At 61.2% G+C, this 51,260-nt stretch carries 44 protein-coding genes and 1 pseudogene (1 of these 45 cut by a window edge); 36 read left to right on the forward strand and 9 right to left on the reverse strand.

Features of this window, described 5'->3' with window-relative positions:
• A protein-coding gene (locus IVB36_RS15800) for a hypothetical protein (protein WP_018453153.1) crosses the window boundary here: on the forward strand, positions 1-462 show its 3' portion. The gene continues 249 nt to the left of window position 1, outside the view; only the last 462 of its 711 coding nucleotides appear in the window; the start codon falls outside the window, past its left edge; the stop codon is at positions 460-462.
• Positions 463-548: 86 nt separating this feature from the next.
• Complete coding sequence (locus IVB36_RS15805; protein ID WP_018453154.1) at positions 549-1,262, forward strand: hypothetical protein; 714 nt, start codon at positions 549-551, stop codon at positions 1,260-1,262.
• Between the two features lie 106 nt (positions 1,263-1,368).
• On the opposite strand, the gene IVB36_RS15810 is transcribed toward IVB36_RS15805, so the two are convergent.
• On the reverse strand, positions 1,369-1,593 hold the full coding sequence (locus tag IVB36_RS15810; protein WP_018453155.1) for a cysteine rich repeat-containing protein: 225 nt from the start codon (positions 1,591-1,593) through the stop codon (positions 1,369-1,371).
• A 235-nt stretch (positions 1,594-1,828) separates the two neighbouring features.
• On the opposite strand from IVB36_RS15810, the gene IVB36_RS15815 reads away from it, so the two are divergent.
• On the forward strand, positions 1,829-2,110 hold the full coding sequence (locus IVB36_RS15815; protein WP_026232471.1) for a hypothetical protein: 282 nt from the start codon (positions 1,829-1,831) through the stop codon (positions 2,108-2,110).
• 116 nt (positions 2,111-2,226) lie between these two features.
• Here IVB36_RS15815 and IVB36_RS15820 read toward each other — a convergent pair.
• Both IVB36_RS15820 and IVB36_RS15825 read right to left on the reverse strand, forming a co-directional pair.
• A pseudogene (locus IVB36_RS15820) lies at positions 2,227-4,163 on the reverse strand (ATP-binding protein).
• The gene (locus IVB36_RS15825) at positions 4,160-4,843 is read right to left on the reverse strand and encodes a response regulator transcription factor (protein WP_018453158.1); all 684 of its coding nucleotides are present in this window, start codon (positions 4,841-4,843) and stop codon (positions 4,160-4,162) included. The pseudogene IVB36_RS15820 and the gene IVB36_RS15825 overlap by 4 nt, the downstream one beginning before the upstream one ends.
• A 404-nt stretch (positions 4,844-5,247) precedes the next feature.
• Here IVB36_RS15825 and IVB36_RS15830 point away from each other — a divergent pair, with 404 nt between their 5' ends.
• On the forward strand, positions 5,248-7,080 hold the full coding sequence (locus IVB36_RS15830; RefSeq protein ID WP_247369883.1) for a caspase family protein: 1,833 nt from the start codon (positions 5,248-5,250) through the stop codon (positions 7,078-7,080).
• A 65-nt stretch (positions 7,081-7,145) separates the two neighbouring features.
• Here IVB36_RS15830 and IVB36_RS15835 read toward each other — a convergent pair whose 3' ends face one another.
• Positions 7,146-7,379, reverse strand: a complete 234-nt coding sequence (locus IVB36_RS15835) for a hypothetical protein (protein ID WP_026232472.1) — start codon at positions 7,377-7,379, stop codon at positions 7,146-7,148.
• A 236-nt stretch (positions 7,380-7,615) separates the two neighbouring features.
• Here IVB36_RS15835 and IVB36_RS15840 point away from each other — a divergent pair, with 236 nt between their 5' ends.
• The 5 genes from IVB36_RS15840 (at position 7,616) to IVB36_RS15860 (ending at position 13,317) form a co-directional block, all read left to right on the forward strand.
• On the forward strand, positions 7,616-8,281 hold the full coding sequence (locus IVB36_RS15840) for a response regulator transcription factor (protein WP_018453161.1): 666 nt from the start codon (positions 7,616-7,618) through the stop codon (positions 8,279-8,281).
• Positions 8,278-9,699, forward strand: coding sequence for a sensor histidine kinase (locus IVB36_RS15845; RefSeq protein ID WP_018453162.1), 1,422 nt, complete (start codon positions 8,278-8,280; stop codon positions 9,697-9,699). Before IVB36_RS15840 ends, IVB36_RS15845 begins: the two co-directional genes overlap by 4 nt.
• An 87-nt stretch (positions 9,700-9,786) precedes the next feature.
• Positions 9,787-10,863, forward strand: coding sequence for an ABC transporter substrate-binding protein (locus tag IVB36_RS15850; protein WP_085350789.1), 1,077 nt, complete (start codon positions 9,787-9,789; stop codon positions 10,861-10,863).
• Between the two features lie 271 nt (positions 10,864-11,134).
• Positions 11,135-12,442, forward strand: a complete 1,308-nt coding sequence (locus IVB36_RS15855) for an MFS transporter (RefSeq protein ID WP_018453164.1) — start codon at positions 11,135-11,137, stop codon at positions 12,440-12,442.
• A 77-nt stretch (positions 12,443-12,519) separates the two neighbouring features.
• Positions 12,520-13,317, forward strand: coding sequence for a substrate-binding domain-containing protein (locus tag IVB36_RS15860; protein ID WP_018453165.1), 798 nt, complete (start codon positions 12,520-12,522; stop codon positions 13,315-13,317).
• Positions 13,318-13,437: 120 nt separating this feature from the next.
• On the opposite strand, the gene IVB36_RS15865 is transcribed toward IVB36_RS15860, so the two are convergent.
• Entirely contained in the window at positions 13,438-13,617 is a 180-nt protein-coding gene (locus IVB36_RS15865) for a hypothetical protein (RefSeq protein WP_143273402.1), read from the reverse strand.
• Positions 13,618-13,653: 36 nt separating this feature from the next.
• On the opposite strand from IVB36_RS15865, the gene IVB36_RS15870 reads away from it, so the two are divergent.
• From IVB36_RS15870 to gabD, 14 genes are all read left to right on the forward strand, one after another.
• A complete protein-coding gene (locus IVB36_RS15870) occupies positions 13,654-14,973 on the forward strand; it encodes an MFS transporter (RefSeq protein ID WP_026232474.1) in 1,320 nt (439 codons plus the stop codon).
• Positions 14,974-15,035: 62 nt separating this feature from the next.
• On the forward strand, positions 15,036-16,073 hold the full coding sequence (locus IVB36_RS15875; protein WP_018453168.1) for an isocitrate/isopropylmalate family dehydrogenase: 1,038 nt from the start codon (positions 15,036-15,038) through the stop codon (positions 16,071-16,073).
• A gap of 4 nt (positions 16,074-16,077) precedes the next feature.
• On the forward strand, positions 16,078-17,400 hold the full coding sequence (locus IVB36_RS15880) for an MFS family transporter (protein WP_018453169.1): 1,323 nt from the start codon (positions 16,078-16,080) through the stop codon (positions 17,398-17,400).
• A 75-nt stretch (positions 17,401-17,475) separates the two neighbouring features.
• On the forward strand, positions 17,476-19,134 hold the full coding sequence (locus IVB36_RS15885; protein WP_018453170.1) for an acetolactate synthase large subunit: 1,659 nt from the start codon (positions 17,476-17,478) through the stop codon (positions 19,132-19,134).
• 73 nt (positions 19,135-19,207) lie between these two features.
• The gene (locus tag IVB36_RS15890) at positions 19,208-19,576 is read left to right on the forward strand and encodes a phasin family protein (RefSeq protein WP_143273907.1); all 369 of its coding nucleotides are present in this window, start codon (positions 19,208-19,210) and stop codon (positions 19,574-19,576) included.
• Positions 19,577-19,617: 41 nt separating this feature from the next.
• On the forward strand, positions 19,618-21,672 hold the full coding sequence (acs, locus tag IVB36_RS15895) for an acetate--CoA ligase (RefSeq protein ID WP_240543312.1): 2,055 nt from the start codon (positions 19,618-19,620) through the stop codon (positions 21,670-21,672).
• Positions 21,669-22,196, forward strand: coding sequence for an inorganic diphosphatase (ppa, locus tag IVB36_RS15900; protein WP_247392101.1), 528 nt, complete (start codon positions 21,669-21,671; stop codon positions 22,194-22,196). The genes acs and ppa overlap by 4 nt, the downstream gene beginning before the upstream one ends.
• 21 nt (positions 22,197-22,217) lie before the next feature.
• Positions 22,218-22,832, forward strand: a complete 615-nt coding sequence (locus IVB36_RS15905; protein WP_247392103.1) for an adenylate kinase — start codon at positions 22,218-22,220, stop codon at positions 22,830-22,832.
• Positions 22,829-24,001, forward strand: a complete 1,173-nt coding sequence (locus IVB36_RS15910; protein WP_018453175.1) for an iron-containing alcohol dehydrogenase — start codon at positions 22,829-22,831, stop codon at positions 23,999-24,001. The genes IVB36_RS15905 and IVB36_RS15910 overlap by 4 nt, the downstream gene beginning before the upstream one ends.
• Positions 24,002-24,022: 21 nt before the next feature.
• Positions 24,023-24,697: a poly(R)-hydroxyalkanoic acid synthase subunit PhaE gene (locus IVB36_RS15915; protein ID WP_039798611.1), complete on the forward strand. Its 675-nt coding sequence runs from the start codon at positions 24,023-24,025 to the stop codon at positions 24,695-24,697.
• Positions 24,694-25,815 carry a class III poly(R)-hydroxyalkanoic acid synthase subunit PhaC gene (phaC, locus tag IVB36_RS15920; RefSeq protein WP_018453177.1) on the forward strand — a complete coding sequence of 374 codons (1,122 nt, stop codon included), beginning with the start codon at positions 24,694-24,696 and terminating at the stop codon, positions 25,813-25,815. Before IVB36_RS15915 ends, phaC begins: the two co-directional genes overlap by 4 nt.
• Entirely contained in the window at positions 25,815-27,737 is a 1,923-nt protein-coding gene (locus tag IVB36_RS15925) for a CoA-transferase (protein WP_085361112.1), read from the forward strand. Before phaC ends, IVB36_RS15925 begins: the two co-directional genes overlap by 1 nt.
• A 4-nt stretch (positions 27,738-27,741) precedes the next feature.
• Positions 27,742-28,668: an alpha/beta hydrolase gene (locus tag IVB36_RS15930; protein WP_085361111.1), complete on the forward strand. Its 927-nt coding sequence runs from the start codon at positions 27,742-27,744 to the stop codon at positions 28,666-28,668.
• A gap of 62 nt (positions 28,669-28,730) precedes the next feature.
• Positions 28,731-30,209, forward strand: coding sequence for an NADP-dependent succinate-semialdehyde dehydrogenase (gabD, locus tag IVB36_RS15935; RefSeq protein ID WP_018453180.1), 1,479 nt, complete (start codon positions 28,731-28,733; stop codon positions 30,207-30,209).
• Positions 30,210-30,448: 239 nt separating this feature from the next.
• Here the strand turns inward: gabD and IVB36_RS15940 are convergent, their stop codons facing one another.
• Positions 30,449-31,327: a GNAT family N-acetyltransferase gene (locus IVB36_RS15940; protein ID WP_018453181.1), complete on the reverse strand. Its 879-nt coding sequence runs from the start codon at positions 31,325-31,327 to the stop codon at positions 30,449-30,451.
• Positions 31,328-31,598: 271 nt separating this feature from the next.
• Between IVB36_RS15940 and IVB36_RS15945 the strand changes: the two genes are divergently transcribed.
• The 3 genes from IVB36_RS15945 to IVB36_RS15955 all read left to right on the forward strand — a co-directional run bounded on the left by IVB36_RS15945 (position 31,599) and on the right by IVB36_RS15955 (position 34,593).
• Positions 31,599-32,522 carry a glyoxylate/hydroxypyruvate reductase A gene (locus IVB36_RS15945; RefSeq protein ID WP_018453183.1) on the forward strand — a complete coding sequence of 308 codons (924 nt, stop codon included), beginning with the start codon at positions 31,599-31,601 and terminating at the stop codon, positions 32,520-32,522.
• Between the two features lie 14 nt (positions 32,523-32,536).
• Positions 32,537-32,893 carry a cupin domain-containing protein gene (locus tag IVB36_RS15950; protein ID WP_018453184.1) on the forward strand — a complete coding sequence of 119 codons (357 nt, stop codon included), beginning with the start codon at positions 32,537-32,539 and terminating at the stop codon, positions 32,891-32,893.
• A 242-nt stretch (positions 32,894-33,135) separates the two neighbouring features.
• Entirely contained in the window at positions 33,136-34,593 is a 1,458-nt protein-coding gene (locus tag IVB36_RS15955; RefSeq protein WP_018453185.1) for an NAD-dependent succinate-semialdehyde dehydrogenase, read from the forward strand.
• Between the two features lie 238 nt (positions 34,594-34,831).
• On the opposite strand, the gene IVB36_RS15960 is transcribed toward IVB36_RS15955, so the two are convergent.
• Positions 34,832-35,521 (reverse strand): haloacid dehalogenase type II, encoded by a 690-nt coding sequence (locus tag IVB36_RS15960; RefSeq protein ID WP_018453186.1) that lies wholly within the window; start codon positions 35,519-35,521, stop codon positions 34,832-34,834.
• A 316-nt stretch (positions 35,522-35,837) separates the two neighbouring features.
• On the opposite strand from IVB36_RS15960, the gene IVB36_RS15965 reads away from it, so the two are divergent.
• Positions 35,838-37,214: an aspartate aminotransferase family protein gene (locus tag IVB36_RS15965; RefSeq protein WP_026232478.1), complete on the forward strand. Its 1,377-nt coding sequence runs from the start codon at positions 35,838-35,840 to the stop codon at positions 37,212-37,214.
• Positions 37,215-37,307: 93 nt separating this feature from the next.
• Here the strand turns inward: IVB36_RS15965 and IVB36_RS15970 are convergent, their stop codons facing one another.
• Both IVB36_RS15970 and IVB36_RS15975 read right to left on the reverse strand, forming a co-directional pair.
• Positions 37,308-37,784 carry an Lrp/AsnC family transcriptional regulator gene (locus tag IVB36_RS15970; protein ID WP_018453188.1) on the reverse strand — a complete coding sequence of 159 codons (477 nt, stop codon included), beginning with the start codon at positions 37,782-37,784 and terminating at the stop codon, positions 37,308-37,310.
• A 115-nt stretch (positions 37,785-37,899) separates the two neighbouring features.
• Positions 37,900-39,225: an FAD-binding oxidoreductase gene (locus IVB36_RS15975; RefSeq protein WP_247392104.1), complete on the reverse strand. Its 1,326-nt coding sequence runs from the start codon at positions 39,223-39,225 to the stop codon at positions 37,900-37,902.
• Between the two features lie 678 nt (positions 39,226-39,903).
• Between IVB36_RS15975 and IVB36_RS15980 the strand changes: the two genes are divergently transcribed.
• The 9 genes from IVB36_RS15980 to IVB36_RS16020 all read left to right on the forward strand — a co-directional run bounded on the left by IVB36_RS15980 (position 39,904) and on the right by IVB36_RS16020 (position 51,184).
• The gene (locus tag IVB36_RS15980) at positions 39,904-41,607 is read left to right on the forward strand and encodes an ABC transporter ATP-binding protein (RefSeq protein ID WP_039798616.1); all 1,704 of its coding nucleotides are present in this window, start codon (positions 39,904-39,906) and stop codon (positions 41,605-41,607) included.
• Positions 41,604-43,268 carry a peptide ABC transporter substrate-binding protein gene (locus tag IVB36_RS15985; RefSeq protein ID WP_085361104.1) on the forward strand — a complete coding sequence of 555 codons (1,665 nt, stop codon included), beginning with the start codon at positions 41,604-41,606 and terminating at the stop codon, positions 43,266-43,268. Before IVB36_RS15980 ends, IVB36_RS15985 begins: the two co-directional genes overlap by 4 nt.
• Positions 43,269-43,340: 72 nt before the next feature.
• Positions 43,341-44,291 carry an ABC transporter permease gene (locus tag IVB36_RS15990; RefSeq protein ID WP_018453192.1) on the forward strand — a complete coding sequence of 317 codons (951 nt, stop codon included), beginning with the start codon at positions 43,341-43,343 and terminating at the stop codon, positions 44,289-44,291.
• A 37-nt stretch (positions 44,292-44,328) separates the two neighbouring features.
• Positions 44,329-45,207, forward strand: coding sequence for an ABC transporter permease (locus IVB36_RS15995; protein WP_026232479.1), 879 nt, complete (start codon positions 44,329-44,331; stop codon positions 45,205-45,207).
• A gap of 153 nt (positions 45,208-45,360) precedes the next feature.
• Entirely contained in the window at positions 45,361-46,671 is a 1,311-nt protein-coding gene (locus tag IVB36_RS16000) for an FAD-binding oxidoreductase (RefSeq protein WP_026232480.1), read from the forward strand.
• Between the two features lie 87 nt (positions 46,672-46,758).
• Positions 46,759-48,186 carry a threonine synthase gene (gene thrC / locus IVB36_RS16005; protein ID WP_247360895.1) on the forward strand — a complete coding sequence of 476 codons (1,428 nt, stop codon included), beginning with the start codon at positions 46,759-46,761 and terminating at the stop codon, positions 48,184-48,186.
• Positions 48,187-48,636: 450 nt separating this feature from the next.
• Positions 48,637-49,422, forward strand: a complete 786-nt coding sequence (locus tag IVB36_RS16010; protein WP_018453197.1) for a GNAT family N-acetyltransferase — start codon at positions 48,637-48,639, stop codon at positions 49,420-49,422.
• Between the two features lie 11 nt (positions 49,423-49,433).
• A complete protein-coding gene (locus tag IVB36_RS16015) occupies positions 49,434-50,627 on the forward strand; it encodes an alanine racemase (protein WP_247392106.1) in 1,194 nt (397 codons plus the stop codon).
• 83 nt (positions 50,628-50,710) lie between these two features.
• Positions 50,711-51,184 (forward strand): aldehyde dehydrogenase family protein, encoded by a 474-nt coding sequence (locus IVB36_RS16020; RefSeq protein WP_346731050.1) that lies wholly within the window; start codon positions 50,711-50,713, stop codon positions 51,182-51,184.
• Positions 51,185-51,260 lie beyond the last annotated feature (76 nt).

The raw sequence follows: 51,260 nt of genomic DNA on the forward strand, positions 1-51,260 counted from the left end.
CTGACCGAGCCGCTGCGTCAGGCGTTTGCCGCCGCCACGCCATCCGATTTCCCGATGCCCAAGGCGAGCGTGAACGAGGCTCCGGCCGCTGCAGAGATTCCTGCCGTCGAAGTCCCGGCCAAGCCGAAGGTCGTCGCCAAGCCGCAGCCGCAGAAATCCTATTCGCTGTTGTCCGACGTACAGATTGCGGGCATCAGGGACCGTCTGAAGTTGTCGTCGTCGCAGGAATATTACTGGCCGTCGGTCGAGACCGCGCTGCGCAACGTTGTCCGCAAGATCTCGGCAAACAAGCTGTCCAATCCGAACGTGCAGGGCGTGCCGATCGATCCCAATTGCGACGAGGTCCAGCAGTTGAAGTCGGCCGCGATGCCGCTGCTGTTCCAGCTGCGTGACGACCAGAAAGAGGAAGTGCGCAAGCTCGCCCGCATCATTGGGCTCGAGAAGGTGGCGCAGCAGATCTGACGCGCAAGTTCCTTCCGGAACTGCGGCTATATCGGGAACATCCTGCAATTGACAAGCGTTGCCCGCTCCAAAGAGGGAGTGGACCAATGCGCGCCTCGACAGCCTATTTCGTCGGTGCAGGAACCATCGTCGCAGCCATCGCCATTGGTCTCGGCGGCGGCATTGTCGCCGGCAATATCATGAATCCGGTCTCGCCCAAGCAGGGGCCTGATACCAGCAAGATCGCGCAGCGCGCTGACGCCAAGCCCGCCACGACGGAAGCGCCATCCGAGCGCCTGCAATATCTCACCGGCTCGCAAGCCTTCGGCGCCATGGTCGCCGCGCCAGCGCAGGCCGAAGCCAAATCCGACGCCAAGGCCGAGTCCAAGCCTGAGGCAAAGTCCGAAGCGGTGAAGCCCGACACGCAGACCACTCAAGCCAACGCTGAACAGCCAGCGCAACAGCCTTCGCAGGCGGCAGCGGTGGAGCCCCCGAAACCGCCACCGGCGTCGCCTCCGCAAGTCGCAAAGCCTGCCGAGCGGCAAGCATCGACAGAGCCGTCATCCTCATCCGACAACGCCTATGCCAAGGCCAGGGATTCTGACGTCAAGCGCGCCACGTCTGAACGGCGCCGGACGGAGCGCCGTGAGCGCTGGGCCGAGCGCCGCCACTACGATTTCCGCGATCCGCGTGGGATGCGCGACCGCACCGATTGGGACGACGTCGCGCGCAACATCCGCGAAGATGCCGATGCGCGCGAGGTCCCGAGCAGGCCGCGCGGCGGCTTTCCGCAGATCAGGCTATTCGGCGACGACGATTAGCGTCCATCCTCGCCGTCGTGCGCGCGCCCGACCTATGACCGGCGCATCGACGTCTATGGCCTGACGGCTTTGACGCCGCCGAGATTTGTGTTGTGGACGCGAGCACTCACCCGCCGTGTGACTCCACGACCTTGCGGCAGCCGTCCGAAAGCTTCGACTTGTTCTCGCGCAGGCAGGCATTCATCTGTGGCGGCTTGCCGATATGTTCGGCGCAGAATTTGTTCGCGTCGCTTCGGCAGGTCATCTGCTCCTGCGGCGTCGGACCGGATTGCGCAGCGGCGGTCTGGGCGGTAGCGGCGAGCAGCAGCACGGCAAGAACCGAGATCTTCATAAAACACCTCCTTGGGAATGTCGTTGGTCCCGCCTGGGATCAAGCGGGCCGGACCATCTCGCGAGCGCCGGGCGCAGGTCCATGCCATGTTCATGGCATCGGCCAGCCCCTCCCGCCGCCGTACCCCCATTTTCATGGCATGTATCAGCGCGCCGTCTTTTGTCATTCAGGCTGCACGTCGGCCGCGAGACCCGGTGATTGCATCGGGACGCCGAACGGGAAGCAGGAGAGCAAGATGTCGAAAAGAGCGGGAGCGCTGAGCGCCGGGCTGACAATTTTGGCGCTGGCAGGTGCGGCGACGGTCTCGCTGGGCACGAGCCCGGCGCAGGCGGTGGTCTATTGCAAGACGGTCGGCATACCCAAGGGCTGCGTGGTGCGGCCGAGAGCGGCAGTGGTCGCTGCGCCGGCCGCCGCAGTCGCGGTCGCGACACCCGGGGTCGGTGCGCCCGGTGTCGGCGTGCGCGCGGGCACGCCGATGAATCGCGGTGGTCCGGTCAATCGCGTCGGCGTGCGCTGAGAAAGACGAAAGAGTTCGGGCGAAGGAGCATTGCGGACGAACCCCCGTCTTCCGCAGGCAAATCATCCGGCCCGTCCCTCTCTCCGCGCGTCCCACACGTTCGGAGAGGGGGCTTTTCAGCCGACGGCGGCACCGCTGTCGGGGAAAATCTGCGGCAATTGCAGCCGCACGCGCGTGCCTGAGGAATCCGAGCTCAGATCGAGCATCGCCCCGCAGCGCGCGGCACGGCTCCTCATGTTGCGAAGCCCCCGCGCGGTCTGGCCCGCGTCGGTGGCTCTGCCGCTGCCGACCGGCGCAGAACCGTTCGCAAAGCCCTTGCCATCATCCGCGACCTTGATCACACCGAACGGCCCCTGACCTTCGTCGACCGTCTCGATGGTGACCGCGATGCGGCGGGCCTGTGCGTGCTTGACCGCATTGGTCACGGCCTCGTCGAGGATGCGCACGATCTGGATGACATGCCATGGCCTGAGCTCGGGATGCAGCGGCAGCCCCTGCGGCGTGGCCACGTGCCAGTCGAGCGCGATGTCGTGCGGTCGCAATTGCGCGGTCGCTCGCTCGCGCCAGGAGCCGAGTGCGAGCATCAGGTCGCCGCCGATGTCGTCCATGGAGTCGATGACGAGGCGGAGGTCCTTCAGCGCCGCACGGGCAGCGTCGGTGATGGTCGCGCCCTCGTGCCCGCGCTCGGACAGTGCCACGATGCTGATGAGCTGGCCGCCGAGGCCGTCATGCAGGTCGCGCATCAGCCGCGTGCGCTCATTGGCGAGCGCGGCTGCCCTTGCGCGCTCCTCCTCGCGGGCAAAGCTCGCCTTCAGCCGCTCCTCGGCCTCACGTACGCGCGTCACGAGCTGGTCGGCAAAGCTGTCGACCTGGTTCAGCGCGCGCGCGAACCGCCAGGTCAAGCCGGCGCCGATCGCGACCAGCATCGCCGAGTAGGACAGGCGCGAGAGGAAGATGCGCTCGTCGGTCACGATCTCGAACACCGACAGCATGTCGTGGACCCAGCAGATCAGCACGATGGTCACCGCGCAGCCGAGCGTGAAGCTTGCCGCGTCCTGCCGCCGCACCACCGCGGCAGCGGTGACGCAGGCCATCAGGAGCAGGCAGAGACCGACGGTAGGAATGCCAAGCAGGAGAAACAGAATGCGCGGCAGCGGCGGGCCGGCGATCAGTCCGACGCCGAACACGACGAGCCCCGGCGCGAACAGCAGCATGCCGTAGCGCGGCCAGCGCCAGCCGAAGAACAGCACGCCGAAGACGACGACCAGGGCGCTCTCGATCGGTGCGGACGCGAGCAATACCGCGGCGAGCCGGGACGTGTTGAGGGGGGCACCGGTGGCGGCGCAAAGGCCTGCACTACGCCGAGTACCATCGCCACGGCCAGCACGCCGTAAACCGGCTCGCGGCGGCGCATCAGCCACATGATCGCCAGGATGACGGCGAGGATCGACTGCCAGGCGGAGAACACCACGGGCAACGTGACGAACATCAGCGTGCGTGTCTCGTAGGCCGGCCGCAAGGCCGCATCCAGCCCGACATAGACGGTGTCGAGAAAGCCCTTGAGCGGTCCCCAAACCAACAGCCGTACCGCGATCTCGTTCGTGCCCTCGCGCAGCAGCGAGGACGGGATCGCCCCGATTTGCGGAGTGTTGCGGTCGGGTCGGTTGGCGTTGGCATCGCGTCGGGAATCCAGGATGACGACGCCGTTGATTGAGACTTCCACCGCGTTGCTGAAGCGCGGCAGGAATACCGACCATCCCGACGCGACATCGCCGCGGCGGAACGTGAAGGCGCCGGTGTAGAGCGGCGGGTCGGCCAGGGAATAGCGTGACGACGTGAAATGCGGCAGCGTCACGGGACGTGCCACGCCGTCCTCGCGCAGCGAGAATTCGCTCAGCGCAAAGTCGTCGGGGTCGCTGGGCTGGAGCAGCCGCAGCCCGAGGACGGTCGCGACCACTATCAGCGCCTGCAGCAGCAGATAGGGCACGAGACGCGAGACCAGCAGCCGGCGCCGCCCGGGTTTGACCGGTGCCTTGGCCACGATCTCGCTCACAGCTTGATCAGGCCCTGCTGCACCGCTTCGAACACCGCTTCGCTGCGGGTGTGCACTTCGAGCTTGCGATAGATGTTCTTGATGTGGCCGGGCACGGTCTGCCGGGACAGGCCGAGATGGCTTGCGATCTCGGCGTAGCTGAAACCTTTGGCAATGCCCCAGAGGATGTCGATCTCGCGTGGGGTGAGCCTTGCGGTGTTGAGCGCGGGGCCCGGCGGAGGCTCGGCCGCATTCTGCGCGGAACCTTGCGTCCTGCGCACGATGAAGCGGGCGATCGAGGCCGAGATCGGCGAATGGCCGGCGACAAGATCGCGCACGGTGGTGGCGATATCAGTGGGGAACGCATCCTTCAGGAGATAGCCGGTGGCGCCAACCGTGATCGCGGAGATCACACTTTCTTCGTCGCCGAGCGCCGAGATCACCATGATCTCGGTGTCGGGAAAGCGTTGCCTTGTCTCGCGGATCAGCTCGACGCCGTGGCCGTCGGGCAGCCGCAGATCGGTGAGCAGCACGCGCGGCACAGCCGCGCTCAGCGCCGAACGAGCCTCTCCCAGCGTACCGGCGCTTCGCACCTCGTAGCCGGCCTTGACCAGCGCGTCCTGGAGCCGCCAGCAGGTCGGCGCGTCGTCCTCGACGAGGAGGATGGTGATGGCTTCACCCGTCTCGCCCTGTTCGGTCATGATCATCGTCGTCCTGCACCGCGTGTCCCCCGCGGCGCAGGGCCAAGTTTAGCCGCGGTGCGGGCGCCGCGACACCCATAATCATGGGGGCGCAAGGCATCGGTCTGGCGTTCCCGACGCGATGCCTACTGCTTCGTCGCACTGGCTCGTCCGGCGGCATGGGCGGGCCCGGCAGTCGCTGCACCAGATGCGCGGTACCGGCATTGTTCTTGTAGAACTGCTGATACGGCTCCTTGATCAGGTCGAGCTTCGTCGGCCGCAGTCATGCCGCCGGAGGTTTGGCCTGACGCCCACGGCGGCACCGGGAAGTGAGATAGGCCACAGACGGGTTGACTTACGGGAGGAGACCCTCGAAATCATCCCGGAGCCAGCCTAGGGCTCCTTGACGGAATGAAGCCTGCACCATGGTCGGATTGATCCTCCCGGCTCCGATGTCACGCCTGCAGCGTCTGGCCGGCCGTGTTGCGCTGGCGATTGCTCTGATGCTGGCAGCGGCGACGACCGCGCAGGCCGACAAGCGAGTGGCGCTGGTCCTTGGTGTGTCCAACTACCAGAGCGTCGCGCGGCTGGCCAATCCCGACAGCGACGCGGCCGCCATCAGCGACGTGTTCAAGCGGATGGGGTTCGATATCGTGGAGCTTCGCCGCGATCTCGGCGTCATCGAGATGCGGCGGGCGGTGCGCGATTTTGCTGCGGTTGCCGCGGATTCCGACATGGCCGTGGTCTATTACGCCGGTCACGGCATCGAGGTGAACGGCGCGAACTTCCTGATTCCGGCAGATGCCAGGCTGCAGAGCGATTTCGACGTCGAGGACGAGGCGGTCCCGCTGGACCGGATTCTCCAGGCGATAAATCCGGCGAAGCGGCTGCGGCTCGTCATCCTCGATGCCTGCCGCGACAATCCGTTTGCAGAGCGGATGACACGCAGTGTCGCCACGCGTTCGATGGGCCGCGGCCTCGCCAAGATCGAGCCCGCCACGGCGGATACGCTGATTGCGTTCGCCGCCAAGGCCGGCGCGGTCGCCGGCGACGGCGACGGTGCGCACAGCCCGTTTGCGACCGCGCTCCTCAATCATTTGGCGACACCGGGCCTCGACCTTCGCCTGACGCTTGGCCGGGTTCGCGACGAGGTGCTCAAGAGCACGGGGCGGCGGCAGGAGCCCTTCGTCTACGGATCGCTCGGCGGCGACACCGTGGCGCTGGTGCCGCCGGTTGCACCGCCGATCGATCCGAACGCGGGAGCCCGGCGGGATTATGAGCTTGCGGCGCAGGCCGGCACCAAGCAGGCCTGGCTTTCCTTTCTCGCCGTTCATGCCACCGGCATCTATGCCAACTTTGCGCATGCGGCGCTCGACAAGCTCGAGGCCGCAGAAAAAATCAGCGAAAACGCCGATGCCGTACAGCGGCAGGCCGAGCAGCAGGTCCGGCAGAAGAGCGACGATTTCAGGAAACAGATCGAGGAGCAGGCGGCGCGTGAGACGGAACGGGCCACGCAGCAGATCTCCGAGCAGGCCCGGCGCGATCTGGAGAAGGAGCGCCAACGCATCGCCGAGCAGGCCAAGCGCGAGCTCGACGATGCCCGGCGGCAGGTTGCGGAGGCGCGCCGGCAGGCGGAGGACGCGGCCCTTCAGGTCGAGCAGGCGATGAAGCAGGCCGCGCTGGAGGCGCAGCAACAGATCGAGGCGGCGAAGCGCGAGGCAGACCGGCGCGAGAAGGAGCGCCAGGCTACGCTTGCCGCTCTGACCCCGCCCGCCGCGCCCGCTGCTGCTCTCGCCGTGGCGCCGACTAGCGTGCCAGCGATGGATCCTGCGGACATCGCCCGCTTGCTCCAGGCGCACCTGAAGCGTGTCGGTTGCGATCCCGGTGCGGCCGATGGCGCCTGGACTGCACCGTCGCAAAAGGCGCTCGACAGCTTCAACAGATATGCCGGTACGAAATTCGACGTGAAGGTCGCAAGCCTCGACGCGCTCGATGCGGTGCGCGCCCGGCCCGATCGCATCTGCCCGCTGGTTTGTGCGAGGGGGCAAAAGGCGGTTGGCGACCGCTGCGTCCAGATCGTCTGTGACAACAAATTCGTGCTGGACGCCCAGGGCGTGTGCCAGCGGCGTCCCGATCCGTCGCCCCAGAAACCAAAGGCGGTGTCCCGCCACGAACCGAGCCCGCGCGCGCCGTCTGCTCCGGCCAGCAGCGAGGGCGGCAAATGTCATACCTATGGCGGAAAACAGTACTGCCAGTGATGCGGCGTTGCTCGCCCTGGGTTGACGGGGTGGCGAGATCCTCGCGTCCGTCCAGGATGGCCCCTCTACGAAGCCTCTGCCCGCGGCGGCGGATATCGCCGGGCCAGCGCCGACAACGGCAAGTGTCGCTCGCCCTCAGGTAGCTCGAGATAGGCGAGCACGAGCGGCCGTTTCCAGTCACCGACGCCGAAATCCATCGCCATCCATTTCTGCGGTTCGGGGCCCTCAAGACCGCGCACCCAGACGAAATAGCGGGGGAGATCGTCGGCTTCCGTTTCCGTCACGCGTCTCCTGGCCATCAAAGCTGCTCGCTGTATCGTTACGTGTTGCCACACGATATGGGGACTGGCCTGGCAAAGTCGAACCGTCGAGGGAGGGGATGCCGGGAAGCACGCGGCCCTCTCCTGGCGAAGTGTCCGAAGGATGCGAGCCGTACATCCGCGAGGAAGCTCCGATTTGATCTTTCGATACTGTCCTTCTAGCCTCACGGTGACGTCTCCCGCGCACGGGTGGTGCGAACGCAAGGGTTTGTTCAGTGAGGATTCTGATTGTCGAGGACGATGCCGCCATGGCGCGCGGCCTTGCCGAGCGGCTCAAGCTGTCCGGGTTCGCCGTCGATATCGAGTCTGACGGGGCTTCGGCGGCGCAGACCGCCTTGCTGGAACCCTACAGCCTCATCATTCTGGACATCAACTTGCCGAACGTGTCGGGTTTCGGCGTCCTGCACAAGATACGGCAAGCCGGGTCGACCGTTCCGGTCATGATTCTGACTGCCCGTTACGCGACCGGCGATAAGGTCAGCGGGCTCGATCTCGGCGCCGACGATTATCTCTCCAAGCCATTTGATATCGCCGAATTTGATGCCCGCGTTCGCGCGCTCGTGAGAAGGGGACAGGGGCTTCCAAATCCAACCTTGATCTGTGGCCCGCTCGCGTTCGACCGCGCCGCGGGCACGATTACACTGAGCGGCCGGCCGCTTGAATTGCGACGGCGCGAGTTTGCCGTGCTGGAAGTGCTGATGACCCGCGCCGGCAAAGTCGTCTCCAAGGAGCGCCTGATCGCGGAGGTATTTGGCTTCGACGAGGCGGTAGCGCCGAACGCGGCGGAACTCTATGTTGGTCGCGTTCGCCAGAAACTCGGTCCTGACGGGCCGCGGATCCGAACCGTCCGCGGGCTAGGCTATCTGCTGGAGGTACAGTGATCGCCACCTGGCGGCCGTCGTTGAGGCGAACGCTCCTCACCAATCTGGTGGCGCCCGCCATTGTATTGGCGATGGTGCTTGGAATCGGCGGTATGTTGCTGATCCAGCGCGTTGTGCAGACAGTTCATGACCGGTTGCTCGATGGGTCGGTTCTCGCCATCGCCGAACGCGTCGGCGTGGAAGATGGCGAACTGACGGTCGACTTGCCGCAGGTTGCGCTCGGCATGCTGGAAAGCCAGTCGCACGACAGCATCTATTACAGCGTGACTTACCTCGGCGAATTGATCACCGGTTACAAGGATCTTCCACTATCCGGCTTCGATCGATTGAAGGCTGGCGAAACCGGCCATCGCGATGGCGCGTATCGCGGCAAAACGGTTCGTATCGGCGCGCAGGCGCGGCAGGTCTACGGCAGGCCGGAGCTGGTCCTCGTCGCAGTGGCCGAAACGGTGCAGGCGCGCCGCGTCGTCGAACGTGAAATGCTGATCGGACTGGCGATGCTCGAGGCCGGGTTGATTAGCCTCATCGCTTGCCTCGGCTGGTACGCCGTCGATCGAGGCCTGAGGCCGCTTGGCGAACTCAAGCAAGAAATCGACGCGCGCGGTATTCAGGGCGGTCCAAATCTCAGTCCGCTCGACCTTTCCCGGGTGCCGCAGGAAGCTTTAGCACCGGCGCTCGCGGTAAATTCCCTGCTACAGCGGCTGGATCTGGCCATCGGACTGGTGCGCCGATTCACAGCCGATGCCTCGCATCAGATGCGAACCCCATTGGCGATACTGCGGACGCATCTCGATCTGGTGCGACGCCTGGGGTCGGAAACGCCGGCGGGCCAATCTGCCCTCGACGAGGTCGATAACGCCATCAACCGCCTTGAACGGCTGCTCGGGCAGCTCGTGACACTGGCACGGGCCGACGAGCAGAACATTGCGCAACCGGCCGCGGAGAACGTTGACCTGAATGAGGTCGCCTTCAATGTCCTGTCGGAGCGTGCCCCACAGGCTTTCGCGAACGACATCGACGTCCAGTTCGATCGATCCGACTGTCCCGCGGTCATCGCCGGCAATACGGTCCTGATTGGCGAATTGCTGGCAAACCTGATCGACAATGCGATCCGCTACAACCGCCCCGGGGGGATGGTCCTGGTTCGCGCGGTTGTTGACGCCACGACCGCGCGAATTGAAGTCGAGGATACCGGTCCGGGAATTCCGGAGGCCCATCGGGCCCGCGTTTTCGAGCGTTTTTATCGGATTCCGATGGCGAACGGCCCTGCAGGCAGTGGTCTTGGACTAGCCATCGTGAAAGCCTTGTCGGACCGTCTCGGGGCCCAAATCGTGCTTGCACCTGGCCCGGAAGGCCGGGGTCTGCGGGTTTCCGTGAGCTTTCCTCTTGCCAAGCGTGATGGTGAAAGCTCAAGTTGAGGCCGGATTGTGCGCTGCCGTACGAATGGCTGCGGTCCTGAACAAACTGAAGTCCGCAAAGCGGCTCATGGACGAGGAAACGTCACGATGGCGGCTGCCAAAGCCTTGGCCTTGTGCGTTGGGATCTTGCTGACGTGGCCTGCCATGTCGGAGCAGGCGCAGCTCGGCCCTCTCAAAGGGCAAGCATCCGCTATCGCCGGAGCTCGAGAGCAGCTCAACATCGTATCGACGACCCAGGACGCGGACGTCGCCGACTTGCTTGCCGATTTCCGGGCAAGTCATCCGGACATCGAGATCGTCCATACAAAGATCAACTCGAACGATATCTACAATCAAGTCGTGGATCCCTCGACCTCCAGCGCAGCACCCGGAGACATTGTCTGGAGCTCCGCGATGGATCTGCAGATCAAGCTCGTCAATGACGGCTATGCTCAACCCTATGTCTCGAAGGAAATTGCGCATATCCCGGATTGGGCCATCTGGAAAGACGAAGCCTATGCCATCACGGCGGAGCCGATTGTCATTGTTTATAACAAGAACCTCGTTGCGGAGTCCGATGTACCCCGAACCCGCACTGACCTGAAGAGCCTTCTAAGCCGAAAGCCTGACATCTATCGAGGTAAGATCGCAACCTATGACCCGGAGCAGAGCGGGACCGGTTTCCTGTTCATCACGCGCGATGCCGGAATCACCAGGACAACGTGGGATTTGGTCCGTGCGTTTGGCAGCGCCGGTATCAAGCTCTATTCGACCACCGGAACGGTGCTTGATCGGATTTCATCCGGCGAACATCTGCTCGCCTACAATATGATAGGGTCTTACGCGATCGAACGGGCCAAGGAAGATGCCTCTATCGGAATCGTGTTTCCTGCCGACTACATCACCTTGATGTCGCGAATAGCCTTTATACCCGTCACCGCGCCCCACCCGGAATCCGCGAAATTGTTTCTTGATTACCTGCTTTCAGAACGCGGCCAGAAATTTCTCCTGGCCCGGTCAGTCGGTCCTGTGCGCCTCGGTCTCGGCGCGGAAGGCGTGATACCTGCGGATCGCAGCGGCGCAGTCAAGCCGATCCATATTGGTGCAGAATTGCTCACCTATCTCGATCAATCGAAACGAGCGAGCTTCCTCAAAGAGTGGCGCCGCGCGTTGCAGGATCGATAGAAATCCAGGGATCTGGATTTCAGACGGAATAACATCCGAGAGAAGCCCCCCATATCTGCCGGCTCATCAAGCGCGTCGTCTTCAAACCGATTTTCTTGCGGAGTGCGGCAGCGACAGGTTGGTGACAGGCAGCTGATATACGATGAGGCAGCAATCGTAGCTTGAACGATCGCTCCTCGCGTATCGGTCAATCCGGCCGCGATCAAGTTTGCAACACCTGCAAGACGGGTGAACAAGACAAAAAAACATAAACGATAAAAGGGAGGACGGCATGACGGTTACCACCGGACAGTCGAAGCTTGGCATGGTGCTCCGCGTCACCAGTGGCAACTTTCTTGAGATGTTCGACTTCTTTCTGTCGGGCGTCTACGCGTCGTACATCGCCAAGGCATTCTTCCCACTCGAAAATGAATACGCGTCACTGCTGCTGACCTTCGTTGCGTTTGGCGCAGGCTTTCTGATGCGCCCGCTCGGCGCCATCATCCTCGGCGCCTACGTGGATCGGATCGGCCGGCGCCAAGGCCTGATCGTTACACTGTCGATCATGGCTGCCGGCACGGTGCTCATCGCGTTCGTGCCAAGTTACGCAACCATTGGCATATTGGCCCCGATCCTCGTCTTGATCGGACGCCTGCTGCAAGGCTTCTCGGCTGGCGTCGAGCTTGGTGGGGTTTCCGTCTATCTCTCGGAAATGGCCACACCGGGAAAGAAGGGTTTTTACGCCAGCTGGCAATCGGCAAGTCAACAGGTCGCGATCATCGTCTCGGCCTCGCTGGGTTTCGCTCTCAATGCATGGCTTGCACCGGCGCAGCTTGACGATTGGGGCTGGCGTATTCCGTTCTTCATCGGCTGCCTGATCGTTCCTTTCGTATTCTTCATTCGACGCTCGCTGCAGGAAACCGATGAATTCCTGGCGCGGAAGCATCATCCGACACCCCGCGAGATCTATCGCTCCATCCTCGCAAACTGGAGCATTGTGCTTGCCGGGATGATGATGGTGATCATGACCACGGTGTCGTTCTACCTCATTACCGTCTACACGCCGACATTCGGCAAATCGGTCCTCAAGCTGACCGCGGCCGATGGCCTGATCGTGACGATTTGCGTGGGAATATCGAACTTCATCTGGCTTCCCATCATGGGCTCGTTGTCCGATCGGATTGGTCGTCGGCCGATCCTCATCGCCTTTTCGACTTTGGCATTTCTGACTGCATATCCCGCGCTTTCCTGGTTGGCCGCAGGCCCGACGTTCCCGAAGATGCTGACGGTCCTACTTTGGTTGTCTTTCATCTACGCCAGCTACAACGGCGCGATGATCGTCGCATTGACCGAAGTCATGCCGGTGGGTGTGCGAACGTCGGGATTCTCCCTCGCATATAGTCTGGCAACGACGTTCGGCGGGTTTACGGCAGCGATCTGCACCTGGCTGATCGCTGCCACTGGTGACAATGCGTCGCCGGGATATTGGATGAGCGCGGCAGCGCTCTGTGGTCTGGCCGGGACGTACCTCGTTTACAGGCCGCAACAACGACGCGCGCTATCCGGCGCCAATTCGGTCGAGACGGTGATAGGGACGTGACCACCAAAGTGCTCGATGACGTCGACCGTCATCGAGCAAGCACAGTCCTCGAATAATTGCATCGAAGGAAATTGCCGATGAGCGTGACGATCGTCGTGCGCAGGCGAGTTGCGCTAAGCTTGCTGATTGTCTTGGCGGCCGCGGCTGGAATCGCCAAGGCGTCCGAAGTCAGGGTCATGATCTCGGGAGGCTTGGCGACGCCTTATAAGGAGCTCGTACCGCAATTTGAACGCGCGACGGGAAATACGGTCGTCACGGCCTATGGCCCCTCGATGGGAACGACGGAGAACGCCATCCCCGTGCGACTGGCACGCGGCGAGGCGGCGGACGTGCTCATCATGGTCGGCGACGCGCTTGGCGAGATGATCGAACAGGGCAGGGCGGTCAGAACCAGCCGCGTCGACCTGGTACGCTCGCCGATCGGGATCGCGGTACGCGCCGGAACGCCAAAGCCTGATATCGGTACTCCTGACGCATTGAAGCAGGCACTGTTGAACGCGAAGTCAGTTGCATACTCCGACAGCGCCAGCGGCGTCTATGTGGGCACCGAGCTGTTCAAGCGTCTCGGGATCGCCGCCGAGATGAAGGACAAGGCCAAAATGATTCCGGCGGAGCCGGTCGCGAGTGTTGTTGCACGCGGTGACGCCGAACTCGGCTTTCAACAGATCAGTGAACTTCTGCCGATCGCTGGAGCCGACCTTGTCGGGCCGCTCCCGCCAGACGTCCAGAAAATCACGATCTTTTCTGCAGGCATAACCTCCGGTGCCAGTCAGCCGGAAGCCGGACGGGCTCTGATTGCCTTCCTCGCTTCCGCTGCTGCTGCTCCGGCCCTGAAAAAAGCGGGTCTCGATCCCTTTGCAGCATCGGAGAAATAGACCGCTTCAGATCTGCGCGAGGCGGACGATTCCAGCGAAGGGGGACTTGATAATGAAGCAGTATCTCAACAGCTTCGGCGCACGCCAGACACTTGTCGTCGGTGCAAAGAGCTACGCCTACTATTCGCTTGCCGCAGCGGAAAAGAATGGCCTTCCCAGCATCTCCAGAAGCTCGCGATCGAGATCCGCGAGTCCGATGGTGCGAATAAGGCCATCATACCCTTGACCTGCCGCATCGATACGCTCGACGAGCTCGAATATTTCCGCAACGGCGGAATTTTTCAATACGTCCTGCGCCAACTCGCTGCCTGACCGTCAACCCGAAACGAGGACGCCATGCCAACGAATTCCGCGCCGCTACCGAGGATCGAAGCGGAAACCATGCGCCGCATTACATGGCGCCTGCTTCCGTTTTTCATGGTGTGCTATTTCATTTCATACGTTGACCGCGTCAATGCCGGGTTTGCGGCCCTGCAAATGAACAAGGATCTGGGCCTGACGCAGGCTGCCTTCGGGGCGGGCGGGGCGCTGTTCTATATCGCCTACATTCTTTTCGAGGTCCCCAGTAATCTGGCGATGCAGAAAGTTGGCGCGCGGATCTGGATCGCGCGCATTATGATCACATGGGGGATAGTCGGTATTCTCTCCGCTTTTGCGGTAGGGCCGATTACTTTTTATCTGAGCCGCTTCTTGTTGGGTGCAGCGGAGGCCGGGTTCTTTCCTGGTGTGATCCTGTATCTGACCTTCTGGTTTCCGGCGGCCTATCGCGCACGGATCGTTGCGGTTTTCATGGTGGCGATACCGCTATCGAGCTTTTTGGGATCGCCAATATCCGGCGCTTTGCTGGCGATGGATGGCGTGCTCGGCCTTCGTGGTTGGCAATGGCTTTTCATCGTTGAAGCCATTCCGGCCGTCCTGCTCGGCCTGGTCTCGTTCTTCGGGCTTCCGAACAAACCCGCTGATGCAAAATGGCTCGAGCCGGAGGCGCGCAATTGGCTCGACGCGCGCCTGCAGTCGGAACGATCGATGGCGAAGCAGGTCGGCCACATGTCGCTGTGGCAAATTCTGACCAACAAATATGTGCTCATCCTCGGTTTGATCTATGCGGGAAGCTCGGCCACGAGCAACGCGTTGTCGCTGTGGCAGCCTCAGATCGTGAAATCGTTCGGGATGTCCAACATGGAGACCGGCTTCCTGAATGCCATCCCATTTGGCATCGCCTCCGTTGCGATGATCTTTTGGGGAAGATATTCGGACAGGTCGAACGCCCATGCCCAAAACACCGCAATACCACTTGCGTTATGCGCAACGGCGCTGCTTGCGACCATGCTCACGAGCTCATTACCCGTGACGCTTGCTATTCTGAGCGTGGTCTTGATCGGTAATTATTCGATCAAGGGACCATTCTGGGCCCTGGCGACTGGGACACTCTCTCCGGCAACTGCTGCGGCCGGAATTGCCGGCATCAATACCCTGTCGCACATCGGCACTTCTGGCGCGGTGTGGCTGCTCGGCGTCATTAAGGAGGCGACGGGTAGCTTCCCCATGGCCTTGATACCGCTGGCTTTGCTTCAAATCGCCGGGATCATCGCGGTGCTTTGGATCAGCAAGCAGGAAACGCTACCCGCCACCTCCGCCGCAAGCCCCGTACATTGAGTGCAAGGCAGCATGTCTGACATTCACAAAACCCCGCGGCTCTCATCTTCGAGGACATAGTAATGCCTGCTCAATCCAAAACGAAGCGGCCCGCTACGCTCATTCCAGGCGATGGTATCGGCCCCGAGATCGTGAAATCGGCCGTCGACATTCTCGAAGCGCTCGGCTCTCCATTCGAATGGGACATCCAGCAGGGTGGCCTGGCCGCGATCGAGGAAAGCCGTGATCCGCTGCCGCAGGCGACGCTGGACAGCATCCGACGTACGCGGCTCGCCCTGAAGGGCCCGCTAACGACGCCGGTGGGGGGAGGATTCCGCTCGATCAATGTTCGTCTGCGCGAAGAATTCGGCCTTTACGCCAATTTGCGGCCGGTTCGAAGCATGGTTCCCGGAGGACGATTCGACGAAATCGATATCGTGCTGGTGCGCGAGAACCTCGGCGGGCTCTATGTCGCTTTCGAACACTATATTCCAATTGGGGAAGATCCGCACGCGGTCGCCATTTCGACCGGGGTCAATACGCGTGAAGGATCGCGCAAGATCATCGAATTCGCATTCGACTACGCGCTCAAGAACGGTCGCAAGAAGGTGACCGTCGTGCACAAGGCCAACGTGCTGAAGGCGCTGACCGGCATCTTTCTCGAGGTCGGTCACGAGGTTGCAAAGAAGTACGAGGGCAGGGTCAAGATGGACGATCGCATCGTCGATGCCACGGCGATGCAGCTCGTCATGAATCCCTGGCAGTTCGACGTCATCGTCACTACCAATTTGTTCGGTGACATCCTGTCGGATCAGCTCGCCGGTCTGGTCGGCGGCCTCGGCATGGCGCCCGGCGCCAACATCGGTCCGGATGCGGCGATCTTCGAGGCCGTGCACGGCTCGGCACCGGATATTGCCGGCAAGGGAATCGCCAATCCGCTCGCTTTATTGCTGGCGGTCGGGCTGATGCTGGAGCACATTGATCAGCCTGATCTCGCAAACCGTCTTAGAACGGCAATTGATCAGGTCTTGCGCGAGGACGGCGTTCGCACGCCCGATCTGGGCGGCAAAGCGTCCACTGGCGACTTCACTCAAAGCATCATCCGTCGATTGGGAGGGTAAGCAAATGACCGCTGTTGCTGCATCGCACCCGGCAATCCCCGCTGACAGCACGGCGCAAAAGCTGTCGCGTATCAAGGCGATTGTGGCTGCGTCGTCCGGAAATCTGGTCGAGTGGTACGACTTCTATGCTTACGCATTTACCTCGATCTATTTCGCGGCGGCGTTCTTCCCGTCTGGCGACCAGACCAGCCAGTTGCTGGCGACGGCCGGCATTTTCGCCGTAGGGTTCTTCATGCGGCCGCTCGGTGGCTGGCTGTTCGGCTGGATCGCCGATGCGCATGGCCGCAAGAATTCGATGGTGCTGTCGGTGCTGCTGATGTGCGCGGGATCGCTGATGATCGGAATGCTCCCCACGTACCAAACAATCGGCGCCGCGGCGCCGGCGCTCCTACTGTTTGCGCGCATGGCACAAGGCCTGTCGGTCGGCGGGGAATATGGAACGGCGGCAACTTATATGAGCGAGATTGCCGGCAAGGGCAACCGCGGGTTCTATTCGTCATTCCAGTATGTCACGCTCATCGGCGGGCAACTTCTCGCACTCCTCGTTGTCGTGGTTCTGCAGCAAACCTTGTCGCTCGACGAGCTGAAGGAATGGGGATGGCGGGTGCCTTTCCTGTTCGGCGCCGTCGCGGCCGTTGTGGCGTTGTATCTCCGCCGCTCGTTGCAGGAGACGGCCTCGGCGGAGACCATGCACCGCAAGGAGGCAGGTTCTCTCTCCGGCCTCTGGCATCATAAGCGCGCGCTGCTGATCGTTCTCGCATTCACGATCGGCGGATCGCTATTTTTCTATACGTTTACGACCTACATGCAGAAATTCCTGGTCAACAGCGTGAAGCTGGATGCCAAGACGGTCAGCTCGATCATGACCGCTGCCCTGATCGCCTTCATGCTGCTGCAACCGGTGTTCGGGGCGCTATCGGACAGGATCGGCCGGCGCAACAACATGATCCTGTTCAGCGCATGCGCTACCCTCGCTGCGGTGCCGCTATTGATGGCATTGTCCAGCACCACCAACGTCTACGCCGTTTTTGGCCTGATCATGATCGGTCTTGTGATTGCGTGCTTCTATACCTCGATCAGTGGCGTCGTGAAGGCCGAACTGTTTCCGCCCGAGGTGCGCGCCCTAGGCGTCGGACTTCCCTACGCGATTGCCAATGCGATGTTCGGCGGAACGGCGGAATATGTTGCATTGTCGCTGAAATCGTCCGGATACGAAACCCTGTTCTTCTGGTACGTCGCGGCGATGGCGCTGGTCGCCCTGGTCGCGTCGCTCTGGATGCCGGATACGCGGACGCGAGGCTATCTCGACGGCGATGGCCGGATCTGAACTGAAACACGACGGCCCCGTCATGCCTGCGACGGCGTCCGGAGAGCATTGAATTCGAATGGGAGAGACGCGCTGATGGCCAAGGGATCAGATTTGTTGGTTGCCGCACTCGAGAACGAGGGCGTCGACCGAATTTTCGGCGTTCCCGGCGAGGAGAACCTCGATGTCGTGGAAAGCTTGCGCAACTCGTCGATCAAGCTGATCCTGACACGCCACGAGCAGGGCGCGGCCTTCATGGCCGCGACTTATGGACGGCTGACCGGCAAGCCCGGCGTGTGCATCACCACGCTTGGCCCTGGCGCATTGAACCTGACGACTGGCGCCGCCTACGCGCTGCTCGGCGCCATGCCCATGATCATGCTCACGGGCCAGAAGGGCATCATGAGCAGCCGACAGGCCAAATTCCAGATCGTCGATGTGGTTAGCGCTTTCAAACCGTTGACCAAGCTGTCGCTCCAGATCGTCAGCACAAGCGGCATTCCGACAATCGTTCGCGATGCCTTCCGGATCGCCATGGAAGAGCGTCCGGGTCCGGTTCTTCTGGAACTGCCCGAGGACATCGCGGGCGAGGAATCCGAAGACGTCGCGATGGTGGCGCCGCATCCGATCGAGATCCCGGTCGCCCATCGTGCCTCGCTGGATCGCGCTGCCGACATGATCCTCAAGGCCAAGCGGCCCTTGATCATGCTCGGCGCCGCCGCGTCCCGGCCGCGCAGCACGGCCGGCATCGGCGGCTTCGTCCGCCGCACGAAAATTCCGTTCTTCACCACACAAATGGGCAAGGGAACGGTACCCGGCGGCAGCAACCTCTACATGGGGACGGCTGCACTCAGCGAGCGCGATTACGTTCATGAAGCGGTCGACCGAGCCGATCTGATTATTGCCATAGGTCACGACACCATCGAAAAGCCGCCCTTCATCATGGGCCCCAAAGGTCCTCAAGTCATCCACGTCAGCTACACGCCGGCCAACGTGGAGCGGGTCTACTTTCCGCAGTGCGAAGTGGTCGGCGATGTTGGACCGAGCCTGGAGTTGCTGGCCGATCGTCTCGAGGGGCGGCTGCATCATGCCGGCGCGCTGTTAAGCCTTCGCGAAAGTATCCTGGCCCGGATCGGCGATCGCGCGACCGAGGACCGTTGGCCCCCGACGCCGCAACGCATCGTGCACGATGTGCGAAAGGTCATCCCTGAAGACGGCGTCGTCGCGCTGGATAACGGGATGTACAAGATCTGGTTCGCCCGCAACTACCGCACCTATGTGGCGAACACGCTGCTGCTGGACAATGCCCTCGCGACAATGGGCGCCGGGCTGCCATCCGCCATGATGGCGGCGATGCTGCATCCGGAACGCCGCGTGCTCGCGGTCTGCGGCGACGGCGGCTTCATGATGAATTCGCAGGAGATGGAAACCGCGGTTCGCCTTAAATTGAATCTCGTCGTGCTGATCCTGGAAGATTCGGCCTATGGCATGATCCGCTGGAAACAGGCGGTCGATAGTTTCCCGGACTTTGGCCTCACGTTCGGGAATCCGGATTTCGTCAAATACGCCGAGAGCTACGGCGCGAAAGGCTCGCGGGTCGAAAGCACGGATTCGTTGATTCCGACGCTCGAAAACGCTTTCAAAGGTGGCGGTGTGCACCTCGTCGTCGTGCCGATCGACTACAGCGAAAATACCCGCGTGCTCGTGGATGAACTTCGCGAGAAGCTGAAGCAGGTTATTGAGCCGACCGTGTGAGCCGTCGGCGAGGGCCGATTGATGAGCTGAGCTGAAATTGGCGTGGTCGCAAGCGCCGGCAATGGAGAGTGCAATGAGTGAGCAGATCAACGAGCAGGCTGAGAAGATGCGGGAAATGGCGCAGACCACGCTGGACAAGGCGAAAGAGGCTGTGTCGAAATACATAACCGAATCCCAGAAGTTGAGAGAGAAGGCCGATTCCAGCGTTCGCTCAACCTATTCGGCGGCGAAGGAGATGAACGAAAGAGCCGTCGCGTTCGCCGAGGAAAATGTGGCTTCGGGCTTCGAGCTTGCGCAACGGCTGTTGCATGCCAAGGACCCGCAGGAAATGGGTGCAGTTTATCAGAGCCATCTCAAGGAGCAGATGGAAAAAATGAACGCGCAGTTTCGCGAGCTTGCAAGTGCAATGAACCAGCCGTCGACTGTTGACCTGAATAAGTAGCGCCGGTCGCCTCAGAGCGAAATCAAATCGCTGATCACAGGATGTTGCCTGCACGCGTTCCGAGCGCGGACGATGCATCATCCGATCAAGACAATCGCATCGCAGTGCGTCGGGGAGGCTCCAAGGTGGGCACGGAAAAGTCAGATACGCTGATCCATGACGTGCCGGCCGGCTGGGCACGGCGGGCTCATGCTGACGCTGCGAAATACAGCAGCATGTATGCTTCGTCGGTGTCGACGCCGGATGCTTTCTGGGCGGAGCATGGCAAGCGGATCGACTGGATCAAGCCGTTCACGAAGGTGAAGAATACCTCCTTTGCGCCCGGCAAGGTCTCGATCAAGTGGTTCGAGGACGGCACCACGAATGTGGCGATGAACTGCATCGACCGGCATCTTGCCCGGCGTGCCGGTCAGGTCGCGATCATCTGGGAGGGCGACGATCCCGCCGAATCCAGGCACATCACCTACGCGGAGTTGCACGATCAGGTCTGTCGTTTCGCGAATGTCCTGAAAAGTCACGGTGTGAAGAAAGGCGACACCGTCACGATCTACCTGCCCATGATTCCGGAAGCCGCCTATGCCATGCTCGCCTGCGCGCGAATCGGGGCGGTCCATTCCATCGTGTTCGGCGGGTTCTCGCCGGATGCCCTGGCCGGACGTATCGAGGGCTGCCAGTCCAAAGTCCTGGTCACCGCCGATGAGGGGCTGCGCGGCGGGCGCAAGGTACCGCTGAAGGTCAATGCCGACGATGCGCTGAAGAAGGTGGCCGGCATCGTGAAGACGATGATCGTGGTCAAGCGCACCGGCGGTGGCATCGACTGGGTCGACGGCCGCGACGTCTGGTACGCGGACGAGGTGGCAAAGGCCTCGGCCGACTGCGCGCCGGTCGAAATGAACGCGGAGGATCCGCTATTCCTTCTTTACACGTCGGGTTCAACCGGTGCTCCAAAGGGCGTCGTTCACAGCACGGGTGGCTATCTCGTTTTTGCGTCGATGACGCACCAGTATGTGTTCGACTATCACGACGGCGACATCTACTGGTGCACCGCCGATGTCGGCTGGGTCACCGGCCACAGCTACATCGTCTATGGGCCGCTGGCCAACGGCGCGACCACGCTGATGTTCGAGGGGATCCCGAACTATCCCTCAACATCGCGCTTTTGGCAGGTCGTCGACAAACACAAGGTCAACATCTTCTACACCGCGCCGACCGCGATCCGTTCGTTGATGGGTGCGGGGGAAGAGCCGGTCAAACAGACCAGCCGTGCGTCGCTGCGCTTGCTCGGCTCGGTGGGCGAGCCGATCAATCCGGAAGCGTGGGATTGGTATCACCGCGTGGTCGGCGATGGACGTTGTCCGATCGTCGATACCTGGTGGCAGACCGAGACAGGCGGCATCTTGATCTCGCCGCTTCCCGGCGCGACGGCTTTGAAGCCCGGTTCGGCAACCCTGCCGTTTTTCGGAGTGATGCCGGAAGTGGTGGACGCAAGTGGTGCCGTGCTGACCGGCGCATGCGAAGGCAATCTCGTCATTGCCGATTCCTGGCCAGGCCAGATGCGCACGGTCTACGGCGACCACGAGCGCTTCATGCAGACCTACTTCGCGACCTATCCGGGCAAGTATTTCACCGGCGATGGCTGCCGGCGCGACGCCGACGGCTACTACTGGATCACCGGCCGCGTCGACGACGTCATCAACGTATCCGGTCATCGCATGGGGACAGCCGAAGTCGAAAGCGCGCTCGTCGCACATCAGAAGGTTTCCGAAGCCGCTGTTGTCGGTTTTCCGCACGACATCAAGGGGCAGGGCATCTACGCCTACGTCACCTTGATGTCGGATGCGGAGCCCTCCGGAGAGTTGCGCAAGGAACTAGTGGCCTGGGTCCGCAAGGAGATCGGACCGATCGCCGCACCCGATGTCATTCAGTTTGCGCCGGGCCTGCCCAAGACCCGCTCTGGAAAGATCATGCGTCGTATTCTGCGCAAAATCGCCGAGGACGAAGTCGGCGCGCTCGGGGACACCTCAACCCTGGCGGATCCGGCGGTGGTCGATGATCTCATCAAAAACCGCCATAGCCAAAAGGCGGCGCGGAAATGAATATCGACGCGATTTCGATCGGCGACAATCCCCCGGAGGACGTCAATGTCATCATCGAGGTTCCGATCGGCGGTGAACCGATCAAATACGAAATGAACAAGGCGGCGGGCGCGCTGTTCGTCGACCGCTTCCTGTATACGCCGATGCGCTATCCCGGAAATTACGGCTTCGTTCCGCACACGCTTTCGGACGAGGGGGATCCGATCGACGTGCTCGTGGCCAATTCGCGGCCGATCGCTCCTGGCGCCATAATCAATGTGCGGCCGATCGGCGTGCTCAAGATGGATGACGAGGGCGGCGGCGACGAGAAGATCATCGCCGTGCCGATGCCGAAACTGACGATGCGCTACGCACACGTCAACGGGATCGCCGACATGCCGCAGATCGCGATCGAGCAGATCCAGCACTTCTTTGAACACTACAAGGATCTGGAGCCGGGGAAGTGGGTGAAGGTGATCGGATGGGGCGACAGTGCCGAAGCGCGCCGGCTGATCGTCGAGGCCATCGCGCGGGCAAAGAGCTGAAACCGAGATATGGGCAATGATATGAGACTGGTTCTGTTGGGGCCGCCAGGCGCAGGTAAGGGCACGCAGGCGACGAGGATCGTCACTCGATTTGCGATCCCGCAATTGTCGACCGGCGACATGCTGCGCCAGGCGGTTGCGGAAGGCACGGCTGCGGGATTGCGCGTCAAGCACATCATGGATCGGGGTGAACTTGTGCCCGACGACGTCGTGGTATCGGTGATCGCTAATCGTATCGACCATTCCGATGCGGTAAGCGGCTTTATCCTTGACGGCTTCCCGCGCACGGTCGCGCAGGCCGAAGCGCTCGATCAGGAACTCGCCACCCGGGGCATCAAGCTCGATGCGGTGCTTGAGCTCGAGGTCGACGAAGATGCGCTGCTCGACCGCATCAAAGGGCGCGCCGACGATGCGGCAAGCCGAGGCGAGCCGGTGCGCCGCGACGATAATCCCGAGGTCTTCAAGACCCGGCTCGGCGTTTATCGCGAGCAAACCGCGCCGGTCACGGAATACTACCGGTCGCAGGGACTGCTCAACGTCGTCGACGGTTTGCAGCCGATTGACGCCGTGACCGAACAGTTCGCCGCGGCGCTTGCGGCAGTAACGTCCGATCAGATCAGGAGTGATGTCAGATGAAAGCGTTTACCTTCCAGGCACCCCCCAACATCCTGTTCGAGGCAGGCGCATCGAAAAAGCTGGCGGAGTTGGTCGCTGGATACGGGGCAAAACGTGTTCTGCTGGTCACGGATAAGGGCGTACGCAATGCAGGCCTGACCAGAAACGCCGAGGCTGGCCTGGTTGCCGGCGGCTGCGAACTGACGATATTCGAAGATGTGGAGGCGGATCCGCCGTCGCATATCATCGAGCGGGCGGTCGCACTGTGTCGTGACAAGGACATCGAGCTGGTTGCCTCAATCGGCGGCGGCAGCGCGCTCGATACCGCGAAGTTGGTGGCCTATCTGGCCAAAACGCCTGATCGCCTCGAAGATATCTACGGCGTCGGCCTTGCCAAGGGCGAACGCCTTCCGCTGCTGCTGGTGCCGACAACGGCCGGAACGGGCTCGGAGGTGACCCCGATTGCGATCGTCACCACGCCGACGACCGAGAAAAAGGGCGTCGTTGCGCCCCGCCTGCTCCCGGACTGGGCGATCCTCGATCCGGAGCTGACGCTCGGCCTGCCGCCGCATGTCACCGCGGCGACCGGCATCGACGCCATGGTCCATGCGATCGAAGCCTATACCAGCAAGCACCGGAAGAATCCGATGTCGGACCAGTTGGCACGGCAGGCTCTCGCCCTGCTGTCGGCGAATGTCCGGACGGTCTGTGCGGACGGATCTAATCTCGAAGCGCGGTCGCAAATGCTGCTGGGTTCGATGCTGGCCGGCATGGCGTTCGCCAATTCCCCGGTCGCCGCCGTGCACGCGCTGGCCTATCCGATCGGCGCGCTGTTCCACGTGCCGCATGGCCTGTCGAATGCCTTGGTGCTGACCCAGGTGCTGCGGTTCAATTTGCCGGAGGCGGAAGGCCTCTACGCCGAACTGGCGCCGATCGTCGATCCCAAATCGGAAGGAATGAGCGTCAGCCAGCGGGCACGGCTGTTCGTCGATGCGATCGCGGCGATCTGCCGGGATTGCAACGTGCCGGCCTCGCTGGCCGATGTCGGCATTGCGAGGGGCGACCTGAAGAAGCTCGCCGAGGATGCGATGAAGCAGACGCGGCTTCTCGTGAACAATCCGCGGGAATTGAGCTTCGACGATGCGCTGGCGATCTACACCGAGGCGTTCGGCAACCGCGCGGCGGCCTGAGCGGCACAAAGAGTGAGCAGCATGAGCGAGAACGACAAATCGGCTTCCGCTGATTCCGATCCCGGCCTCGAATGGGCGAAGCTGTGGCAGACGATGGCCGAATCCTCGAACCGCATGGTCGAGGCGTGGTCGGGGTCGATGGCACCGTTCATGCTGGCGCGTCTGTCGGAAAAGCCGGGTGGTTTTGGCGACGGCAACGAACTGTCGGCAGCGATCGAGCGGATGGCGCAGGGGCCGCGGCTGGCCGACGTCTGGGACATCGACCGGAAAATGGCGTTGGCCTTTGGGGCCTGGATCGAGATGCGCCAGCGGCTTGCGAGCTACAATGCGGTTGCTGCCGCTCCATGGCCTGAAGCGTCGAAGCGGTTTTACGAGACGATGTCCGCCACCGGTAGCGATGGCTCCCCGCATCCGGAGTGGCGCGAGGCGTTCGCCAAATGGAGCGAAATCTCCAACGAGGAACTGATCCGGAATCAGCGCACCGACGGCTTCTTGCAAGCTCAGAAGGAACTGCTGCAGGCGGGATTGAAGTTACGGAGCCGGCAGGATGATGTCGCTGAGGCCGCGTCAGCCATGTTGGGGCTGCCGACCCGCAAGGATTTCGACGACGTGACGCAGCAATTGACCGAACTCCGCCGAGAAGTCCGTACGCTCGCCCGCCAGATCCGCGACCAGAAGAGCGAAGCCGCACGATGAGCGATCAGGAGAACCAAACCTCGCGCTTCGCCCGGGACATGGCGGCCAACGCCGAGAAGATGTTCAAGGCGACACAGTTGATCGCCAATACGCGGGATGAAGACGTCGCCATCGGCACGACACCGAAGCATCTCATGATGCGCCGCGACAAGGTCGAGCTGTTCCATTATGAGCCGATGGCGGAAGCGACGGCGAAGACGCCCGTCCTTTTGGCCTACGGCCTGATCGGGCGGTATACCATGGCTGATTTACAGCCTGACCGCTCGCTGGTGCGCAGCCTTCTCTCAAAAGGGCTCGATCTCTGGCTGATCGACTGGGGCCAGCCGGGCCGAACCGAGCGATGGCTGAAAATTGATGATTACGTCGATGACTACATCGATGCCGCAGTCGACCGCATCGCGCAGGAAACCGGCCATGACAAGATCACGCTGCTCGGCATCTGCGAAGGCGGCGTCTTTACGACGTGCTACACCGCTCTGCATCCGGAAAAGGTCAAAAATCTCGTCATCACCATTACCCCAATCGACTTCCATGCCGATGTCAAGGACAAGGCCGCGCACCACGGCTTCCTCAACCTTTGGACCCGCAGCCTCGATCCTGATGACATCGACAAGCTGGTCGATACTTACGGCGTGCTGCCGGGCGAGTTCATGAGCTCGGTGTTCTCGATGATGACGCCGATGCGCTCACTGACGAAATACAATGTCGATCTCATCGACGTCGTCGATGACGAGGCCAAGTTCATGAATTTCCTCCGCATGGAAAAGTGGCTCGCGGACCGTCCGCATCATCCTGGCGGAGCGGCGAAGCAGTGGCTGAAGGATCTCTACCAGGAGAACCGCCTGGTCGATGGCAGCTTTGAACTGTCCGGCCGTCGGGTCGATCTGAAGTCTATCACGGCTCCCGTGCTGAATGTTTTTGCGTTGGATGACCATATCATTCCGCCGGACTGCTCGCGCGCGCTCGGAGCGAAGATAGGCAGCACGGATTACACCGAAATTCCGCTGCCCGGCGGCCATGTCGGCCTGTTCGTCTCCAGCAAATCGCAGGGCAAGCTGAGCCAGAGCATTGCCGACTGGCTGGTCGCCCGCGACGCCAATCCCGGAAGTGAAGCCTGATGCGCAACAAGATCGTCGACGCCGCCGAGGCGGTTGCCATCATCCGTTCCGGTGACACCGTCGCCTCGTCCGGCTTCGTCGGCGTGGGAACGCCCGATGAAATCATCAAGGCGCTGGAGCGGCGTTTCGTGCAGACCGGAGAGCCGCGGGACCTTTCGCTGGTGTTCGCGGCGGCGCCGGGAGACGGCGCCGATCGCGGCCTCAACCGCCTGGCGCATCCCGGCCTGATCAAACGCCTGGTCGGCGGACATTTCGGCCTGGTTCCGAAGCTCGCCCGGATGGCGGTCGACAATCACGTCGAGGCCTATAACTTGCCGCTCGGATGCGTATCGCATCTGTTTCGTGAAATTGCGGGGCGCAAGGCCGGGCTTCTCTCCAAGGTCGGGCTCGGCACCTTCGTCGATCCGGCCAATGGTGGCGGAAAGCTGAATGCGCGCACCACCGAAGAGCTGGTGCGGATGATCGAAATCGACGGCGAACAATGGCTGTTCTACAAGGCATTTCCCATCAACGTTGCGATCATCAGAGGTACCACCGCCGACCACAACGGCAACATCTCGATGGAAAAAGAGGCGTTGACCCTCGACAATCTGGCGCTGGCAACGGCCGCCAAGAACTGCAAGGGATTCGTCATCGCGCAGGTGGAGCGCATCGCCGCCTCCGGCTCGCTCAATCCGCGTCACGTCAAAATTCCGAGCGTCTTGATCGACTGCGTCGTCGTTGCGCAGCCCGAAAACCATGTCCAGACCTATGCCACGGGTTACAACGGAGCATTTTCGGGCGAATTGCGCGCGCCGGCCGATCGCAATGTTCCGATGGCGCTGGATAACCGCAAGATCATTGCGCGCCGCTGCGCCCTGGAATTGCCGATGGGCGGCGTGGTCAATCTCGGCATCGGCATGCCGGAGGGAGTCGCCTCGGTTGCCGCCGAAGAAAAGCTGTTCGACTTTGTGACGCTGACTGCCGAGCCCGGCATCATCGGCGGTATTCCGCAAGGCGGTCTCGATTTCGGTGCTTCGATCAATGCAGAATCGATCATCGACCAGAACCAGATGTTCGATTTCTACGACGGCGGCGGGCTCGATCTGGCCTGTCTCGGCATGGCTCAGGTCAATGGCCGCGGCGACGTCAACGTCAGCCTGTTCAATGGCCGTCTGGCCGGCGCCGGCGGCTTCATCAACATATCCCAGAATGCGCGCCGGCTGATCTTCGCAGGCACCTTCACCACCGGTGGGCTCAAGACGTCGGTCGTGGATGGTCAGCTCAAGATCCTCAGCGAAGGCAAGTCCTCGAAATTCATCGACAAGGTGGATCAGATCACGTTTTCGGGCCAGCTTGCCGCAACCAACAGGCAGCCCGTTCTCTATGTGACGGAGCGATGCGTGTTCCGCCTCACTCCCGAGGGTCTCGAACTGATCGAGATCGCGCCGGGTATCGATATGGAGCGCGACATTCTCGCGCTCATGGGCTTTCGGCCCATCATCCGCGCGCCGAAATCCATGGATGTTTCGCTGTTCAGCGAGGCCCTGATGCAGCTCGACGACCGGCTGCTCAATCGGCCGCTGGCGGAGCGGCTGTCGTACGATGCCGATCGCAACACGCTTTTTCTCGGACTTGACGGCTATCGGGTCCATAGAGATGCCGACGTCGAGGTAATCCGGGCGTCGATCCTCGAACTCTTCCATCGTGTCGGACGCCGGTTTTCCGCAGTCGTCAACTACGATTCGTCTTACATCGCTCCCGACATGACGGAGAAATGGTTTTCAATGGCCGCCGAGGTCGAGCGGACCTGCTACGATCATGCCTCGCGCTACACCACCAGCGCATTCATGCGCCTGAAGCTCGGCGACGCGCTGGCCCGCCGCGACGTCGCGCCGCATATCTTCGAAACCTCGGCCGACGCCCACCGGTTTGTCGAATAGACCGATGGGGCTGAAATCCACCGAGTTGCGCCCCACGGACTGGCCTGAAGGACGGCAGAGGGCGCCCGACCGCACCGGATCGGTGCGCGGGCTGACCCGGCGCAGCTTCCATCGTATCGCATTCACGGATTGGGGGCCCGCGCCCGCGGTGCGGCCGGTGCTCTGCGTCCATGGCTTGACCAGAAACGGCCGGGACTTCGATCACCTCGCCGCAGTTCTCGCAATGGCAGGGCGGCAGGTCGTCTGCCCGGACTTGCCGGGCCGCGGACAAAGCGAACGGCTGCACGACAGCAGCGACTATGCCTTGCCGCAATATTGCAGCGACATGACCGTGTTGATGGCAGCTCTTGGTGCAACGGAGATCGATTGGGTTGGAACGTCGCTGGGCGGCTTGATCGGGATGGTGCTGGCTGCCCTTCCGGGCAGTCCGATCCGTCGCATCGTCATCAACGACATCGGACCCTATCTGCCCTGGACCGGATTGCTTCGTCTCGGTGCCAATCTCAACGAGGCGCCCAAATCGTTTGAGACGATCGAACAGGCCGAAGGCTACTACCGGCGGGTTCTGGCGCCTTTCGGGCGATTGGAGGATGTGCACTGGCGGCATCTGACAACGCATAGCGTGGCCTGGAGCGTGGAGGGGCGCTGCTTCAAGCCGCTGTGCGATGCGAACATCGCTCAGGCCTTTCGAAACCCTTGGCACTACAGCGTCGATCTCTGGAAATACTGGGATGCGATCGATGTCCCCATTCTGGTCATACGCGGGCAGCAATCGGATTTGCTTTCCGAAGGCGTCCTCAAGGACATGATGCGGCGCAATCGCAATGTCCGCGTTCACACCGTCGCGGACTGCGGGCATGCGCCGGCCCTGATCGCTGACGAACAGATCGAGGTCGTGACGCAGTTTCTGAGCGGCCACGACTCCACTTAGCGCTGAATGCTTCATGCCGAACTGCATTATAACGTGTTAATTCCAACCTGGCTGTCTTCATCATGGCTTCGAAACTCACGCTCAAAGATCCGACCCTGTTGCGCGATGCCTGTCCGGTGGCAGGTGCGTGGGTAGCCGCCGATAACGGCGCCACCATCACGGTCGATAATCCCTCGACCGGCGCCGTGGTCGGACATGTCCCCAACATGGGGATGGCCGAGACCCGGCGGGCGATCGAATTCGCCAACGCTGCGCTACCGGCGTGGCGAGCCCGTACCGCGAAAGAGCGCGCCGTGATCCTGCGACGCTGGTTCGATCTGATGATGGCGAACCAGGACGATCTCGGTGCGATCATGACGGCGGAGCAGGGCAAGCCGCTTGCTGAAGCCAAGGGCGAGATCGCCTATGCCGCAAGCTTCGTCGAGTGGTTCGGCGAGGAAGCAAAACGCGTCTATGGCGATACGATCCCGGGGTTCACGGCCGACCGACGCATCATCGTGCTAAAGCAGCCGATCGGCGTTTGTGCCGCAATCACCCCGTGGAATTTTCCGGCCGCGATGATCACGCGCAAGGCGGGCCCGGCCCTGGCGGCGGGTTGCACCATGGTCGTCAAGCCGGCAAGCCAGACACCACTGTCCGCGCTGGCGCTTGCGCTGCTGGCGGAGCGGGCAGGCGTCCCTCAAGGTGTGCTGTCCGTCATCACAGGTTCGGCGTCGGCGATCGGCGGCGAAATGACCTCCAATCCGATCGTACGCAAGGTGACATTCACGGGTTCGACCGAAATCGGCAAGAAGCTGATGGCGCAGAGCGCGTCGACGGTGAAGCGGACATCGATGGAGCTCGGCGGCAACGCGCCGTTCATCGTCTTCGACGATGCGGACATCGATGCCGCGGTCAAGGGCGCGATGGCTTCGAAATACCGCAATGCCGGCCAGACCTGTGTTTGCGTCAATCGCTTCCTTGCGCAGGACAAGATCTACGATTTGTTTGTCTCGCGTCTGGCTGAGGCGGTTAGTGCGTTCAAGATCGGTGACGGGTTCGAGCCCGGCGTCGCGATTGGTCCGCTGATCGACATCGCCGCCGTGGAGAAAGTCGAAGAGCATGTTTCCGATGCGGTTTCCAAGGGAGCGCGCGTCGCCATCGGTGGGAAGCGCCATGCGCTTGGCCGCACGTTCTTTGAACCGACGGTATTGGCGGACGCCACGCCGGACATGTTGATCTTCCGGGAGGAAACTTTTGGCCCGGTCGCGCCCGTATTCCGCTTCAAGACTGAAGAGGAAGCGATCCGCCTTGCGAACGATACCGAGTTCGGACTTGCGGCCTATTTCTACGGCCGCGATATCGGACGGGTCTGGCGCGTTGCCGAAGCGCTCGAGTACGGCATCGTCGGTATCAACGAAGGCCTGATCTCGACCGAGGTTGCACCGTTCGGCGGCGTCAAGGAGAGCGGCAACGGCCGTGAGGGTTCGAAATACGGCATCGAGGACTATCTGGAAATCAAATACCTCTGCATGGGTATCATCCAGAGTTCGGCCACTTGAGCGGCTGCCGGCATCGCGGAACAACGCATGGGCGGAAACCGTTTCGGGCCGTAGCTTGAATGGGGAGGGAGCGGCCACGTAGGGAATAGTCGCAACATTCAGCGGTTTAGTTTTGTTGCTCGGAATATCGAAATTCGCCGCGAAAATTTTTCTGACACTCCGGAATCGAAGTTGCCGAATAAGTGGTCGTTATCATTTATATTCGTGGGACAGGCGCCACTAACAATTCGCTTCACAGCTCAGCTCAACGCGTGAGCGGCCAATCCGTAGACCCACGGCTCGTTTTCCTTTCGGTTGAGGAATCGCCGCCCCTTGGACATGGTTGTGACCGTCTCGCTGATCGCGAGGCGGCTCTGCTGAAGATAGTCAGCAAACAGGCCCGTTTGCTCCCGGGTATCGACGCGGGCGAAACGGCCGGTGAGATCCTTAAGATGCACGGCCGTGAGATGGATCGCGTCATAATCATTGCTGGCGACAATGGGACCGATCACGTGACCACGCCCGAATTCGCGCTTCATGGAGTAGCCGACGGTCTTGCCGTCGCGGCGCAGTACACAGATTGACGCACCTTCCGAAAGCAGAGCAAGCAGCTCCCGGCGGCTCGTGCCGAATGCGCGCTCATCCAGCGCCGCAATCTCATTGAGAGTTTCGGCTGACGCCGACCTCAATTCGCCATCCAGAACTGATGTCGGTGGAAGGGGTGATACGATCTCTCCCTGCCACTGATACACGACCGCTTCCTTGGTGAAGCCCAGCGACAGATAAAGATGATAGGCAGCATCGGTCGAGTTCAGGGCAAGACTCCGATCCTCGCACCGTTCGAACACCTGTTCCATCAGCCATCGGCCGGTACCTTGTGCTTGGGTGCGCGGCGATGTGAGTACCAGGCCGATGGTGGCGAATTCGTGTCCGTGGGGGAACCACATCGCACTTCCGAAAACGCGCCCGATGCCGTCAACAGCGACGATGCCCTGACCGGCGCGGCGCAGGAAATCCCAGTCCTTTGGCCGATGCGGCCAGCCGACGGCAATCGAGAGCGCGTGGAGCAGCTTCACATCAACGTCTCGAATGTCGCGCGCGACCAATTCGAAGGACTTCAGGCGTACGGATCGTCCCATCTCAGTTCATTCCTTCGCGGAATGCCAACGTCTATGGCTTGTCGTGCTTTAGCTGCCCAGTTGCGACAGCAGACGTGTTTGCCGCAGCATTGCACGGAAAGCCAGCAGGTTTCACCTGTTTTGGTGCAAGTGTTCGAAATGTTCGGCATATAGCGCACCGATATTCGGCAGAGAAAGCTTCTGCTTGCCGCTAGGCTGTAGATGCCCGGCGAGCTCGCTGCGCGCCAACAAGTCATCGAGCATCTCGCCGCGTGACACGAAGGGTCCCTAGATGGGGTTTCTTTTCAATTCCGATGCCGCTCGGGGCGCAATTTTCCGCCAGATATTTGCGCGCGAGCTCCCCGATCTTGAATTCTACCAGGGTAGGAAAAGCATCGACCCGGAAAAGGTGCGGTATCTGCTGACCTGGAACGTGCCGGACGACGTCTCGCGTTATCGCAATTTGGAGGTGCTCTTTTCGATCGGTGCCGGAGTCGACCAGTTCGTGCCCGAGATCATACCCGATCATGTGATGCTGGTGCGTATGGTCGAGGATGGCATCATACGCATGATGCAGGAATACGTCGTGCTTGGCGTGCTGGCGCTCCATCGCGAGATGCTCGCATATCGGGAGCAGCAGAGAAGGGGCGAGTGGCAAGATATTGTCACTCCACAGGCGACCGAACGCCGCGTGGGTTTCCTGGGCGTTGGGATGCTGGCGCAAGCGGCAATCGATCGCCTCAAGCCCTTTGGATTTTCCCTTGCCGCATGGAGCCGCAGCAAAAAGGTAGTCGAGGGCGTCACCTGCTTTCATGGCGACGATCGGCTAGGCAGTTTCCTGAGAGGAACGGATATTCTCGTCTGTCTTCTGCCCCTGACGGAGCAAACCCGCGGCCTCCTGAACGCAAAACTCTTCTCGCTTTTGCCGATGGGAGCGCGACTGCTGCATCTCGGCCGCGGCCCGCAGCTCGATCAGGCCGCACTCATCGAGGCGCTCGACAGCGGCCGCCTCGCGGCAGCTATGCTCGATGTCACTGACCCCGAGCCGCTGCCGGAAGGCCATGCGCTCTGGGCACATCCGAAGGTCATGATAACGCCGCACATCGCATCCGTGACGCAACCGCATACGGCGGCACAATCCGTCGTAGAAAACATCAGGCGCCACCGCGCGGGAAAAAATCCGATCGGGCTTGTCGATCGAACACTCGGCTATTAACCAGGGATAATGCCATGTCACTTCTCATTACTATCGATACCAATCCGGACTTCGCACCAAAGAACACCTTGCCTGCTCCGGAACGACTCATTTCGGGCAATCCATCCTTCAAGACCTGGGCGCAGGACGCCTCCAAAGCCGAGAAGGTGCTGACCGGCGTCTGGGAAGCAACGCCCGGCGAGACCCATTCCATCAAAGGCACCACTTACGAGTTCTGCCACATCATCTCGGGTCTCATCGAAATTGAGGAAAAGGGTGGTGAGACCAGGACTTACCGCGGCGGCGACAGCTTCGTGATGAAACCGGGCTTTGTCGGCGTCTGGCGCACGATCGAGACCGTGCGAAAGATCTACGTCAGCGCTTATGACTGAGCGCAATGCTCAGAGCGGTCGAAATCTGGCTTGGCAGAACAATCGACTTTCAAAGTCGCGCCTGACCGGCTTCAGCGCCGTCAGGCAATTCTCGATGAAAAAATGCGGTGTGCGGCCTTTATTGCTCAAATGAGCCGGCTTTGCTCGCCAGTCGCAAATCCAAGAGCGTTCTCGTAGTGCAGACCTGCTCGGTTGGCAAGCAGGAATGGCGGAGTTGGGCCCGAAGGCAAAGGAACATGTAGATGATTGCATTGAAGGACAAGGATCTGTTTCGCCAGCAAGGGCTGATCGGCGGCAATTGGCGAGATGCGAGCGCGAAAGCCACTGCCAATGTCATTGATCCTGCCAGCCAGAACGTCCTTGGTACCATCCCCGATATGGGGCGTAACGAGACTGCGGCTGCAATCAACGCTGCGGCTGATGCGTTCAAAGCTTGGAAGAAGACTACTCATGCAGAACGCGCGGCACTTTTGGAGCGTTGGTATGAGCTGATGCGGCAGCATGAGCAGGATCTGGCGCTCTTGCTGACTCTGGAACAGGGTAAGCCGCTTGCTGAATCGCTCGGAGAAATCCGCTATGGGGCATCCTTCGTAAAATGGTTTGCGGAAGAGACACGCCGGATCAACGGATCGACCATCCCTTCACCCACTGCCGATCGCCGCATTCTGGTGCTGAAAGAGCCGGTAGGCGTCTGCGGGATCATCACCCCCTGGAACTTTCCTAACGCCATGATCACGCGCAAGGTGGCACCTGCGCTTGCTGCGGGCTGCACCGTGGTCATCAAGCCATCTGAATTTACGCCATTTTCGGCGCTCGCGATCGGCGTTCTTGCGCAGCGGGCAGGGATCCCGGCGGGCGTGATTAATATCGTGACGGGCATGCCCGCGGAAATCGGCCAGGAACTGATGGACAATGAAACTGTCCGCAAGATCTCGTTTACCGGGTCGACTCGCGTCGGCGCATTGCTGATGAAAGGCGCCGCCGCCAACATCAAGAAGCTCAGCCTCGAGCTCGGCGGCAACGCGCCGTTCATCGTCTTTGATGATGCCGATGTTGACCGGGCCGTCGAGGGCGCGATTGCGTCGAAGTTTCGTAATGGCGGACAGACCTGCGTTTGCTCCAATCGCATTCTGGTGCAATCCGGCGTTTACGATGCCTTTGCGAAAAGGCTCGCCAGCCGGGTCGCAAAAATGAAGGTCGGTGCCGGCACCGAAGAAGGTGTCGAAATCGGACCAATGATCAATGGCGCGGCGATAGAAAAGATCAAGCGGCACGTCACAGACGCCCTGGACAAAGGCGCGAAGATCATCTCGCAGAGCGAACGTATGCCGGAAGGTCGGCAGTATGCGCGCCCCGTCGTGCTCGGTGAGGCAACGACTGACATGCTCTTGGCCTCAGAAGAGACGTTCGGACCAGTCGCGCCGCTTTTCCGCTTCGAGACGGAGGACGAAGCGATCGCGATCGCGAACGGCACGCCCTTCGGCCTTGCCGCCTACTTCTACACTGAAAACCTCAAGCGCTCGTGGCGCGTTGCCGAGGCGCTGGAATTCGGCATGGTGGGCCTGAACACCGGCCTGATCTCGACCGAGGTCGCGCCGTTCGGCGGTGTAAAGCAGTCCGGGCTGGGGCGCGAAGGATCCCAGCTCGGGATAGATGAATATCTTGAGATCAAAACGCTTCATGTCGGCGGATTGGAATAAGGGGGCGATTCCTGGTTTCAGGAGAGGAATCGAAGGGTTCTCCGATTTTGCGGCGGACCGCATCCGCGCGACAACACCATGATGCCTCGACAGCGAAGTAACACAATTCTGTCGGATGAGTAGTTCGAACACAGAAAAAGGGAGCGGTCGAACCGCCCCCTTTATTCATCACGCAACAGTCTCTACTGAAATTTTCGAAGGTCTACGTGCCGCGAAAGAGCCCGAAAAGGATACGCCTTCACGCACTTCTTCGAAGGGGCTCCAAGCCGACTGCGGCGGCGAGCCCGCCGATGTCAGCGACCTCAGTGTATTCATAGAAGGGATTCGCGGGCTCATGACCGCGGTTCACCCACACCTTGCTCTTGATGCCCAGGTCGTAGGCTGTCATCAGGTCGTAGCGGAAGGAGGATGAGACGTGGGTGATATCTTCCGGACCGCAGCCAAGCTTGTCCAGCATGTATTCAAAGCCTTTCATGTGCGGCTTGTAGGCGCCGGTTTCCTCGGCCGTGATGACCGTGTGGAAGGGCGCGCCGAGCTTCTCGACGTTCGACATGATGAGGTTCTTCATGGAATTCGACAGGATGACCAGCGGAATCTCCCTGGCAACTTTGGCCAGACCCGCCGGGACGTCGGGGTGTGGACCCCATGTGTGGATCTCTTCATTGATGCGCTGGGCATCCTCCGGCCGAAATACGACACCGTTGCGCTTGCACGCGCGCTCTACCGAATTATGCACGACCTCGAAGTATGGCTTCCACGCGCCAAGAACTTCGTCCAGGCGATAGGCGGCGAAATCCTTGATGAAACTTGCCATCGTCGTGGCAGAAAGCTGGGAGCCGTAGACTCGCCTTGCCGCACCGGCCATGTCGAAATTCGTCAGCGTGCCGTAGCAATCGAAAGTGATATATTTCGGTCGGAACTCGGTCATGTCGTGGTATCCTCCAATCCTCTCGGCACCGCGTGCCAGTACGACAAGCATCATAATGAGCATCGCGTAAGATAAAGCGCCGCTTTCGCTGGAGCCGGAAGCAGATTGTGTCGTATCGGCTCGAAGCCTTGGCAGAGAGTTGCGCCAAGCAACCTTTCGAGTTGAACAGCACCGCCACGCGGCGGACGCCGCCGCGGTATAAGATGCGGCGTCGATCAAAAACGAAAGTCAAAACTCCTTTGGCTCAGGCGCAGCTTGGGAGGAACTGCTGTCGTCGATATCCTACTTTGCGTTTCGGGTTGATATGGAGGCCGAAATGTTGAGCAATTCGCTGATCGAGCTGGACCGCGCACATCTGGTTCACCCGGTCTCATCCTATCGCGGTCACGAGGCCTTGGGTGTGCGGGTGTTAAGATCAGCGAAGGGCGCGACCCTGACCGATGCATCGGGACATCAATTGCTCGACGGGTTTGCTGGTCTGTGGTGTGTCAACGTCGGGTACGGACAAGAGAGCATCGTTGAAGCTGCCACGAAGCAGTTGCGCGAGCTGCCTTACGCGACGGGCTATTTCGGGTTGGGCTCCGATCCGGCCATCCGGCTGGCCGCCAGGTTGGCCGAATTGGCGCCTGGCGATCTGAACCATGTTTACTTCACGCTAGGTGGCTCCGATGCCGTCGACAGCACAATCCGATTTATTCGGTACTATTATCATGCCAAGGGTACGCCGCAGAAGGATCAGTTCATTTCCGTCGAGCATGGCTACCACGGATCGTCGACGGCAGGGTCCGGCTTGACCGCGATCCCCGCCTTTCATGCGGGCTTTGGGGTACCTTATAGCTGGCAGCACAAAATTCCGTCGCACTATACCTATCGTAATCCTGTCGGTTCCCATCCTCAGGCTATCATTGCTGCGTCGGTCGCGGCCCTGCGAGCCAAGATCGCCGAACTTGGCGCAGATCGCATTGCGGCTTTTTACGTCGAGCCAATTCAGGGATCAGGGGGTGTCCTCGTGCCACCGCCATCTTGGTTGAAAGCCATGCACGCCGTTTGCAAGGAGAACGATATTTTGTTCGTAGTCGATGAGGTCATCACTGGCTTTGGTCGTGTCGGCCCATTTTTCGCCTGCGAAGAAGACGACGTCGTGCCGGATTTCATGACCACCGCAAAGGGTCTGACGTCGGGCTATGTGCCGATGGGAGCCGTTTTCATGTCCGACCGCGTCTACAACACGATTGCGGACGGAGCCGGCAAGACGGCCGTCGGCCACGGCTACACCTATTCCGCGCATCCCGTCAGTGCAGCGGTCGGGCTCGCGTGCCTGGATCTTTACGAAAATGGCTTGTTGGCAAACGGCCGAAAGGCGGGGCACCGCCTGATGGAAGGCCTTCGCGCGCTTGCCGATCATCCACTTGTCGGCGATGTCCGTGGTCGCGGCATGCTGGCCGCAATCGAGCTCGTCACGGACAAGGAGCGCAAGACGCCCCTGCCGGCGGAAGCTGACGCCGCGCGCCGCATATTCGACCGCGCATGGGACAACGGTCTCGTCATCCGCGCCTTTGCCCAGGGCGTGCTGGGTCTTGCGCCCCCGCTCTGCTGCACGGATGCGGACATCGACGGCATCATCGAACGAACTCGCATGACGCTCGACCAAACCCTCGAAGACAGGGACGTCCGCGCGGCGATGAAAGGATAATCACTGCGCCTGTCATTCCGAGGCCAGAAAAAGCCTGAGCCGTAGCGCCGGCCCGGCGATCTGCCCATGCTCCCCGGGGTGGAGGATTGTTCTTCAGCTATTGAATATGCTTTCGAGAGGCAGATGGGATTTCACGATCGGGGACTTCAGCACGACAAAACTGAAGTATTTGTCGATTCCGATATCCATCTCGACGAGACGTTCCATCAGCGCTTGATATTCGCTGATTCCCGCTGTGATAAACTTCACCAGGTAGTCATATCCGCCCGAAACCAGATGACATTCGACGACCGAATCTATCTTTTCGATGGTCGTGAGAAAGCGCGCGAAATCGATCTGGCGATGATTTTTGAGCGTGATCTCGGCGAACACAGTCAGAGTTTGTCCGAGCTTGGAGACGTCGATCTGGGCGGAATAGCCGGTGATGAAGCCCTCCGTCTGGAGCCTCTTGACGCGCATCAGGCACGGGCTCGGGGAAAGGTTTATCAGCTCTGCGAGCTCGACGTTGGAAGTCCGCCCGTTCTTCTGCAGTTCGCATAAAATCCTGATGTCGATCTTATCGAGCTTCATAGGCAATGCCATGAGATGGGAGCCATAGCGGCGTCAAGGCTTTGAGGCTTCAGCGTCATACGCACTGTCATAGCACCAACCAGCATCCTTTCCCACCGGGCGGAGAGATTGCTTTTCAGAACTCGGCGACCTTGCCCCAGGCACCCGTTTTCAGCCGCTCCGGCCTGTATGGACGCGGGTCGACGATCGGTGCAGTACCAGTAATGATGTCCGCCATCAGGTGCCCTGCGCCGGGACCAATCCCGAAACCGTGTCCGCTGAACCCGGCCGCAAGGATAAAGCCCGGAATCGCCCCCACCTCACCGATGGCGGGAACGCCATCCGGTGTGCTGTCAATATAGCCGGCCCAGACATTGGAGATTGCGACGCGACGGAGTTCAGGCAGCAATTCGCAAGCTCTTTTATGTGTCAGCCGAATCTGCCGCATGTCGGGACGGGGATTAAGTGTCCGGTTCAGCTCCATCGGGGTCGTCTCATCGAGCGCCCACTTCGCCAAGGATTCATGACCTTGGCGCATGCCCTCGAATGCTCCAGGGGCGAGACTGCGCCAGCGGCGAGCAAACATCGGCACGAATTCGCGGGCGAACCTGAATTGCTGCGGCGTTGGATCGACTCGCGCGCGCCCGCTTATCGCCAGCGTGTACCCGCCGCTGCTACGCCGCGTGAGCGACACGACTGCAGTGTGCAGGGCGTCGGGCAGACCCGCCGCGCCAGGAGCCACGGCGAGAATGGACTGGCGCACGGACGCCTGTGGGAAGCGAATGCCGAGCTGGTTGCAGAACGAAGAGGCCCAGGCCCCTCCTGCCATGACCACCGTGTTGGTCCGGATTGTGCCCATTTCGGTCACTACGCCGTTCACCCGGCCGGCACGGAGCTCTATGCCGCGAGCGGCGCAGTGCTGGTGCACCGTGCCGCCCGCCGTCATCATCGCACGCGCGACCACGGGCACAGCCTTCGAAGGGTCTGCCGTTCCGTCGGTTGGAGAGGAGACGCCGCCTTTCCATTTGCGGCCCTTCGCTTTGCCTCTCTCGCTAGCTTCGTTCGTGCTCAACATGTGTGTCGTAACGCCGACCGTCTTTGCAAAATCGCGCCATTTCGCCCAGCAGGTCAGCTCATTCTCGTCATTCGACAGATAGAGAAGCCCGCAGCGGCGGAAGCCCGTGTCTTCCCCGGTCTCCTGTGCTACTCTCTCCCAAAGATCGAGACTCTTGGTGGCGATCGGTAGCTCGCGTGCGTCGCGATTCTGTTGACGGCACCATCCCCAATTGCGACTGGACTGCTCGGCGGCGACACGCCCCTTCTCTAGCAAGGCGACCTTAACGCCGCGGCGGGCGAGATAGTAAGCCGTGAACACGCCCACCACGCCGCCGCCAATGACGACGACGTCAGCCTCTTGAGGCAGAGACGGGCTTGATTCAATATGGATGAGCGGCGCACTCATGAAGCGAGGACTCCCGGCGTTTGACCTATCGTAGCTGAGCATTCGCGGCAGGTGCTCTGCGGGAATTTGTGATTAGACGGAATATTCTGCGGTTTGCCGACTACTGTTCAAGCTATTATTGCGAGAACACGTTGCTCGCGCCCACCTCATTCGCCAAAGCACCAGGGCATCAGGCGTTGAGCGCGTGCAGCCGTGCCGTGCACAAGGCAGGCCGCCTGAGAGTTCTCTCGTCGCGGCGCAGACTGAAATGCCAGATGGCACTTCGTTTTCAGAACTTCCTGCTGCCCATACGGCGCGTTTCGGCGACTCTGGGGTGATTGAAGCAGTCAAACTCGCGAATGCCGGGTCAATGTCGATCAGTGGCAGAAGTTCTAAAGGGACGCTGGATGAGCCTTGTCCAGGAACAGACCTCCACAAGAGCAATCAAGCTGGATGGGACTGTTAGCTCCACGAACTTCGATTCAGTGATCGAGTTGGCCGCTCGTCCGATGTTTTGGCTTGAGCGACAGCTTTTTCCTGTCGAGCACCAAGCTTTGAATCATGTCGCACTCTCCGAACAGGGAATGGCAAAATGAGCGGCGAATTTTCGACCTGTCCGATCGTCGCGGCGGCAACAATGGCCGAAGAGCCAATCCGCAGCAGAATGACCCAACGCCGTTGAAAGGGGAGACTGTTCAAATGGCCTCTGCCTCTCAGGCTGTAGCTTCGGAAGATGTGGCACTCTCGGTGCGCGAACTGACCGTGAGCCTGCCGGCCGGGATGGAGCGGGCTCACGCCGTCGAGAACGTCTCCTTTGATCTGAAGCGGGGTCAGATACTGTGCATCATTGGAGAGTCCGGATCGGGCAAGTCGGTCACAGCCAATGCGATCATGGGGCTTCTGCCCAAGGCGATACGTGTTGCCTCGGGTTCGATCGACCTGAATGGGACCGACATCGTAGCCATCTCGCCCGATAAGCTCCGCAACCTTCGCGGCCGCGTCGTCTCGATGATCTTTCAAGATCCGCTCTCAGCGCTCAATCCGCTGATGACCGTGGGCGCGCAGATCGAGGAAGTGATGGCAGCGCACGACGTTGGGACCGCGAAATCCCGTCGCAGCCGCGCCATAGACTTGTTGGTTGAGGTCGGCCTTCCCGATCCGCAACTCATGTATCACCAGTATCCATTCCGGCTTTCGGGCGGGCAACGGCAGCGGGTGATGATCGCCATGGCTCTGGCTCTTGAGCCCGCGATCCTGATTGCGGACGAGCCGACGACCGCCCTCGACGTGACGACGCAGGCGCAGATCCTCAAACTGATCCGCGACATTCAGCGCCGCAAGGGAATGAGCGTGATGTTCATCACCCATGACTTTGGAGTCGTGGCGGAGATTGCCGATTCCGTTGTGGTGATGGAGAAGGGTCATTGCGTGGAGCAAGGCAGTGCCGAGCAGGTGCTCAAGTCGCCCAGTCACCTCTATACGCGCCGCCTGATCGCGGCCGTGCCGCACCTGACCGGCAAGGACCGCAATCCCTTGGAAGCCGCCGACAGGGCGTCAATCCTGAAGGTCGAGTGTCTGGTCAAGACCTATCGTAGCGGCAGTGCGCTTTTCCGTACGCAGCGCATCGTGCCTGCGGTCAATGGTGTCTCGTTCGATCTCACGCAGGGCCGCACGCTAGGCGTTGTCGGAGAAAGCGGTTCGGGCAAATCGTCGCTCGGGCGGCTGCTGATCAAGCTCATGGAGAGCGACGGTGGCTCGATTTTCTTCGAAGGCCGCGACGTCGCCCGGCTTACCGAGGCCGAGTTTAGGCCGCTAAGGCCAAAAATCCAGATGATCTTCCAGGATCCTTTTGCGTCGCTCAACCCGCGCTCGACGGTCGGGCAAATTCTCACAGTCGGGCCGGTCGCGCATGGCGTGCCGCACAGAGAGGCTGGTGAGCGGGCGCGGGAGCTTCTGTCCCATGTCGGCCTGGATTCAGGCGCCTTCGACCGCTATCCGCACGAATTTTCCGGCGGTCAGCGCCAGCGCGTCGGCATCGCCCGTGCGCTGATGTTCAAACCACAACTGCTGATCGCCGACGAAGCCGTCTCCGCGCTTGATGTCTCGATCCAGGCCCAAATCCTGAAGCTGCTGGATCAGATTCAGCGGGAGACCGGCGTCTCGATGATCTTCATCACGCATGATTTGCGCGTTGCCAGCCAGATTTGCGATGAGATCGCCGTCATGCATCGAGGACAGATCATCGAACGCGGACCGCCGTCGCAGATCTTCCTGGACCCGAAATCCGCCTACACGCGCGAGCTCGTCGCTGCCATCCCCGGCGAGCAGCCAAGGGGCGCTCGCGCGCTCGCGGGAGTCAATGAATACCGGCGGGACACAGCCAAGAACGAGGAGAGGTCATGACGGAAGCCTATTTTGACTCGAGCTATTCACGGCGCAATGCACTTCGATTGATGGTGGCCGGGGCTGCCGGCCTCGCTGCACCAGGCCTGTTGGGTACGCCCGCCTTCGCTCAGAAGGCCCCCGCCAAACCGAGCGGTCGCATCGTCGTCGGACTTGGACAAGAGCCGACCGTCTTCAATCCGCTGATGGCGCACATTGAAGTCGATGATGGTGTGCATTTCTCGGTTTTCGACGCGCTCTTCCGGATCGACCCAAAGGGTGAGATTGAGCCCAACCTTGCCGTCGAAGTACCGAACCAGAAGAACGGCGGCATTTCGGAGGACGGCCTCAAATGGCGCATCCGTCTGCGTGACGGTGTGCGCTGGCACGACGGCAAACCCTTCACGGCCGAGGATGTGAAATTCACCCTCGAACTGATCACCAATCCCGCCTTCCGGAGTTGGCGCACAGCTGGCCATGCCCTCGTGCGCGACATCACGGTGATCTCGCCCACGGAGATCTCGTGGCGAATGGAACAGGTTTTTGCGCCTTATCTTTCGTTCCTGACCGAAACCTTCATCGTGCCCAAGCACATCCTCGAGAAGGAGGCCAATCCAAACAACGCCGCCTTCAACCAGGCGCCGGTCGGCACCGGCGCATTCAAATGGGGTAAGCGGGTTGCAGGCGATCATCTCGAACTCGTGGCTAACCCCGAATATTTCGGAGAAGGCCCACACATCGAGAAGCTGATCTTCAAATACATTCCCGATCTCACCGTCCTCTACACTCAGTTCAAGAGCGGTGATGTGGACCTGATGGGGCAGCCGTACATCACAGCTGATCATTACGAGGAAGCCAAGGCGCTGGCGAACCGAGTGGTGACACTGGTCCCAAAGGCTTCATTCGAGTCCTTTTACCTGAATTTGGAGCGTCCACAGTTCAAGGAACTTGCAGTCCGTGAGGCGCTCTACGCAGCCATCGACAAGGAATCGATCATCCAGGGGCTCTATTACGGCGTGCCGACTCCGACGGAGACCTTCATGCCGAGGCAGTCCACCTACTATAACCCCAATCTTCCGGCACACGCATACAATCTGGACCGCGCGCGCCAGATCCTCGACCAAGCCGGCTGGGCGCCCGGGCGGGATGGCGTTCGTGCCAAAAGCGGCGTCCGTCTGTCCTTTGCCAGCTCGACCACGTCAGGCGATCCGCTTCGCGAGCAGGTGCAGCAGTTCTTGCAGCAGACATTTGCTCAGTTGGGCGTCGAGATGAAGATATCGAACTTGCCCGCCGCGGTGATGTGGGGCGAGTTCTGGCAGCAATCGCAATTCGATTCCGTGATCGTCGGCAGCACGTATCTGATCGGCGCCGACCCGGACGTGACCAATCGCTTGCACTCGCGTGCGATTGCAGCGAAGGGCGGGCGTGGTTCGAATAATGCGCAGTATTCAAATCCAGAGGTCGATGCCTTGCTCGACCAAGGCGCTCGCAGCTTCGATCCGGACGCGCGGCGCTCGATCTACCGTCGCGTACAAGAGCTCGTTCGCCGCGACCTGCCCTTCCTGCCGCTGTACCAGACCAATTCGGTCCAGGGTAACAAGAAGGGCATTTCCGGCGTCGTGCCGAACGTCAACACGCGCACCGAATCCTGGAACGCGCTGGCTTGGTCTTGGGCGAGTTGACGTATCGCCGCCCGAGGCCCGTATAGGCGCAGGGCGGCGCCTAGGCGCTGTCAAGCTAACATGGAGACTCGAATGCCCGGGTTCCTGCTTAATCGCTTTTCGCAAAGCATCGTGCTGTTGGTGATCGTCTCGATCATCGGCTTCACGGTGCTCAACTTCATGCCGGGCGGTCCTCTCGCGCAGTTCGGGCTGGATCCCGGCATGACCCAGAAGGACATTGAGCGACTGGCAGAGCAGCTCGGGCTGAACCGGCCGTTGTGGATTCAGTATTTTGATTGGGCCTGGCGGTTGGTTCAGGGCGACTGGGGTCACTCTTTCCGCGACGGAACGCCGGTGCTGGCGGTGATTGGGCGTCACCTCTTCGCTACGCTGCTGCTGATGGGGACTTCCACGGCACTGGCCATCGCCCTTGGTTCCTGGATCGGGATCCGCGGTGCCACCCACCGCTATTCCCTGTTCGATTATTGCGCGACGATTGGCGCCATGGTCGCGCTGTCGGTCCCGACCTTCTGGTTCGGCCTCGTCGGCATCTATATCTTCACGTTGAAGCTCGGTTGGGTGCCTGCAGGGAACATGTACACGATCGGCGACGGATCGGTGCTGGACTACTTGCATCACCTGATCTTGCCAAGCTTGGTGTTGTCGCTGGTCCATGTCGCGGTCTGGAGCCGCTACATGCGCACCGCGACCCTTGATGCGCTGAGCCAGGATTTCGTCAAGACGGCTCGTGCCAAGGGCCTAAGTGAGCGCCGCATCCTGCTGAAGCATGTCGTCGGCAATGCGCTGTTGCCGATGATCACCCTGGCTGGGGTGCAGTTGCCGAGCATTCTGACCGGCGCGTTGGTCACTGAGACCATCTTTACCTGGCCGGGAATGGGGCGGCTGTTTCTCGACAGCCTCGGCTACAGTGACTATCCGATGGTCATGGGGCTGTTGATATTCTCAGCCATCCTTGTCGTGCTGGGCAATCTCGTCGCAGACATCCTTGTCGCACTCGTCGATCCGCGCATTCGTCTCAGCTGAAGACGCCGGTTCGTGCCGTCAACAGGAGTCCCCCGTTATGACTGACATCTCCGCCCACCTCCCTCCAATTCGCTGGTGGCACAGCCGCGGGGTGCGCCGGTTCATGCGACACCATCTGGCGCTGCTCGGGTTCGCGATGATCGCCCTGCTCGTGTTGGCGTGCGTCGTGGGCCCCTACGCCTTGCCTTACGATTCGCTCTATATAGATCTGCGCGCCCGCTTTGCTCCTCCCTTGAGCGGTCATCATTATTTCGGCACCGACCCGTTGGGGCGAGACTTGGCCGTGCGACTCTTGATGGCCGGGCGTGTCTCGCTACTGGTGGGATTCTCCGCGATGTTGTTGTCAACGCTGATCGGAACGCTCGTCGGCGTGACCGCAGGCTATCGCGGGGGCTGGATCGGAGCCGCGCTGATGCGCACGGTGGATGGCTTTCTTTCCTTCCCCTCGATTTTCCTCGTGCTGGCGTTGGCCGCGACGCTCCGGCCCAGCCCGATGATGATCACTGTCATCATTGCTGTCACGAGCTGGATGGAGGTTGCCAGGATCGTCGAAGCCGAGGTCCGTTCGCTGCGCGAGCGCGAGTTTGTCCAGGCCGCGCGCATGGTCGGTCTGAGCGGCAGGCACATCATGCTTCGCGAAATTCTGCCCAATGCCACGGGTCCGATCATCGTGGCCGCAAGCCTCACCGTCGCCCGTGCGATTCTTCTGGAGGCCTATATCAGTTTCCTTGGTTACGGCATCCAACCACCGCTGCCCAGCTGGGGCAATCTGCTCAACGGCGCCCAGCAATATCTGGCCAGCGCTCCCTGGCTTGCCATCATTCCAGGCGCTGCGATTACGATCGCAGTGACCAGCTTCAACTTCATCGGCGACGGGCTGCGCGATGCGCTTGACGTTAGAGATGACCACATTTGACGGCTTGAGCCCAGGTGGCAGGCAGCGGACAGCGTTGAAGGCTATCCAGCAGAACCTCTTGATAGCGTAGACGTCGCAAGCATCGCGTTGGCTGATCAGAATCCGTCTTGTCAGTAATCCAAGGCCACTTTTAACACACGAGAAGTCAGCGACATGCACGAGCCCAGAGCCGCAGAGAAGGACACGCCCTATTGGTGGGAAGCCGCACCACTTAGGTCGCTGCCTCAACAGACTCTTCCCAAGAAACTTGACGTGCTGATCGTGGGCGCTGGCTATGCCTCTCTTTCGGCCGGGCTGGTGCTGGCGCGCGAGGGACGCTCGGTTGCGGCCTTTGACGCGATGAGTCCGGGCGAGGGAGCCTCGACGCGCAACGGTGGAATAACCAGCGCGAGCATACGGCCGGATTACGCCGCGATCTCCCGACGCTTCGGCGCAGACAAGGCGCTGGCAATCGAGGCGGAAGGCAAGATCGCCCGCGAGTTCCTTTACGATTTCATCAAGACCGAGGGGCTTGCCTGCGATTTCCAGCTGGTCGGGCAGTTCAAGGGCGCGTTCGGATATGAGCAGTACGACACGATGGCGCGTAGCGCGGAAGTATTAGCGAAGAGGCTGCGGATCGAGTCTCACGCCGTACCTTATGCCGAGCAGCACAGCTACATCGGCACCGATGTCTACCGGGGTGGAACAGTCCGGATGGATATCGGAGGGCTACAACCGGCGAAGTTTCACGCTGAACTGCTTCGCGTGGCGCTCGCTTCGGGCGTCGCGGTTCATGCGGATACGCCCGTCATCTCCATCGAGAGAGATGGTTCCGGATTCCGTATCGTGACCTCGGCCGGTTCGGTGCAGGCGCGTCAGGTGCTGGTTTGCACGAATGGCTATACTGATAGCGCCGTTCCCTTCCTGCGCCGCAGGCTGGTCCCGGTTCGCAGCCGGATCATTGCAACCGAGGAGCTCGCACCTGACGTCATGGCGCGGCTGATGCCCAAACGCATGATGATGACCGAGAACCGCCAGGTCGGGTTCTATTACCGCCCATCGCCCGACGGCAAACGTATCCTGTTAGGGGGGCGCGACAGCTCTCGTGTCGGTAACCCGGTGGCTCCAAAGCTCCTGCTGCGCAAGGGGTTGGTGAACCTTTTCCCCGAACTCGAGAATGTTCACCTTTCGCACAGCTGGTTCGGCAATGTGGCGATGAATCGCGACATGCTCCCGCGCATCTTCGAAGAGGACGGTGTGGTTTATGCCACTGGCTTCTGCGGTTCAGGCGTCGTCTGGGCGCCTTGGATCGGGATGCACGCGGCCCACAAGCTGATCGGAAACCACGAACGGGCGCGCACCGCCTTTGACTTCCGTCCGCCGGACTCCATCCCGCTCTATCGTGGCGATCCCTGGTTCATGCCCGCCATGATCTGGGGATATCGGATGCAGGATCGTTTTGCGCTGTGGCGCGACCGCCGCTGACGGCTGGAAACTCCATCGGGCATTCCCAAAGGTACAACTCAGGTCATGGAGCTGGCGGCACTGCCGCCTCTCGAAAGAAGAGCATCGATGCACTACGTATCCACGCGCGGACATTCAGGTCGCAGACAGTTCTGCGAAACATTGCTTGAAGGCCTCGCCGAGGATGGCGGGCTGTACGTACCTGAGACCTACCCGCGTGTGGACGCCGCTACATTGGATGCGTGGCGTGCCTTGTCCTATCCCAGCCTGGCCTTCGAGGTCCTGTCGCTCTACGTCAGCGATATTCCGCCCGCTGACCTGAAGGCAATCTGCGAAAAGACCTACACGCCCGAGATCTTTGGAACCTCGAGCATCGTTCCGCTTCGAAAGCTCGAGACGCGGCTTTACCTCCAGGAATTGTCGAACGGTCCTACGCTGGCGTTCAAGGACGTGGCCATGCAGTTGCTCGGCAATCTGCTCGAGTACGAACTGGCACGGCGGCACGACGAATTGAACATTCTTGGGGCGACCAGTGGCGACACCGGGAGCGCTGCGGAATACGCAATGCGCGGCAAGAAAGGGGTGCGGGTCTTCATGATGTCGCCCCTCGGACGGATGAGCTCCTTTCAGCAAGCTCAGATGTTCAGCCTGCAGGACGACAACATCCACAACATCGCCATAGATGGCGTGTTCGACGACTGCCAAGACATCGTCAAATGTGTGTCCAGCGATCTGGAATTCAAACGACGATATAAGATAGGTGCGGTGAATTCGATCAACTGGGCCCGACTGGTCGCGCAGGTCGTCTATTACTTCTCCGGCTATTTTCAAGTCTCCGAAGGGAGGTCAGCAGGCGTTGACTTTTCCGTGCCTTCAGGAAACTTCGGAAACATCTGCGCTGGTCATGTTGCGCGCATGATGGGACTTCCAATATCCCGTCTCGTCCTTGCGACCAACGAAAACGACGTGCTCGACGAGTTTTTCCGCAGCGGCATTTATCGCGTCAGAAGCCGAGCTGACACGCTTGAAACATCGAGTCCTTCCATGGACATCTCCAAGGCGTCAAATCTCGAGCGTTTCGTGTTCGACTTGCTCGGTCGCGACGCCCGTCGGACGAAATCGCTGTTTGAGAACCAACTTTGGGAATGCGGTTCGTTTGACCTCAGCGGTGATCCCAGCTTCGTAACGGCGGCGGCGCGTTTCGGATTCCGCAGCGGCAGGAGCACTCATGCCGATCGACTGGCGACGATCCGTGACACGTGGGAGCGCTACAACACAATGATCGATCCTCACACTGCGGATGGTGTGACGGTCGGGCGCATGCATGCGAGCCCCGAGACGCCGATGCTTGTGCTCGAAACTGCACAGCCAATCAAATTCGCTACGACGATCAAGGAAGCGTTAGGCCGGCAACCAGATCGTCCGCAACGGTTCGATGGACTAGAAGGGCTGCCGAGGCGAGTCAAAGTCCTTCCCCCGAATGCACAAGCTATAAAGAACTACATTGCGGACATCACGCAGGGTGCAACCTGTTGAAGGGTCGATTCCGGATCGAAGAGTGTTTCAGCCGTGGCTGTATTTACGGTGCTGTCACCCGACGAGGTCGCAGCGTTCGTTCAAGCGCGCTATCGGAGCGATCCGCGGTTGATGCCCGGTATCGTTCCGGGCCATCGGATGCCGGAACGGGATCGCGCTGCGGCGTGGCGAGACGCTGACAGCACATCGTCCCTTCTATCGGATCATCAATGCAATTCCCTGCCGAACTCTGCGTCAGCCTGATCGCGTAATGCTGTCGCAGCCAAGATACGCTGCAATTCGCGGGAACATCGTCAGATGGACCTCGCCGTGTCAGGCACTGACGATTAGTCCGCTAACCCAAGCATGAGACGTCGACGCATCATGGCAACCGAAGCTACCCAAGCCGGAGAACGCGAGATTGAAGACGTGGCCCTAGTCCCTTTCGCGAGAGCGCATCTGAAAGGTGCCTTGAAGCTCTCGCAGGAGATGTCTTGGCCGTATCTGCTCAAGGATTGGGAATTTGCGCTGCAGCTTGGCCGCGGTTTCGTGGTGACGAGTGCGGGTGCTGTGGTGGGGACCGCGCTGTGGTGGCCTTACGGCGACACCCATGCTTCCGCCGGAATGGTCATCGTCTCGAAAGCCGTTCAGGGACGGGGGTACGGGGCCCGGCTGATGGACGCGCTGCTCGCGGCGGCACGACCACGAATCGTCACGCTGAATTCGACCGCCGAAGGCCTTGCGCTTTACGCACGCCGCGGCTTCGCCAGCATCGGCATGCTGCACCAGCATCATGGCGTTCCTGGCCAGGGCCGCGACATGCCGCCGGTCGGAAACGTCAGAGCGATGGTTCCGTCGGACTTCGAGGCCATAGTCGGTCTCGATCACGAGGCCACCGGCTGGATGAGGCGCGAGATGCTGAACCGGCTGATCGAGGTCGGTTGCGGCTATGTCCTGCTGCGTGACGGCATACCCCGCGGCTACGCCATTTCCCGTCTCTTCGGCCGCGGGCATGTCATCGGCCCTGTGATCGCCGAAAGCCCGACCGATGCGCGCGCATTGATCGAGGCCGCGCTCGCGCCCCTCGGGAGTGTTTTCGTCCGGATCGACACCTCCGCCTCCTCGCAACTCGGTGACTGGCTTGGAAACATCGGCCTGCAGAAGGTCAGCGACGCCACCACCATGGTCTTGGGGACGCAGATGCCATGGACCGGGCCGGCGCGCACGTTCGCGGTCGCCAACCAGTCGTTCGGCTAGGAGACCTTGAGATGCAACGCCCCGATATGCGCCGGACGGATAGCCAGAACGCCGCGCCACGCGAGATAACCGCGACGGTCGGCGCACTGGCGACGCCGGCCCTCCTGCTCGACAAAGACCGGCTGGATCGCAATCTCGCCCGTCTGTCCTCTCGTATGGCCGCGGCTGGCGTCGTGCTGCGCCCCCATATGAAAACCGCGAAATCCATCGAGGTTGCCCAGGGCGCCTATCCCTCCGGGCCGGGGCCGATCACGGTCTCCACCTTGGCGGAGGCTGAGTACTTCGCGCAGTACGGTTTCCGTGACGTGACATATGCCGTCGGCGTGGCACCGCACACCGCTGAAAGGGCGATGCGTCTCCGCAAAGCCGGCGTTGACCTTAAGGTGCTGCTCGATTCGCCTGAACAGGCGGCGATGTTGGGCACGGCAGCGCGTGCCGCCGGCGTGACGCCCTCCGCCTTCATCGAGATCGACTGCGACGGCCATCGCGGCGGGCTGACCGCCACCGATCCCAAGCTCATCGCCGTCGCGGCGGCCCTGGCCGAGGCCGGCGTCACGCTCGCCGGCATTCTCACCCATGCCGGCGAATCCTACAGCCTTTGCTCGTCCGATGCCCTCGTCGCGGCCGCAGAGAACGAAAGGGCCGTGGCCGTGGCGGCCGCGGAGACATTGCGGGCGGCGGGGCATGAATGCCCGGTCGTAAGTGTCGGTTCGACGCCGACCGCCCATTTCGCCGAAGGCCTGACCGGCGTCACGGAGATGCGGGCCGGCGTCTACATGTTCTTCGATCTGGTGATGCACGGCGTCGGTGTCTGCACGACCGACGACATCGCGATCTCGGTTCTCGCCACCGTCATCGGCACGAAGCCGGAGAAGGGATGGATTTTGGTCGATGCGGGCTGGATGGCACTGTCACGTGATCGCGGCACCGCGGCGCAGCGGGTCGACCAAGGTTACGGTCTCGTCTGCGATCTGTCCGGCCAACTCTATCCGAATCTGATCGTCGCGCAGGCGAGCCAGGAGCACGGCATCCTCGCCATAAGGTCCAGATCGGCTGCAGCCCTCCCGCATATCCCGATCGGCGCGAAGGTCAGGATTCTGCCCAATCATGCCTGCGCGACGGCGTCACAGCACGAACTTTACAATGTCATCTCGGCGGGAAGTGACGCAATCGAAGCTCAGTGGCCGCGGATGCGCGGCTGGTAGATCTGAAACAGAATCGGGCGGCGATTTGCGCATGCCCAGCTTCCGCTGGTCGGCGTCTATTACCGGATCAAGGATCGCTTCCAATGACCTCGGCCGTTCGACACCTGACGGAAGCCGGCTTCCTCGGCAAATTTTACATCGACGGAGAATGGCGGAAGCCGACAGGGTTGGCGACGGCGATCGTCGTCAATCCGGCGATCGAGCAGCCGGTCGCAGAAATCGCGCTCGGCGATGACGAGGATGTAGACTGCGCGGTCGTAGCCGCGAGAAAAGCCTTTACCGGCTGGTCCCGTAAGCCGGCTGCCGAGCGGGCGGCGCTGCTCGACCGGGTTCACGGTTTGCTTCTCGATAGACTGGAGCTGTTTGCGCAGGCCATCACGTGCGAGATGGGGGCCGCCATCACTTACGCGCGCCGCGCCCAGGTGCCGCTCGCTGCCGAACATATCCGCGTCGCGCGTGACAATCTCGCGACCTATCCGTTCATCGCCACGCGCGGCAGCACCGCGATTATGCGCGAGGCAATCGGCGTCTGTGTGTCATTCGGCCTGCAATATTGACCCCCTAAGCCGGGGGATCGGCGTCCAAAATTGACCCCCTACAGGTTGGTCTGTTGCGCTGCCTGCTTCGTCATGA

Origin of the sequence: Bradyrhizobium sp. 35, from assembly GCF_023073215.1 — a bacterium.
GTDB lineage: Bacteria > Pseudomonadota > Alphaproteobacteria > Rhizobiales > Xanthobacteraceae > Bradyrhizobium > Bradyrhizobium canariense_D.

Excerpts from the sequence above, each read along its gene's own strand:
- IVB36_RS15805 (WP_018453154.1), top strand. The coding sequence starts at position 549 with ATGCGCGCCTCGACAGCCTATTTCGTCGGTGCAGGAACCATCGTCGCA.
- IVB36_RS15810 (WP_018453155.1), bottom strand. The coding sequence starts at position 1,593 with ATGAAGATCTCGGTTCTTGCCGTGCTGCTGCTCGCCGCTACCGCCCAG.
- IVB36_RS15815 (WP_026232471.1), top strand. The coding sequence starts at position 1,829 with ATGTCGAAAAGAGCGGGAGCGCTGAGCGCCGGGCTGACAATTTTGGCG.
- IVB36_RS15825 (WP_018453158.1), bottom strand. The coding sequence starts at position 4,843 with ATGACCGAACAGGGCGAGACGGGTGAAGCCATCACCATCCTCCTCGTC.
- IVB36_RS15830 (WP_247369883.1), top strand. The coding sequence starts at position 5,248 with ATGGTCGGATTGATCCTCCCGGCTCCGATGTCACGCCTGCAGCGTCTG.
- IVB36_RS15835 (WP_026232472.1), bottom strand. The coding sequence starts at position 7,379 with ATGGCCAGGAGACGCGTGACGGAAACGGAAGCCGACGATCTCCCCCGC.
- IVB36_RS15850 (WP_085350789.1), top strand. The coding sequence starts at position 9,787 with ATGGCGGCTGCCAAAGCCTTGGCCTTGTGCGTTGGGATCTTGCTGACG.
- IVB36_RS15855 (WP_018453164.1), top strand. The coding sequence starts at position 11,135 with ATGACGGTTACCACCGGACAGTCGAAGCTTGGCATGGTGCTCCGCGTC.
- IVB36_RS15860 (WP_018453165.1), top strand. The coding sequence starts at position 12,520 with ATGAGCGTGACGATCGTCGTGCGCAGGCGAGTTGCGCTAAGCTTGCTG.
- IVB36_RS15870 (WP_026232474.1), top strand. The coding sequence starts at position 13,654 with ATGCCAACGAATTCCGCGCCGCTACCGAGGATCGAAGCGGAAACCATG.
- IVB36_RS15875 (WP_018453168.1), top strand. The coding sequence starts at position 15,036 with ATGCCTGCTCAATCCAAAACGAAGCGGCCCGCTACGCTCATTCCAGGC.
- IVB36_RS15880 (WP_018453169.1), top strand. The coding sequence starts at position 16,078 with ATGACCGCTGTTGCTGCATCGCACCCGGCAATCCCCGCTGACAGCACG.
- IVB36_RS15885 (WP_018453170.1), top strand. The coding sequence starts at position 17,476 with ATGGCCAAGGGATCAGATTTGTTGGTTGCCGCACTCGAGAACGAGGGC.
- IVB36_RS15890 (WP_143273907.1), top strand. The coding sequence starts at position 19,208 with ATGAGTGAGCAGATCAACGAGCAGGCTGAGAAGATGCGGGAAATGGCG.
- acs (WP_240543312.1), top strand. The coding sequence starts at position 19,618 with ATGTTGCCTGCACGCGTTCCGAGCGCGGACGATGCATCATCCGATCAA.
- ppa (WP_247392101.1), top strand. The coding sequence starts at position 21,669 with ATGAATATCGACGCGATTTCGATCGGCGACAATCCCCCGGAGGACGTC.
- IVB36_RS15905 (WP_247392103.1), top strand. The coding sequence starts at position 22,218 with ATGAGACTGGTTCTGTTGGGGCCGCCAGGCGCAGGTAAGGGCACGCAG.
- IVB36_RS15910 (WP_018453175.1), top strand. The coding sequence starts at position 22,829 with ATGAAAGCGTTTACCTTCCAGGCACCCCCCAACATCCTGTTCGAGGCA.
- IVB36_RS15915 (WP_039798611.1), top strand. The coding sequence starts at position 24,023 with ATGAGCGAGAACGACAAATCGGCTTCCGCTGATTCCGATCCCGGCCTC.
- phaC (WP_018453177.1), top strand. The coding sequence starts at position 24,694 with ATGAGCGATCAGGAGAACCAAACCTCGCGCTTCGCCCGGGACATGGCG.
- IVB36_RS15925 (WP_085361112.1), top strand. The coding sequence starts at position 25,815 with ATGCGCAACAAGATCGTCGACGCCGCCGAGGCGGTTGCCATCATCCGT.
- IVB36_RS15930 (WP_085361111.1), top strand. The coding sequence starts at position 27,742 with ATGGGGCTGAAATCCACCGAGTTGCGCCCCACGGACTGGCCTGAAGGA.
- gabD (WP_018453180.1), top strand. The coding sequence starts at position 28,731 with ATGGCTTCGAAACTCACGCTCAAAGATCCGACCCTGTTGCGCGATGCC.
- IVB36_RS15940 (WP_018453181.1), bottom strand. The coding sequence starts at position 31,327 with ATGGGACGATCCGTACGCCTGAAGTCCTTCGAATTGGTCGCGCGCGAC.
- IVB36_RS15945 (WP_018453183.1), top strand. The coding sequence starts at position 31,599 with ATGGGGTTTCTTTTCAATTCCGATGCCGCTCGGGGCGCAATTTTCCGC.
- IVB36_RS15950 (WP_018453184.1), top strand. The coding sequence starts at position 32,537 with ATGTCACTTCTCATTACTATCGATACCAATCCGGACTTCGCACCAAAG.
- IVB36_RS15955 (WP_018453185.1), top strand. The coding sequence starts at position 33,136 with ATGATTGCATTGAAGGACAAGGATCTGTTTCGCCAGCAAGGGCTGATC.
- IVB36_RS15960 (WP_018453186.1), bottom strand. The coding sequence starts at position 35,521 with ATGACCGAGTTCCGACCGAAATATATCACTTTCGATTGCTACGGCACG.
- IVB36_RS15965 (WP_026232478.1), top strand. The coding sequence starts at position 35,838 with ATGTTGAGCAATTCGCTGATCGAGCTGGACCGCGCACATCTGGTTCAC.
- IVB36_RS15970 (WP_018453188.1), bottom strand. The coding sequence starts at position 37,784 with ATGAAGCTCGATAAGATCGACATCAGGATTTTATGCGAACTGCAGAAG.
- IVB36_RS15975 (WP_247392104.1), bottom strand. The coding sequence starts at position 39,225 with ATGAGTGCGCCGCTCATCCATATTGAATCAAGCCCGTCTCTGCCTCAA.
- IVB36_RS15980 (WP_039798616.1), top strand. The coding sequence starts at position 39,904 with ATGGCCTCTGCCTCTCAGGCTGTAGCTTCGGAAGATGTGGCACTCTCG.
- IVB36_RS15985 (WP_085361104.1), top strand. The coding sequence starts at position 41,604 with ATGACGGAAGCCTATTTTGACTCGAGCTATTCACGGCGCAATGCACTT.
- IVB36_RS15990 (WP_018453192.1), top strand. The coding sequence starts at position 43,341 with ATGCCCGGGTTCCTGCTTAATCGCTTTTCGCAAAGCATCGTGCTGTTG.
- IVB36_RS15995 (WP_026232479.1), top strand. The coding sequence starts at position 44,329 with ATGACTGACATCTCCGCCCACCTCCCTCCAATTCGCTGGTGGCACAGC.
- IVB36_RS16000 (WP_026232480.1), top strand. The coding sequence starts at position 45,361 with ATGCACGAGCCCAGAGCCGCAGAGAAGGACACGCCCTATTGGTGGGAA.
- thrC (WP_247360895.1), top strand. The coding sequence starts at position 46,759 with ATGCACTACGTATCCACGCGCGGACATTCAGGTCGCAGACAGTTCTGC.
- IVB36_RS16015 (WP_247392106.1), top strand. The coding sequence starts at position 49,434 with ATGCAACGCCCCGATATGCGCCGGACGGATAGCCAGAACGCCGCGCCA.
- IVB36_RS16020 (WP_346731050.1), top strand. The coding sequence starts at position 50,711 with ATGACCTCGGCCGTTCGACACCTGACGGAAGCCGGCTTCCTCGGCAAA.